General features: G+C 57.7%; 52 protein-coding genes, 2 tRNA genes and 1 pseudogene (2 of these 55 cut by a window edge). 38 read left to right on the top strand and 17 right to left on the bottom strand.

Annotation, left to right across the window (positions count from 1 at the left end; genetic code table 11):
* A protein-coding gene (locus GTU67_RS02300) for an amidohydrolase (protein ID WP_185778555.1) crosses the window boundary here: on the top strand, positions 1-1,066 show its 3' portion. It extends 806 nt beyond the left edge of the window; only the last 1,066 of its 1,872 coding nucleotides appear in the window; the start codon falls outside the window, past its left edge; it ends in the stop codon at positions 1,064-1,066.
* Between the two features lie 122 nt (positions 1,067-1,188).
* Complete coding sequence (locus GTU67_RS02295; protein ID WP_185778554.1) at positions 1,189-1,497, top strand: hypothetical protein; 309 nt, start codon at positions 1,189-1,191, stop codon at positions 1,495-1,497.
* 44 nt (positions 1,498-1,541) lie between these two features.
* Here GTU67_RS02295 and GTU67_RS02290 read toward each other — a convergent pair.
* A tRNA-Ser gene (locus tag GTU67_RS02290) sits at positions 1,542-1,631 on the bottom strand.
* Between the two features lie 189 nt (positions 1,632-1,820).
* Between GTU67_RS02290 and GTU67_RS02285 the strand changes: the two genes are divergently transcribed.
* From GTU67_RS02285 to GTU67_RS15250, 25 genes and pseudogenes are all read left to right on the top strand, one after another.
* The gene (locus GTU67_RS02285; RefSeq protein WP_185778553.1) at positions 1,821-2,801 is read left to right on the top strand and encodes an NAD(P)H-quinone oxidoreductase; all 981 of its coding nucleotides are present in this window, start codon (positions 1,821-1,823) and stop codon (positions 2,799-2,801) included.
* 71 nt (positions 2,802-2,872) lie between these two features.
* Entirely contained in the window at positions 2,873-3,622 is a 750-nt protein-coding gene (gene tpiA / locus GTU67_RS02280) for a triose-phosphate isomerase (RefSeq protein WP_185778552.1), read from the top strand.
* Between the two features lie 17 nt (positions 3,623-3,639).
* Complete coding sequence (gene secG / locus GTU67_RS02275) at positions 3,640-4,176, top strand: preprotein translocase subunit SecG (protein ID WP_185778551.1); 537 nt, start codon at positions 3,640-3,642, stop codon at positions 4,174-4,176.
* A gap of 71 nt (positions 4,177-4,247) precedes the next feature.
* Positions 4,248-4,332 (top strand) — tRNA-Leu (locus GTU67_RS02270).
* A 139-nt stretch (positions 4,333-4,471) separates the two neighbouring features.
* Positions 4,472-5,770: an imelysin family protein gene (locus tag GTU67_RS02265; RefSeq protein ID WP_185778550.1), complete on the top strand. Its 1,299-nt coding sequence runs from the start codon at positions 4,472-4,474 to the stop codon at positions 5,768-5,770.
* Positions 5,771-5,890: 120 nt separating this feature from the next.
* Complete coding sequence (locus GTU67_RS02260) at positions 5,891-7,360, top strand: di-heme oxidoreductase family protein (protein ID WP_185778650.1); 1,470 nt, start codon at positions 5,891-5,893, stop codon at positions 7,358-7,360.
* A 200-nt stretch (positions 7,361-7,560) separates the two neighbouring features.
* Positions 7,561-8,535 carry an imelysin family protein gene (locus GTU67_RS02255; protein WP_185778549.1) on the top strand — a complete coding sequence of 325 codons (975 nt, stop codon included), beginning with the start codon at positions 7,561-7,563 and terminating at the stop codon, positions 8,533-8,535.
* A gap of 93 nt (positions 8,536-8,628) precedes the next feature.
* The gene (locus GTU67_RS02250; protein WP_185778548.1) at positions 8,629-9,900 is read left to right on the top strand and encodes a DUF1513 domain-containing protein; all 1,272 of its coding nucleotides are present in this window, start codon (positions 8,629-8,631) and stop codon (positions 9,898-9,900) included.
* Positions 9,901-10,531: 631 nt separating this feature from the next.
* Entirely contained in the window at positions 10,532-11,701 is a 1,170-nt protein-coding gene (locus GTU67_RS02245) for a porin (protein WP_185778547.1), read from the top strand.
* 164 nt (positions 11,702-11,865) lie between these two features.
* Positions 11,866-12,225 carry an NADH-quinone oxidoreductase subunit A gene (locus GTU67_RS02240; RefSeq protein ID WP_093969558.1) on the top strand — a complete coding sequence of 120 codons (360 nt, stop codon included), beginning with the start codon at positions 11,866-11,868 and terminating at the stop codon, positions 12,223-12,225.
* Positions 12,226-12,312: 87 nt separating this feature from the next.
* Positions 12,313-12,789, top strand: coding sequence for a NuoB/complex I 20 kDa subunit family protein (locus GTU67_RS02235; RefSeq protein ID WP_017524972.1), 477 nt, complete (start codon positions 12,313-12,315; stop codon positions 12,787-12,789).
* A gap of 38 nt (positions 12,790-12,827) precedes the next feature.
* Positions 12,828-13,439, top strand: a complete 612-nt coding sequence (locus tag GTU67_RS02230; protein WP_185778546.1) for an NADH-quinone oxidoreductase subunit C — start codon at positions 12,828-12,830, stop codon at positions 13,437-13,439.
* A 1-nt stretch (position 13,440) separates the two neighbouring features.
* Positions 13,441-14,697, top strand: coding sequence for an NADH-quinone oxidoreductase subunit D (locus GTU67_RS02225; RefSeq protein WP_123660995.1), 1,257 nt, complete (start codon positions 13,441-13,443; stop codon positions 14,695-14,697).
* Positions 14,698-14,731: 34 nt separating this feature from the next.
* Complete coding sequence (gene nuoE, locus GTU67_RS02220; protein ID WP_185778545.1) at positions 14,732-15,226, top strand: NADH-quinone oxidoreductase subunit NuoE; 495 nt, start codon at positions 14,732-14,734, stop codon at positions 15,224-15,226.
* The gene (nuoF, locus tag GTU67_RS02215) at positions 15,223-16,590 is read left to right on the top strand and encodes an NADH-quinone oxidoreductase subunit NuoF (RefSeq protein ID WP_185778544.1); all 1,368 of its coding nucleotides are present in this window, start codon (positions 15,223-15,225) and stop codon (positions 16,588-16,590) included. The genes nuoE and nuoF overlap by 4 nt, the downstream gene beginning before the upstream one ends.
* Positions 16,591-16,605: 15 nt before the next feature.
* Positions 16,606-18,936, top strand: a complete 2,331-nt coding sequence (nuoG, locus tag GTU67_RS02210; protein ID WP_185778543.1) for an NADH-quinone oxidoreductase subunit NuoG — start codon at positions 16,606-16,608, stop codon at positions 18,934-18,936.
* Positions 18,937-20,010 (top strand): NADH-quinone oxidoreductase subunit NuoH, encoded by a 1,074-nt coding sequence (nuoH, locus tag GTU67_RS02205; RefSeq protein ID WP_185778542.1) that lies wholly within the window; start codon positions 18,937-18,939, stop codon positions 20,008-20,010.
* 19 nt (positions 20,011-20,029) lie between these two features.
* Positions 20,030-20,518, top strand: coding sequence for an NADH-quinone oxidoreductase subunit NuoI (gene nuoI, locus GTU67_RS02200; RefSeq protein WP_185778541.1), 489 nt, complete (start codon positions 20,030-20,032; stop codon positions 20,516-20,518).
* A gap of 18 nt (positions 20,519-20,536) precedes the next feature.
* The gene (locus tag GTU67_RS02195; RefSeq protein ID WP_185778540.1) at positions 20,537-21,145 is read left to right on the top strand and encodes an NADH-quinone oxidoreductase subunit J; all 609 of its coding nucleotides are present in this window, start codon (positions 20,537-20,539) and stop codon (positions 21,143-21,145) included.
* Positions 21,142-21,450 carry an NADH-quinone oxidoreductase subunit NuoK gene (nuoK, locus tag GTU67_RS02190; RefSeq protein WP_093969112.1) on the top strand — a complete coding sequence of 103 codons (309 nt, stop codon included), beginning with the start codon at positions 21,142-21,144 and terminating at the stop codon, positions 21,448-21,450. The genes GTU67_RS02195 and nuoK overlap by 4 nt, the downstream gene beginning before the upstream one ends.
* Positions 21,451-21,461: 11 nt before the next feature.
* Entirely contained in the window at positions 21,462-23,480 is a 2,019-nt protein-coding gene (gene nuoL, locus GTU67_RS02185; protein ID WP_185778649.1) for an NADH-quinone oxidoreductase subunit L, read from the top strand.
* Entirely contained in the window at positions 23,477-24,979 is a 1,503-nt protein-coding gene (locus GTU67_RS02180) for an NADH-quinone oxidoreductase subunit M (RefSeq protein ID WP_185778648.1), read from the top strand. The genes nuoL and GTU67_RS02180 overlap by 4 nt, the downstream gene beginning before the upstream one ends.
* Before the next feature lie 9 nt (positions 24,980-24,988).
* Positions 24,989-26,473: an NADH-quinone oxidoreductase subunit NuoN gene (nuoN, locus tag GTU67_RS02175; protein ID WP_430458991.1), complete on the top strand. Its 1,485-nt coding sequence runs from the start codon at positions 24,989-24,991 to the stop codon at positions 26,471-26,473.
* Between the two features lie 9 nt (positions 26,474-26,482).
* Positions 26,483-26,656, top strand: a pseudogene (locus GTU67_RS15255) (DUF2818 family protein); the annotation flags it as partial.
* Positions 26,657-26,758: 102 nt separating this feature from the next.
* Positions 26,759-27,031: a DUF2818 family protein gene (locus tag GTU67_RS15250; protein WP_249417508.1), complete on the top strand. Its 273-nt coding sequence runs from the start codon at positions 26,759-26,761 to the stop codon at positions 27,029-27,031.
* Here the strand turns inward: GTU67_RS15250 and serB are convergent.
* Together serB and mfd are read right to left on the bottom strand one after the other, a co-directional pair.
* Complete coding sequence (gene serB, locus GTU67_RS02165) at positions 27,000-27,857, bottom strand: phosphoserine phosphatase SerB (RefSeq protein WP_185778537.1); 858 nt, start codon at positions 27,855-27,857, stop codon at positions 27,000-27,002. The genes GTU67_RS15250 and serB overlap by 32 nt on opposite strands.
* Before the next feature lie 63 nt (positions 27,858-27,920).
* Complete coding sequence (gene mfd / locus GTU67_RS02160) at positions 27,921-31,433, bottom strand: transcription-repair coupling factor (protein WP_185778536.1); 3,513 nt, start codon at positions 31,431-31,433, stop codon at positions 27,921-27,923.
* Positions 31,434-31,449: 16 nt separating this feature from the next.
* Between mfd and ispD the strand changes: the two genes are divergently transcribed.
* A complete protein-coding gene (gene ispD / locus GTU67_RS02155; RefSeq protein ID WP_185778535.1) occupies positions 31,450-32,193 on the top strand; it encodes a 2-C-methyl-D-erythritol 4-phosphate cytidylyltransferase in 744 nt (247 codons plus the stop codon).
* Positions 32,190-32,681 (top strand): 2-C-methyl-D-erythritol 2,4-cyclodiphosphate synthase, encoded by a 492-nt coding sequence (gene ispF / locus GTU67_RS02150; RefSeq protein WP_185778534.1) that lies wholly within the window; start codon positions 32,190-32,192, stop codon positions 32,679-32,681. The genes ispD and ispF overlap by 4 nt, the downstream gene beginning before the upstream one ends.
* Before the next feature lie 15 nt (positions 32,682-32,696).
* On the opposite strand, the gene GTU67_RS02145 is transcribed toward ispF, so the two are convergent.
* From GTU67_RS02145 to ompR, 3 genes are all read right to left on the bottom strand, one after another.
* Entirely contained in the window at positions 32,697-33,245 is a 549-nt protein-coding gene (locus GTU67_RS02145) for a peroxiredoxin (protein ID WP_185778533.1), read from the bottom strand.
* A 110-nt stretch (positions 33,246-33,355) separates the two neighbouring features.
* Complete coding sequence (locus GTU67_RS02140) at positions 33,356-34,735, bottom strand: sensor histidine kinase (RefSeq protein WP_488153841.1); 1,380 nt, start codon at positions 34,733-34,735, stop codon at positions 33,356-33,358.
* 18 nt (positions 34,736-34,753) lie between these two features.
* Positions 34,754-35,488, bottom strand: a complete 735-nt coding sequence (ompR, locus tag GTU67_RS02135; protein ID WP_185778532.1) for an osmolarity response regulator transcription factor OmpR — start codon at positions 35,486-35,488, stop codon at positions 34,754-34,756.
* A gap of 222 nt (positions 35,489-35,710) precedes the next feature.
* Between ompR and tsaB the strand changes: the two genes are divergently transcribed.
* Entirely contained in the window at positions 35,711-36,955 is a 1,245-nt protein-coding gene (tsaB, locus tag GTU67_RS02130) for a tRNA (adenosine(37)-N6)-threonylcarbamoyltransferase complex dimerization subunit type 1 TsaB (RefSeq protein ID WP_185778531.1), read from the top strand.
* Entirely contained in the window at positions 36,952-37,839 is an 888-nt protein-coding gene (locus GTU67_RS02125; protein WP_185778530.1) for a uracil-DNA glycosylase, read from the top strand. The genes tsaB and GTU67_RS02125 overlap by 4 nt, the downstream gene beginning before the upstream one ends.
* Here GTU67_RS02125 and lplT read toward each other — a convergent pair.
* Positions 37,836-39,140, bottom strand: a complete 1,305-nt coding sequence (lplT, locus tag GTU67_RS02120; protein WP_185778529.1) for a lysophospholipid transporter LplT — start codon at positions 39,138-39,140, stop codon at positions 37,836-37,838. The two genes, GTU67_RS02125 and lplT, sit on opposite strands and share 4 nt — an antisense overlap.
* A gap of 176 nt (positions 39,141-39,316) precedes the next feature.
* Between lplT and smc the strand changes: the two genes are divergently transcribed.
* Genes smc through ligA form a run of 3 tightly spaced genes read left to right on the top strand, consistent with a single transcriptional unit; the run spans position 39,317 to position 45,961 of the window.
* The gene (gene smc / locus GTU67_RS02115; RefSeq protein WP_185778528.1) at positions 39,317-42,841 is read left to right on the top strand and encodes a chromosome segregation protein SMC; all 3,525 of its coding nucleotides are present in this window, start codon (positions 39,317-39,319) and stop codon (positions 42,839-42,841) included.
* 37 nt (positions 42,842-42,878) lie between these two features.
* Positions 42,879-43,925: a cell division protein ZipA C-terminal FtsZ-binding domain-containing protein gene (locus tag GTU67_RS02110; RefSeq protein ID WP_185778527.1), complete on the top strand. Its 1,047-nt coding sequence runs from the start codon at positions 42,879-42,881 to the stop codon at positions 43,923-43,925.
* Positions 43,922-45,961 (top strand): NAD-dependent DNA ligase LigA, encoded by a 2,040-nt coding sequence (ligA, locus tag GTU67_RS02105; RefSeq protein WP_346726956.1) that lies wholly within the window; start codon positions 43,922-43,924, stop codon positions 45,959-45,961. The genes GTU67_RS02110 and ligA overlap by 4 nt, the downstream gene beginning before the upstream one ends.
* Before the next feature lie 203 nt (positions 45,962-46,164).
* Here ligA and GTU67_RS02100 read toward each other — a convergent pair whose 3' ends face one another.
* Genes GTU67_RS02100 through msrB form a run of 4 tightly spaced genes read right to left on the bottom strand, consistent with a single transcriptional unit; the run spans position 46,165 to position 48,184 of the window.
* A complete protein-coding gene (locus GTU67_RS02100) occupies positions 46,165-46,941 on the bottom strand; it encodes a peptidylprolyl isomerase (protein ID WP_185778526.1) in 777 nt (258 codons plus the stop codon).
* A gap of 16 nt (positions 46,942-46,957) precedes the next feature.
* Positions 46,958-47,218 (bottom strand): BolA family protein, encoded by a 261-nt coding sequence (locus tag GTU67_RS02095; RefSeq protein WP_185778525.1) that lies wholly within the window; start codon positions 47,216-47,218, stop codon positions 46,958-46,960.
* Between the two features lie 19 nt (positions 47,219-47,237).
* Complete coding sequence (locus tag GTU67_RS02090; RefSeq protein ID WP_185778524.1) at positions 47,238-47,792, bottom strand: septation protein A; 555 nt, start codon at positions 47,790-47,792, stop codon at positions 47,238-47,240.
* Positions 47,789-48,184 carry a peptide-methionine (R)-S-oxide reductase MsrB gene (msrB, locus tag GTU67_RS02085; protein WP_185778523.1) on the bottom strand — a complete coding sequence of 132 codons (396 nt, stop codon included), beginning with the start codon at positions 48,182-48,184 and terminating at the stop codon, positions 47,789-47,791. Before msrB ends, GTU67_RS02090 begins: the two co-directional genes overlap by 4 nt.
* 385 nt (positions 48,185-48,569) lie before the next feature.
* Here msrB and GTU67_RS02080 point away from each other — a divergent pair, with 385 nt between their 5' ends.
* Genes GTU67_RS02080 through GTU67_RS02070 form a run of 3 tightly spaced genes read left to right on the top strand, consistent with a single transcriptional unit; the run spans position 48,570 to position 52,226 of the window.
* On the top strand, positions 48,570-49,610 hold the full coding sequence (locus GTU67_RS02080) for a branched-chain amino acid ABC transporter permease (protein ID WP_185778522.1): 1,041 nt from the start codon (positions 48,570-48,572) through the stop codon (positions 49,608-49,610).
* Between the two features lie 4 nt (positions 49,611-49,614).
* The gene (locus tag GTU67_RS02075) at positions 49,615-51,462 is read left to right on the top strand and encodes a branched-chain amino acid ABC transporter ATP-binding protein/permease (protein WP_185778521.1); all 1,848 of its coding nucleotides are present in this window, start codon (positions 49,615-49,617) and stop codon (positions 51,460-51,462) included.
* On the top strand, positions 51,459-52,226 hold the full coding sequence (locus GTU67_RS02070) for an ABC transporter ATP-binding protein (RefSeq protein WP_185778520.1): 768 nt from the start codon (positions 51,459-51,461) through the stop codon (positions 52,224-52,226). The genes GTU67_RS02075 and GTU67_RS02070 overlap by 4 nt, the downstream gene beginning before the upstream one ends.
* Before the next feature lie 114 nt (positions 52,227-52,340).
* Here GTU67_RS02070 and GTU67_RS02065 read toward each other — a convergent pair whose 3' ends face one another.
* From GTU67_RS02065 to fdxA, 6 genes are all read right to left on the bottom strand, one after another.
* Positions 52,341-53,063, bottom strand: coding sequence for an ABC transporter ATP-binding protein (locus GTU67_RS02065; RefSeq protein WP_185778519.1), 723 nt, complete (start codon positions 53,061-53,063; stop codon positions 52,341-52,343).
* Between the two features lie 125 nt (positions 53,064-53,188).
* Positions 53,189-53,827: an endonuclease III gene (gene nth / locus GTU67_RS02060; protein ID WP_185778518.1), complete on the bottom strand. Its 639-nt coding sequence runs from the start codon at positions 53,825-53,827 to the stop codon at positions 53,189-53,191.
* Positions 53,824-54,480 (bottom strand): electron transport complex subunit RsxB, encoded by a 657-nt coding sequence (rsxB, locus tag GTU67_RS02055; protein WP_185778517.1) that lies wholly within the window; start codon positions 54,478-54,480, stop codon positions 53,824-53,826. Before rsxB ends, nth begins: the two co-directional genes overlap by 4 nt.
* Positions 54,473-55,693, bottom strand: a complete 1,221-nt coding sequence (locus GTU67_RS02050; RefSeq protein ID WP_185778516.1) for a polyhydroxyalkanoate depolymerase — start codon at positions 55,691-55,693, stop codon at positions 54,473-54,475. Before GTU67_RS02050 ends, rsxB begins: the two co-directional genes overlap by 8 nt.
* A gap of 21 nt (positions 55,694-55,714) precedes the next feature.
* Positions 55,715-56,500, bottom strand: a complete 786-nt coding sequence (locus GTU67_RS02045; protein WP_185778515.1) for a ferredoxin--NADP reductase — start codon at positions 56,498-56,500, stop codon at positions 55,715-55,717.
* 3 nt (positions 56,501-56,503) lie between these two features.
* A complete protein-coding gene (gene fdxA, locus GTU67_RS02040) occupies positions 56,504-56,827 on the bottom strand; it encodes a ferredoxin FdxA (RefSeq protein ID WP_093969086.1) in 324 nt (107 codons plus the stop codon).
* A 168-nt stretch (positions 56,828-56,995) separates the two neighbouring features.
* Here fdxA and pncB point away from each other — a divergent pair, with 168 nt between their 5' ends.
* Positions 56,996-57,671, top strand: partial view of a nicotinate phosphoribosyltransferase gene (pncB, locus tag GTU67_RS02035; protein ID WP_185778514.1) — the 5' portion only. It continues 500 nt past the right edge of the window; 676 of the gene's 1,176 nt are visible here — the first part of the coding sequence; its start codon is at positions 56,996-56,998; its stop codon lies off the right edge, out of view.

Here is a 57,671-nt window from a genome sequence, read left to right as displayed (position 1 = left end):
GCCTTTCATGCAGGCTTCTGCCGCCGCCGGAAAAATACCCATCGAAGTCGTGACGTACGTCGATGTGCTGCAAGATCGAGACTTCATTGCCAAAAACGTTAGCCAGGATTACGTAAACGGCTTTCGGGTAGGCGGGGCAAAGCTGACGATCGACGGGTCGCCGCAGGGTTTTACGGCCTATCGTGACCGCCCATACTACAAGCCGCCGCAAAGTTATCGTGCCGACTATCGCGGCTATTCAGCGGCTACGCCCGATCAGGTCTTCGATGCAGTCGATTGGGCCTTCAAGAATAATATCCAGATCATCACTCATGCCAACGGCGAGGCAGCGTCCGACATGTTGCTTGCGGCCATAAAAACGGCCCGCGGCAAGTACGATGCGGCCGACCGGCGCGCGGTATTAATTCATGGTCAGTTCATGCGCAAAGACCAAATTGCGCTGCTCGACGAGCTTGACGTCTTCCCCTCGTTGTTCCCTATGCATACGTTTTACTGGGGCGACTGGCATCGGGATCGTACCGTTGGGCCCGAGCATGCAGATAATATTTCGCCGACCGGTTGGGTTCGTGAACGCGGCATGATGTTCTCGACCCATCATGATGCACCGGTTGCGTTCCCCGACTCGATGCGCGTCTTGTCGGCGACGGTAACCCGACGCTCTCGTTCCGGAGACATCCTTGGGCCGCAACATCGCGTTGATGTCATGACGGCGCTTAAGGCCATGACGATCTGGCCCGCCTATCAGCACTTTGAAGAAGACAAAAAAGGTTCGTTGGCACCAGGCAAGCAAGCCGACTTTGTTGTTTTATCTGAAGACCCCACAGCCATTGACCCCGAAAAGCTGGCCGACATCAAAGTTTTGCAGACCATCAAGAAAGGGCAGGTAATTTTTGTGCAAGACACAAAAAATGCCGCCTTGAATATGTCTGTTGCCATGGGCGACACGGTATCCAGAATGCTGAATGCCTGGGAACACAGCGCCGGCGATCATGGTCATAGCGGGCATGCGCATGGGCCCGAATTGCTGATGGGGGCGATACTGTCAGGGCTGCAGCAGGGTAAATGAGCTGAGCTATAAGTTTGGCTTGGCGCTGTAACTTACATTGCGATTTAGGTGGATTACCCCTCTTCAGAGTAGAAGAGGGTGGCCCCGCACTCACCGCACAAGTGTTCGCGAGTGAAGGTGCCTTGAAACAAATTGCGTATGCGTACGCTTCGGTTGCTGCAAGCGTAACAAGATACTTTTCCCTGCTCGCTGATCGCCCCAGGGTATTTGTTTTTGTACCAAGCGAAATTCTTGGTTTGCAGTTTGCGAATGCGCGAAAACTTATAGAAGCCGACGGCCGTCCAGATGCCTCCGAAGAGGATGAAGAAAATCTGCCCGGTCGACAACGCGAAAATGAGAATGCAGACGCCCGCAACGAAAAAGGCCAAGCCAATGTATTTGGTAAAGTTTCTTTTCATGGGCCTAATTCTAGAAGCGCGTTCGGTGCTTGAAAAAACAAAAAAGCGCCCTTAAAAGGCGCTTGTTTGTTGGGGGTTGGCGGAAGCGGTGAGATTCGAACTCACGAAGGGCGCAAACCCTTGCCGGTTTTCAAGACCGGTGCATTCAACCGCTCTGCCACGCTTCCGTATACTTGCCAACGCAAGCCCGCAAGTTTAGCCTATGCCGTTTCAATTGTCATCTTGCCTGTCGTGCAGGTATAAGGGCCACCAGTTCAGGCAATATTGCGACGGCTGGAGGGCCATAGGCCTTCGGCGCCAAACTACACTATGTCGAGTTGCACCACGTCAAGCCGCACTAAAAGGACACGCGCACCATGAAAGCTGTAGAAATTGTTCGCCCGGGCGGGCCTGAAGTGTTGGTCCTGACCGATCGCCCCACACCCGCGCCAGGCCCCGGTGAGGTTTTAATAAAGGTCGCTGCGGCGGGCATCAACCGCCCCGATGTATTTCAGCGCGCCGGAAACTACCCGCCACCGCCGGGTGCATCCGATTTGCCTGGGCTTGAGGTCGCGGGCGAAATCGTCGGCGGGGATCCGGCGGCCGGTGGTTTCGTCATGGGCGACCGTGTTTGTGCGCTGGTGGCGGGTGGCGGGTATGCCGAATACTGTGTTGCCCCAGCGGTACAGTGCTTGCCGGTTCCCGAGGGTCTGACCGATGTCGAGGCGGCGGGTTTGCCCGAGACTTACTTCACGGTATGGAGCAATGTTTTTGACCGTGGCCGACTGTCGCCCGGCGAAGCGTTGCTGGTGCATGGCGGCGCCAGCGGTATCGGTACTACGGCCATTCAGTTGGCGGTTGCGTTGGGGCACCCAGTTTATACCACGGTGGGTTCCGATGAGCGCGTCAAGGCGGTTGAGGCCCTGGGGGCGACCGCCGGCATCAACTATCGCACGCAAGACTTTGTCGAGCGCATCAAGGCGCTTACGGACGGTAAAGGGGTGGACGTCATTCTGGACATGGTGGCGGGCGACTACATCGAACGCGACTTGAAATGTCTGGCCGACGATGGGCGTATCGTCATTATCGCGTTGCTGGGCGGGCCTAAAGGCACGGTTGACTTCAACCAGGTGCTCCGACGTCGCTTGACCATTACCGGGTCCACGCTTCGTCCGCGCCCGGTCAGTTTCAAGGGCCAAATTGCCCAGGCGCTTCGAGACAAGGTCTGGCCGCTTTTGGCCGCCGGAAAGATCAGGCCAGTGGTACACGCCACGTTCCCGCTGGCTCAGGCTTCCGATGCGCACGCGCTGATGGAGTCCGGCGACCATATTGGCAAGATTGTCCTGACGGTAAATTGAGCGTTGGATCTATGCGGTTGCAGTTAAATCAGGCTACAATAGCGGGTTTTCTCGACTAAGCCTGTAGGCCCATGAATACGAATCAAGAACGCCAGCGCCTGGTAATTGGTAACTGGAAAATGAACGGCAACCTTGCCGATAACGCCCGTTTGCTGGGTAGCGTGCGCGAAAGCGTTGCCGGCGCCGGTGCGTGCGCGGTTGCTGTTTGCGTGCCGTTTCCGTATTTGTCGCAGGCGCAGGCCGCCTTGTCGGGCAGTGCGGTGTCGTGGGGCGCGCAAGACGTCAGCGTTCACGGTTCTGGCGCCTATACGGGCGAAGTTTCTGCAGCCATGCTTAACGATTTCGCCTGTCGTTGGGTCTTGGTTGGCCATTCCGAGCGCCGTACGTATCACGCCGAAACCAACGAACTGGTCGCTCAAAAAGCCCAGGTTGCACTCAATGCCGGCTTGACGCCCGTTGTGTGCGTGGGCGAAACCCTGCAGCAACAAGAGGCGGGCGAAACCGCGCAGGTTATTGCCAGCCAGTTGGCGCCCGTGCTGGCCCTTGGCGCGCAAGCCGTAGCAAAAATGGTCATTGCCTACGAGCCCGTCTGGGCTATTGGCACGGGCCGTACCGCCACACCCCAGCAAGCGCAAGATGTACACGCGCTTATTCGCCAGTCGTTGTCTGAGCTGGGCGTCGCGCAGGTGCAAGTACTGTACGGCGGTAGCGTTAAAGGCGCGAATGCGGCCAGTTTGTTTGCCATGCCCGACATCGACGGTGCGCTGGTTGGTGGCGCAGCGCTTGTTGCCGAAGAATTTCTTAGTATTGCGGCCGCTTAAAGGCCCGGAGTCATCACATGCAATGGTTGTCGTCCCTTCTTCTCGCGATTCAGGTTATTTCATCGCTGAGCATCATTATTCTGGTCTTGTTGCAACAAGGTAAGGGCGCCGATATGGGCTCTTCGTTTGGGGGCGGCTCGGCCGGCAGCCTGTTTGGTGCTACAGGTGCCGCCAACTTTCTGTCGCGCACGACCAAGTGGGCCGCAGTGGTGTTCTTTGCCTCTACCATTGGTTTGGCCTATGTGTCGCATCGCACGGGCGATTCCATCCTCGACACCGGTATTATGCAAGGCTACCAGGCCGAAACTGCTCCTGCGGCGGGTTCGGCCGTGCCTCAGGTTCCGGGTGCTGCGCCTGCGGCAGTGCCTTCAGCGCCGGGCGCGGCGTCTTCTGCCCAGGTACCTTCAGCGCCGGGTGCGGCGTCTTCTGCTCAGGTACCTTCAGCGCCGGGCGCCGAGGCTGGTCAAGCGCCTGCAGCAGGTGGTTCGGCAGTACCTGCCGCGCCTCAAGGCGGTGCGGGCCAAGTGCCGGCAGCACCGGCCAGCGGCAATTAACCTTACCCAAGCAAATAAAATTTAAGCGTGCTATAATTGCGTGCTTTACAGCAGTACCAGTAGTAAAAACAGCCGACGTGGTGGAATTGGTAGACACGCTATCTTGAGGGGGTAGTGGCGAGAGCTGTGCGAGTTCGAGTCTCGCCGTCGGCACCAAATACAGTTAACCCGCATGTGTGCAAACCGTGCGGGTTTTTTGTTGCCTGCTGCATTTTTGCAAATGCAAATCGTTTACAATAGCATTATTGTTATGTTGGGTCGTCGCCTTCGGGCGGTGTGTTTGCAAAGGGAAAGCATGAAAAAAATATTGGGTTCTTTGCTGGCTGTATGCGCGCTGGTGGCTGCGTCTGCTGCTGGCGCAGCGCAGCCGGCGGCTGTGGTCAAAAATTATGCCGATATTGCACAGGCTAATTACGAAGATGCGCTTGCGGGCGCACAAAAATTGCAATTGGCCGTTGCGCAGCTGTTAAAAGCGCCGGGTCCCGATGCTTTGCAGGCGGCCCGCCAGGCCTGGATCGATGCGCGTGTGCCTTACCAGCAAACCGAAGCCTTTCGGTTTGGTAACCCGATTGTTGATGCCTGGGAGGGCGGGGTTAATGCGTGGCCGCTGGATGAAGGCATGATTGATTATGTCGATGCTTCTTATGGCACCGACTCTGACCTGAACGCCTATTACGTTGTCAATGTCATTGCCAACCCACAGCTAAAAATTAGCGGGAAAACCGTTGATGCAAGTCAGATTACGCCCGAACTGCTGCGCGACGTTTTACACGAGGCCGATGGCAACGAAGCCAACGTGGCCACCGGCTACCATGCCGTCGAATTTTTGCTGTGGGGGCAAGACCTTAACGGCACGGGGCCGGCACCCGCCGGAGCAACAGGTTCTCCGCAGGCGCGCCACGCCGGTAACCGTCCCTACACTGATTTTGATCTGGCCAATTGCACAGGCGGAAATTGCGATCGGCGGGCCAGGTATCTACAGGTTGTTACCCAAATGTTGGTCGACGACCTGAAAGAAATGGTGTCGTACTGGCAACCAGGTGGCAAGGCACGGGAAGCCGTGCAAGCTGATGCCAAGACGGGCCTGGTTGCCATGCTGACGGGGCTGGGTAGCCTGTCTTATGGTGAACTTGCCGGCGAACGGATCAAGCTGGGGCTGATCTTGCACGACTCAGAAGAAGAGCATGATTGCTTCTCCGACAACACGCACAATGCACATTATTACAACCAGGTCGGCATGATGAATGTGTACCTGGGGCGTTACGAACGTACCGAGGGCGGTGCCATTGAGGGGCCTTCGGTCAGCGATCTGGTCCGTACGGTCGATCCGGCGCTTGACGAAGAAATGCGTGCTCGACTGCAATCGACCCAGGCCGCCATGGAGGTCATGCGCGACCGTGCGCGCAACATCGAGACCTATGATCAGATGATTGCGCAAGGCAACGCAGAAGGCAACGCCGTTATTCAGGCCATTGTCGATCAGCTGGTTGCCCAAACCCGAACTATCGAACGGGTAATCACCGCGCTTGATCTGGGTGGGGTTCAAATCGAAGGTTCTGACAGCCTCGATGCACCCGGCGCAGTGTTTCAATAAATTATGACTATGGCGGCCCTTCGGGGCCGCGATTTCGTTCAGTATCGCCTGAGCAAAACCTCAACAAAGCAGGTCGCTATTGTGTTTGGTCGAAAGACGATGGGCGGGTGCGCCGCCCTGATGCTGTTGTTAACCCTGACTGCAGGGCCATCTGTACACGACGCCGTCGCCGCAGGCGTTGCGCCGATACCGCGCTCCGACTTATCAGAAACCGATCGACAACGCGTGCTGGCGGTTACGGCACCGACCGCCGACTTTTCCAGAGCCGAACCGTTCGAGCAAATGCAGGGCGGTGCGGGTACAGTGGACAAGCGTGTCAACGCCGATATTTTTTCTCATCCGGCTGCCAATTTAAGTTTCGAAGGTCGTCAGGAGTTCATGGTCGGGAATGGTTTGTTCCGCAAAGACTGGGTGTCCTCCCCGGCTTCAACACTGGCGTCTGACGGTTTGGGGCCTTTGTTTAACGCGCGCTCGTGCCAGGCGTGCCATGTTAAAGACGGCCGAGGTACCGTCCCCGGTATCGACCCTGAAGATAAAAGCGAGGCAATGGCCCTGCTGATTCGTTTTGCGTTGCCTTCCGGGGCGCCAGACCCGGTTTACGGGCGACAGCTGCAGCCTTTTGCCGTGACCGGGCTTTCGGGCGAGGGGCGACTGCGTATTGCCTATGAACCCGTCAGTGTTGAATTGACCGGGGGTGAGACCGTGGTGTTGCAACGCCCCGACTACACCATCGACACGCCGGGCTATGGTCCCCTCGACCCTGACGTCAGGTTGTCGGCGCGTTTGGCGCCGCCGATGCTGGGTCTGGGTTTGCTCGACGCCATTCACCCTGACGACATCCTTAAGAATATCGATACGCCGCAAGCTCGTCGTGATGCAGTGTCGGGTCGGCCTAACTGGGTGATCGACGCCGCGTCCGGTCAAAAGGTTCTTGGTCGCTTCGGTTGGAAGGCTGATCAGTCTACCGTCAAGCGCCAATCTGCCGAGGCGTTTTTTATGGACATGGGCTTGTCGACGCCGTTGCGTGAAGACCCTTATGGCGATTGCACCGCCCAACAAGCGCCGTGCCGCGCTTTACCGCATGGTGTTCAAAAAGAGCAGGGCGATCACGAGGTACCTGGGAACCTTATCGATTTCGTTACGGTGTATTCGTCGAATTTGGCATTGCCCCAGCGGCGCGATGTATCTGGCCCAAAAGTGCTTGCCGGCAAAAAGCTGTTTTATGAAGCGAATTGCATCGCCTGCCACGTGCCCAAGTATGTCACGCGTCGCGACGCTGCACGCCCCGAACACCAGTTTCAGCTGATCTGGCCCTACACCGATATGTTGCTGCACGATATGGGAGAAGGCCTGGCTGACGAGGATGGCAAAGAGACGTTGCAACGTGAGTGGCGCACGCCGCCGCTGTGGGGTATTGGCTTGACCAAGACGGTCAACCCTAATGCAACGTGGCTGCACGATGGTCGCGCACGCACACTGCTCGAAGCTGTCTTGTGGCATGGCGGAGAGGCGAAGGCCGCGCGCGACAGAGTGGTCGCCATGTCCCCCGAAGATCGTGCCAATCTGATCCGGTTCCTGGAGTCTTTGTGATGAAACGCTTGTTTGCTGTGTTGTTAAGGTTGCGTTGGTCGACTGAAGTTGCGTCTGAGCGCATGGTGCGCCCTTTGTGTGCAAATGCGCGCACAAAGATGTCGAGCTTGAGGGTGATGATGGCAGCATGTGTTGCCGGGACTGCGTTCTGGCTTGCGCCCGCAGTGTCATGGGCCGATGAAATAAATGCGGCACCAGACATGCAGCGCAGTCATGTTGTTGACAATAACCAGGTAGGTCAGCGCTGGGCCGAAGCGTATATTCAGCCCGCTTTGGCCCGGTTTACTCAGGCGGCCAATCAATTGGCGATAGAAATTAAAGGGGCATGCGAGGTCCCTGGCAGCAAGAGCGGCGATCGTCTTGCCGAGGCGTTCAATAGTATGGTCACTGCGTGGTCGCGGATACTGTTTTTGCGGTTTGGGCCCTTGGTCGAGGCTAACCGTTATGAACGCATCAGTTTCTGGCCCGACGTGCGCAACGTCAGCTTGCGACAACTACCCAAGGTGATCGCGCAGTACAAGTCCGGGCAGGCGCCCGACCTGTCTGCGCAAAGCGTGGCGGTCCAGGGGCTGCCTGCGCTTGAATATGTGTTGTATCGCGACGGGGGAGTGTTGCAAGCCGGCGCATCGGCTGCGTCAGCCGACAAGGCAATGCAGGCCCAGTGCGATTACGCCGTTGCGGTGGCGCACAATCTGACCAATACAGGCAAGCAACTTGAGCATGCCTGGTCTTTGCAAGGCGGCTACGGCGGTGCGTTTGTGCAGCCCAGGCCTGCGGCGGCGTATCGCAGCACCGAAGAAGTGTTGTCCGAAGGGATCAAGGCGATGTCGACCGGCTTGCAATTTATCAGCGATATTCAGATCAAGCCTGCGCTAACGTCTGACAACGTAAAGTTGCTGCCCTATTGGCGCAGCGACCAAACCATTGCAGCCCTGCGGGCTGGCATGGCAGGGGTACGCGAGTTTATGCAGGTGGGTCAGCTGAGTCTGGGCGACCAGGCATGGGCGGGACAGCAGTTTCTGGCTGAGCTGAAGCGTGCTGAAACCCTTTTGCAGGGGCCGGAAGATCTTCAGGCCGTCGTGTTGATCCTCGACAACGCGCGTGCGTTGCTCGTGCAAGACATTGCGCCGGCAGCCGGTGTTGCCTTGGGCTTTAATGCGCTGGATGGCGATTGACGTGGGTACACGTCGCGCGCCGCGCCTCGTAGCGGCGGCACGTGGGCAGGGTCATCAGGGCGCATTGTGTCAGTAATTAAAGCAGGGAATACTATGAGTACGATTGAGCGCCGTCTTTTTTTGAAACGCATGCTGGGTGCGGGGTTGTGGGGCGGTAGCCTGGTATGGGCACCGGCGTACGCCCGAACGGTATCGTTGGGGGCAGTCGCGCAAGGTCAAAGGCAAGGGTACGGACAAGGGCAAGAGCCGGCTTCGGGCCTGGAACTGCCGCCATCCGACTTGGGCGGGGCCAAGAGTGCTTTGGGCGACGGCATGTATCTGGCTGCGCGACGGCGCGGCGTTCAACACGAAATTGCCGTATTTGATGCAAGCGGCCAGGCCGTCAAGACAGTACCGATTCCCGATCGGGGCCACAGCTTTGCGATTGATGCTAACCGTGGTCGTGTCGTTGCGTTTGGACGGCAACCCGGCTATTTTGCCGTGCCCTTCACGTTAGACGATAACGATAGTCCGCCTACAGAAATCACTTCGGCGCCTGGTCGCCATTTTTTTGGCCATGGGGTGTTTTCACCCGATGGCGATGTGCTGGCTGCCACCGAAAATGACTACGATGGGGGTCGGGGTGTGATCGGGCTGTATCAACCCAATGGGCAAGGACAGTGGCCACGCGTAGGCGAATGGTCAACGCATGGCATTGGCCCGCACGAAATGATTTTGATGCCCGATGGCCGAACGGTTTGTGTTGCCAATGGGGGGTTGTTGACGCATCCTGACTACGGAAAGCTTATTCTCAATCGAGACAGTATGCAGCCTTCGCTGGCTTATATCGATTTGCAAACCGGCAAGTTGCTCGAGCAGGTGTTTGTGCCGCAGCCCTGGCAGCAACTTTCAATTCGACACCTGGCGCTGGATGGCAACGGCGTGGTGTGGTTTGGTGGGCAATATGCCGGCCCGGCGACGCACACGCCACCATTGGTAGGCTATCACCAGCGCGGTCAGGCGCTCAGCTTTGCGAACCCCGGTAGTAGTGCGTCAGGCCATTGGCGACCCCTGAACAACTATGTGGGGTCATTAGCGTGCGATGAAAGCGGTCGTCTTATTGCAACGACTAGTCCGGTGGGTGGGGTAGCTATGTTCTGGGACGCTACGAAGCGGACCGCGGTCGGGGCAACACCCTTGTTCGACGGTTGTGGTGTTGCGCAGGCACCAGGCGGCGGGTTCTTGATCAGCAGTGGTGCAGGGCAGTTATGTCATGTGTCGTTGGCGGGTCCCGGTCAAGTCGGTGGGGCGTCGCCTTCTATTAATATCAGATCCATTTCAAGCGACGCCGACGTGTCTTGGGACAACCACATGAGGCGGGTTTAACCAGAGGGTCTAGTCTTACTGCCGGTGTTGGTTTGTGATGAGTAGATGGTACTTGGTTAGGCCGGCCGGCATGTGCCGCCGCGTTTATCAAATTGCGTTTTCCGACAAGTGCTTTTCAAGCGGCGCTTAACGGTTTGCTTGTGCCCATTTGCGACATGGTTAACACGATGTAACGTTTAGTGGGGTGTGCGTTGCCCAAAACCTATAGGCAATATCCCGTAGATCGTTGTTCTGTAGACGATTTTGCTGCATTGTGACAAACATATTTCAGGTCATAAACAGACTGATCGGTTTGGTTTTTATATATCGAAAACTATAAATGAAACAGTTGGTTAACGATATATTTGCACCGAAAATCTATAAAAACTTTTTAATATCCGGTCGGGTAAATATTGCAAAAATGTTGCGGCAAATCATCTAAGGGTTAACCCTTGTTTTTGGGTGGTTTTTGCGTCGGTTTGTTGTTTTATGGCCACGGGTGACCCGAAATAAAACGTGTTTTTGTCATTCGCGATAGCAAGGTCGGCCGATTTTTGATGCAATAGCTACAACTTCCCACCGCGGAGTTAAACAAGGCGGCAGAGCACACAGACTTTGCCGCCGATTTACTCAAATCTACGGAGAATCACAAATGAAAAAGAGTCTGCTCACAGCCGCGCTGGTCGCTGGCTTTGCTGCAACAGCTGCTCAAGCTGAAACCTCGGTAACCCTGTACGGTATCGTTGACGGTGGTATCAACTACCAGCAATTCAAAGGCACAACAGCTGCAGGCAATAGCTTCAAATCGAACTACACCGGTTTCGCAAGCGGCGTTAACTCGGGTAGTCGTTGGGGTCTGAAGGGTTCCGAAGATCTGGGTGATGGCCTGAAGGCTGTTTTCCAACTCGAAAGCGGTTTCGATCTGGGTACTGGTGAGTCGAGTCAGAACGTGTCTGGCAACGAAACCCGTCTTTTCGGTCGTCAAGCCACTGTCGGTCTGCAGTCTGATGTTTGGGGTTTGATCGAACTCGGTCGCCAGACAAACATTGCTTCCAAGTACTTCGCCGGCGTAGCTAGCCCCTTTGGTACTGATTTCGGTCAAGCCAATATCGGCTCGGCTTTCAGCGCCGCAGGCAGCATGCGCTATGACAACATGGTTATGTATCAGACCCCCAAGTTCTCGGGCTTCCAGTTTGGTTTGGGTTACTCGTTCAACGCTAACGGTTCGGGCACGCCTGACAACGCTCAAGGTCAGCGTCAAGACCAGCGCGCCTGGACAACCGGTCTTCGTTATGCAAACGGCCCCTTGGCTGCTGCTCTGACATACGATCAGTTGAAAAACTCTGAAAACGGCTTGGCTAATCAGAGCGGTGTAACTGCCAAAGCTTGGGCTCTGGCAGTCAGCTATGACTTCGAGGTTGCTAAAGTCTACGCTGGTGGCGGTCAGACACGCAATGGCTGGTTCTCGGGTAACAGCTCGCTGATCGGTGCCGACTACGTCGATACATATGACACCGGCCTGACACCTTTTGGTTCGCGCAGTTTCAACCAAGACCTGAAAGTTAACTCGTACACGCTGGGCGTTAGCGCGCCTATCGGTGCGAACAGCATGATCATGGCCAACTGGATGATGGCTGATCCTAGCAACGAAGGTGCCCGTAACTGGGGTACCGACAAGCAAAACGTTTACAGCATCGGCTACACCTACAACCTGTCCAAGCGTACCAACTTCTACGCTTTGGGTTCGTATGCCAACGGCGTAAACTTCCAGGACGACCTGAAAGCAACGCAAGTTGTTGCCGGTATCCGTCACCGCTTCTAATCGTGTCTGACACGGTTTAAGGCAGTAAAAAGCCACCCTTCGGGGTGGCTTTTGTTTTGGTGGTGCGCTGCAGCAGATTTGTATCAGAACAGGGTTAACCCGAAAAATGCCGCGCGCAAAATGATACAATCCGGAAGTTTACTTATCACGATTGGATGCACGGCATGAACCTGCAAGAATATTTTCCCGTTCTGCTTTTCATCATCGTAGCAACGGCTATCGGGTTTGCGCTGCTTACGGTGGGGCGGGTATTGGGCCCTCATCGGCCCGACGCCGAAAAGCTCTCGCCCTACGAGTGCGGCTTCGAAGCCTTCGACGATTCGCGCATGAAATTCGACGTGCGTTATTACCTGGTCGCCATTCTGTTTATTTTGTTCGACCTCGAAATTGCATTCTTGTTCCCTTGGGCAATTGCAAACGGTACTGTCGGCCTTGTGGGTTTCTGGACGGTAATGGTGTTTCTGGCGGTGCTCACCGTCGGTTTTCTCTACGAGTGGAAAAAAGGCGCGCTCGACTGGGAGTAAGCCTTTTTTGCGGCGCGGCCCAACGGGTGCGCCGCGTTCTGCGTTGTCTTTTCCGCATTTCCCCTCTCTTGGCATTTAGGCAAAATCATGGCTATTGACGGCATTCTGAAAGAAGGCTTTATCACCACCAGTGCAGACAAGTTTCTGAACTGGGCCAAAACAGGCTCTTTATGGCCCATGACCTTCGGTCTGGCCTGTTGCGCGGTCGAAATGATGCACGCCGGCGCGGCGCGCTACGACCTTGACCAGTTCGGGATTATTTTTCGCCCCAGCCCCCGTCAGTCCGACCTCATGATTGTTGCCGGCACGTTGTGCAACAAAATGGCGCCCGCCCTGCGCAAGGTTTACGACCAAATGCCCGAGCCACGCTGGGTTGTGTCCATGGGCTCCTGTGCCAACGGCGGCGGCTACTACCACTACTCCTATTCGGTTGTGCGGGGTTGCGATCGCATCGTTCCGGTCGATGTCTACGTGCCGGGCTGTCCGCCCACGGCCGAGGCGCTGGTTTACGGCCTGCTGCAAATGCAGAACAAAATCCGTTTAACCAATACCATCGCCCGTTAATCGGTCGGCTGTTTTCATTACCGTAAAAAGATCACATCATGACCCGGCTTGAAACGCTAAAAAATAACCTCCAGGCGCAGTTTGGCGCGGCCTGTGCGCTAACCGAAGCATTTGGCGAACTCACCCTCGAAGTATCCGCCGACCAATGGGTCGATGCCTGTACGGTGCTGCGTGACAAACCCGCGCTCGCGTTCGAGTCCTGCATCGACCTGTGCGGCGTCGACTACGCAACCTACGGCGAGCCCGCCTTCATGGCGCCGGCGCCCAAGTTTCCTCAGCGGTTCGCGGTGGTGCTGCATCTGTTGTCGGTTACGCACAACTGGCGCCTGCGTGTTCGCGCCTGGGTGCCCAACGACGACTTCCCCGTCATTGCATCTCTGGTCAACGTCTGGCCCAGCGTCAACTGGTTCGAACGCGAAGCCTTTGACTTGTACGGCGTCGTTTTCGAAGGGCATCCCGATCTTCGTCGCATTCTCACCGACTATGGCTTTATCGGCCATCCTTTCCGCAAAGACTTCCCGCTGTCGGGCAACGTCGAAATGCGTTACGACACCGAACAGAAGCGGGTGGTTTACCAGCCGGTTACCATCGAGCCGCGCGAGATCACGCCGCGTATCGTTCGCGAGGCAGGCTACGGAGTAGAGCGTTAACATGGCTGAAATCAAAAACTACACCCTGAACTTTGGCCCGCAACACCCTGCGGCACACGGCGTTTTGCGCCTGGTGCTCGAACTCGACGGCGAGGTCATCCAGCGCGCCGATCCGCATATTGGCCTGTTGCACCGCGCCACCGAAAAACTCGCCGAGCATAAAACGTTCATCCAGGCATTGCCCTACATGGACCGCCTCGACTACGTGTCCATGATGTGCAACGAGCACGCCTACGTCATGGCCATCGAAAAGCTGGCCGGCATTCAGGTACCGCTGCGGGCGCAGTACATCCGCGTCATGTTCGACGAAATCACCCGCATTCTCAACCACCTCATGTCTATTGGTTCGCACGGTCTCGACGTGGGCGCCATGGCGGTGTTCCTGTATGCCTTCCGCGAGCGCGAAGACCTGATGGACTGCTACGAGGCCGTTTCCGGTGCGCGTATGCACGCGGCTTACTATCGTCCGGGTGGTGTGTATCGCGATCTGCCCGACACCATGCCGCAGTATGGCGAAACCAGCAAGTATCGTAGTGCCAAAGAGCTCAAAGCCATGAACGATGCGCGTTCGGGTTCAATGCTCGACTTCATCGAAGACTTCACCAACCGGTTCCCGGCGTGTGTCGACGAATACGAAACCCTGCTGACCGACAACCGCATCTGGAAGCAGCGTTTGGTGGGCGTTGGTGTGGTCGACCCCGACCGCGCCAAGGCGCTTGGCTTTACCGGCCCCATGCTGCGTGGTTCAGGTATCGCCTGGGATTTACGCCGCACTCAGCCCTACGAAGTCTACGATCGTCTCGAGTTCGATATCCCTGTCGGCACCAACGGCGACAGCTACGACCGCTACCTGGTGCGTGTGGCCGAAATGCGCGAAAGTAATCGCATTATTCGCCAGTGCGTCGAGTGGTTGCGTAACAATCCTGGCCCAGTCATTTCCGACAACCATAAAGTGTCCCCGCCTTCGCGCGAAGACATGAAGACGGGCATGGAAGACCTGATCCACCACTTCAAGCTTTTTACCGAAGGTATGCACGTACCGCGCGGCGAAGTGTATTCGGGTGTCGAACATCCCAAAGGCGAGTTCGGTATTTATATGGTTGCCGACGGAGCCAATAAACCCTACCGCCTTAAAATCCGCGCGCCGGGCTTTGCGCATTTGCAGGCCCTCGACGAAATGTCGCGTGGACACATGATTGCCGACGCCGTCACTATTATCGGGACGCTCGACATCGTGTTTGGTGAAATCGACCGCTAACCGGCGCCAACAAGGTAAACACCGGGTTTAAATTATGCTGCTTTCAGAACAAGCCTACCAGAAGATCGACCGGGAACTGACCAAGTTCCCCGACGACCAGAAGCAATCGGCCATTATGGCTGCCTTAACCATCGCCCAAGATGAAACCGGCTGGTTGTCAGCCGACGTCATTGAAGACGTTGCTCGCTACATTGGTGTGGCGCCTATTGCAGTACAAGAGGTCGCCACCTTCTACAACATGTACAACACGCAGCCGGTCGGGCGCTTCAAGCTTACCGTGTGCACCAACTTGCCCTGTGCGCTTCGCGACGGCGTGGGTGCGGCCGAGCACATCAAGAAGACATTGGGCATCGGGTTTCGCGAAACGACGCCCGACGGCCTGTTTACCTTGCTCGAAGGCGAATGCATGGGGGCGTGCGGCGATTCTCCCGTCATGCTGGTCAACAACAAGCACATGTGTGTCCGCATGGCCCCAGAAAAAATCGATGCCATGATCAACGAACTCAAGAAACACGGAGGTGCCCAATGACCACCGCCGATATTCTCCAGTCTTTCTCCGAAGGCCTGACCATCGCGCCCAACAACGACTTGGCGCGCAGCATGATTTTTCATGGCCGCCATATCGACCCGCAAATCGTATCTGGTCTTGATGGCACGAACTGGCGCCTCGACGATTACGTTAAACGCGGCGGTTACGAGGCCCTGCGCAAAATATTAACGTCGGGCATGAAGCCCGAAGATGTCATCGCCGAAGTCAAGGCTTCTGGTTTGCGCGGCCGGGGTGGCGCGGGCTTCCCCACGGGTCTTAAATGGAGCTTCATGCCGCGTAACTTGCCAGGTCAGAAGTATCTGGTTTGCAACTCCGATGAAGGCGAGCCCGGTACATTCAAAGACCGCGACATCTTGCGTTTTAACCCGCACATCGTTATCGAAGGCATGGCTATTGCCGCCTACGCCATGGGTATCAGCGTCGGCTACAACTACATTCACGGTGAAATCTTCGAAATCTACGATCGTTTCGAAGAAGCCCTCGAAGAAGCGCGCAAAGCCGGTTTTTTGGGCGACAATATCCTGGGTTCCGGGTTTAACTTCCAGCTGCATGCGTTTCATGGTTTCGGCGCCTATATTTGCGGCGAAGAAACCGCCTTGCTCGAATCGCTCGAAGGCAAAAAAGGTCAGCCGCGGTTCAAGCCGCCGTTCCCGGCCAGCTTTGGTCTGTATGGCAAGCCCACCACCATCAACAACACCGAAACGTTCGCGGCGGTGCCCTGGATCTTCCGTAACAGCGGCCAGGCTTACCTCGAAACCGGTATTCCGAACAATGGCGGCACCAAGTTGTTTTCGGTGTCGGGCGACGTCGAATTGCCGGGCAACTACGAAGTCCCCATGGGTACGCCATTTTCCAAGCTGCTTGAACTGGCCGGCGGCGTCAAGGGTGGCCGCAAGCTCAAGGCTGTTATCCCGGGCGGGTCCAGTGCGCCGGTCGTCCCGGGCGACATCATGATGCAAACCACCATGGACTACGACAGCATCGCCAAAGCCGGCTCCATGCTCGGTTCGGGTGCCGTCATCGTCATGGACGAAACCCGTTGCATGGTTAAGTCATTACTGCGCTTGTCTTACTTCTACTACGAAGAAAGCTGCGGGCAGTGCACGCCCTGTCGCGAAGGCACCGGCTGGCTGTATCGCATCCTCGAGCGCATCGAAAATGGTCAGGGTCGCCCCGAAGACCTCGATGTACTCGACTCCGTTGCATTCAATATCATGGGCCGCACTATTTGCGCCCTGGGCGACGCGGCAGCCATGCCCGTACGCAGTTTCATCAAGCACTTCCGCGACGAGTTCGCACACCACATCGAGCATAAAAGCTGTGTGGTGCCCAAATATTTGTAGGCTCAGGATACGCTAATGGTAGAACTCACCATCGACGGCAAACAGGTCGAAGTCCCCGAGGGCAGCATGGTTATGCATGCGGCCAACAAGCTGGGTCTTTATGTGCCGCATTTTTGCTATCACAAGAAACTCTCCATCGCGGCAAACTGCCGCATGTGCCTGGTCGAGGTCGAAAAAGCGCCCAAGGCCATGCCGGCTTGCGCTACGCCCGTCACCAACGGCATGGTGGTCCACACCTGCTCCGAAAAGGCCGTTGCTGCACAAAAAAGCGTGATGGAGTTTCTCCTGATCAACCACCCGCTCGACTGCCCCATTTGTGACCAGGGCGGCGAATGTCAGCTGCAAGACCTTGCCGTTGGTTACGGTGGCTCCGAATCGCGCTACCAGGAAGAAAAGCGCGTGGTGTTCCATAAAGACATGGGCCCGCTCATTTCTGCCGAAGAAATGCCACGTTGCATTCATTGCACGCGTTGCGTCCGCTTCGGTCAAGAAATCGCCGGCGTGATGGAACTGGGGATGCTCAACCGTGGCGAGCACTCCGAAATCACCACATTCGTTGGCCGCGCCGTCGAGTCCGAACTGTCGGGCAACATGATCGACATCTGCCCGGTTGGCGCGCTGACATCCAAGCCATTCCGCTACACCGCCCGTACCTGGGAGCTGGCCCGGCGTCGCGCCGTAAGCCCTCACGACAGCGTGGGTGCAAACATCGTCGTCCAGGTCAAGGGCGACCAGGTCATGCGCGTGGTTCCCTTCGAAAACGAAGCCGTCAACGAGTGCTGGATCAGCGACCGCGATCGCTTTGCCTATGCTGGGCTGAACACAGAAGATCGCCTGGCTCACCCCATGGTCAAAGACGCCAACGGTCAGTGGCACGAAGTGTCCTGGGGCGATGCCCTGCAGGCCGTGGTCAAGGGGCTGAACAAAGTTCGCGAAGCACATGGTGCCGGCGCCATCGGCGCTATTGGCAGCCCCATGGCCACCACCGAAGAGCTCGCGCTACTGGCGCAGCTTGCCCGTGGTCTGGGGTCCGAAAACGTCGATTTTCGTTTGCGTTACACCGACCCGTCCTTCGGCGCGGCAATTGCCGGTACGCCTTGGCTGGGCATGCCTGTCGCCGAGCTCGACAATCTCGACGCTGTCCTGGTGGTGGGCTCGTTCTTGCGTAAAGACCATCCCTTGTTCGCACAGCGTCTGCGTCAAGCCGCCAAGCGCGGCACGCAGGTGTCGTTTATCGATGCCGCGCACGACGACCCGCTGTTCCCGGTTGCCAGTCGCCTTGCGGCGGCGCCTTCGCAGTTGCCTAACGCTTTGGCACAAGTTGGTGCGGCCCTGGCGCAAATCAAGGGCCAAGCCATCCCTGCCGCGTTCGCTGGCGTCGACGTCTCACCCGAAGCCCAACGCATTGCCGACAGCCTTGCTGCCGGCGGTAATGTTGCGGTGCTCGTGGGCAATATGGCGGTTACGTCGCCGCAGGCCTCGTTGTTGGCGGCCAATGCCCAACTGGTTGCTCAATTGGCCTCAGGCAAGCTGGGCTTTCTTACACCGGGTGGCAACACGGTTGGCGGCTACCTGGCCGGTGCGGTGCCCAAAGGGCAGGGCCTTACTGCCGAGCAAATGCTTGCCCAAGGCCTCAAGGCGTTTATCGTGTTGCACGCCGAGCCCGAATTCGACGCCGATAACGGTCAGCAAGCCGTCAATACCCTGCAGGCCGCCGAATTCTCGGTGGCCCTCACATCGTATGCTTCGGCGGCTCAGGCCTGGGCCAGCGTCATGCTGCCTATTGCCCCGTACACCGAAACTTCCGGCACCTTTGTCAATGCCGAAGGGCGCGCACAAAGCTTCCGTGGCACCGTTGCCCCGCTGGGCGAATCCCGCCCTGGCTGGAAGGTGCTTCGCGTCATGGGGAATCTGTTCGAACTGCAAGGTTTCGACGACGAAACCTCCGAGTCCGTGCGCGATTCGGTGTTTGCCGGGAACGTGCAAGACCGTCTTTCAAATCAAGTCGTGTCTCAGCCGGGTCTGGCGTCTGCAAACGCGCAGGCGATCGAGCGCGTGACCGACCTGCCCATTTATCGTACCGACGCCATCGTGCGTCGCGCCGAGCCCCTCCAGGCTGCGCCGGCATCGCAGGCCCCGGTCTTGCGTGCCCACCCCGATACCCTCGCACAACTGGGTGTGTCTTCGGGCCAGCAGGTACGCGTCAAGTCTTCTTCCGGCTCGGCCGAATTGCTTGCCCAGGCTGATGACGGGGTGGTCAAGGGGGCTGTGCGCGTGGCTGCTGCTTTCCCGCAAACGCTGGGTCTGGGCAGTGCTTTTGGCCAACTTTCCGTGGAGCGAATTTAAATGGAATGGCTGAATATGCTTGAGGCGTTCGGCACCGACCTTATCGGCCCGACCGCGTGGTACGTGGTCTGGACACTGGTCATGATTCTGGTGGTTGCCGTCCCCGTCATTCTTTGTGTGGCTTACCTCACCTACTGGGAACGCAAGATGATCGGTGCAATGCACGTTCGTCTGGGCCCCACCCGGGTCGGGTTTCGTGGTCTGTTGCAGCCGTTTGCCGACGTTTTCAAACTGCTGACCAAAGAACTGGTCATCCCGGGCCAGGCCAACAAGGTGCTGTTTATCCTGGCACCGGTCGTCACCCTGATGCCGGCCTTGGCGGCGTGGGCCATTATTCCTTTTGGCCCCGAAATGGTGTTGTCCAACATCAACGCGGGTTTGCTCTACATCATGGCCATTACATCGGTCGGGGTATATGGCGTAATTGTTGCCGGTTGGGCCTCCAACTCAAAGTATGCGTTTTTGGGCGCCATGCGCGCTGCAGCGCAAATGGTGTCCTACGAACTGGCCATTGGCTTTGTGATGATCACCGTATTGCTGGTGTCGGGCTCGCTTAACGTCAGTGAAATCGTCCTGGGCCAAGACCGCGGTACATTCGCCGACAACGGCCTTAATTTCCTGTCCTGGAACTGGCTGCCATTGCTGCCGCTCTTCGTCATTTACGTGATTTCGTGTGTGGCCGAAACCAACCGCCACCCCTTCGACGTTGTCGAGGGCGAGTCCGAAATCGTGGCAGGCCACATGGTCGAATACTCAGGTACGGCTTTTGCGCTGTTCTTCCTGGGCGAGTACGCCAACATGATTCTTCTGTCCGCCATGGCGTCCATCATGTTTTTGGGCGGCTGGTTGCCACCGGTCGATATCGCACCGTTTACATGGGTGCCGGGTTGGCTGTGGCTGGGGGTTAAAACGTTCTTTGTCGTATCGCTGTTCATCTGGTTCCGTGCCACGTTTCCGCGGTATCGCTACGACCAGATCATGCGTTTGGGCTGGAAAGTATTCATTCCGTTTACCGGGGTCTGGCTGCTGCTGGTCGCCATCTGGATGCAAACGCCATGGAACATCTGGCAATAAGGGATGACAGGAGCTGAACATGGAAGCAATTAAAGATTTTTTCGGCAGTTTGCTGCTCTCCGAGATGCTCAAGGGCATGCGCCTGACCGGCAAGTATTTCTTCAGGCGCAAAGTCACATTACGCTATCCGCAAGAAAAAACCCCTGCATCGCCGCGTTTCCGTGGCTTGCATGCCCTGCGTCGTTACCCCAACGGCGAAGAGCGTTGCATTGCCTGTAAATTGTGCGAAGCAGTATGCCCGGCCATGGCGATTACCATCGAGTCCGAAGAGCGCGACGATGGTTCGCGCCGTACGACCCGCTACGACATCGATCTGGCCAAGTGCATTTTTTGTGGCTTTTGCGAAGAAAGCTGCCCGGTCGACTCTATTGTCGAAACGCATATTCACGAGTATCACGGCGAAAAACGCGGCGACCTCTACTACACCAAAGACATGCTGCTGGCCATCGGTGATCGCTACGAACCCGAAATCGCCGCACGACGCGCAGCCGATGCGCCTTACCGTTAATCCCAGGGCCCGATAACCATGACATTTACGACCGTCCTGTTCTACTTGCTGGCGATTGTGCTGGTGGTGGCGGCGTTCCGTGTAATCACGGCACCCAACCCCATCACCGCCGTCCTCAACCTCATTCTGGCGTTCTTTACGGCCGCCATGCTCTGGATCCTCATCGGCGCCGAGTTCCTCGGACTCTTGCTTGTGCTGGTGTACGTTGGCGCCGTCATGGTGCTGTTCCTGTTCGTCGTCATGATGATCGATGTGCGCTCCGAAAGCCTGCGTAAGGGCTTCAAGGCGTACTTGCCTGCCGGCCTGTTCATTGGCGTCATCATGGTTCTCGAAATGGCCTTTGTGCTGGGCAGTACCTGGCTCGATGCCGGCCCCCCGGCTGATCTGCCTGCCGACTACAACAACACGCGCGCCTTGGGCGAGCTGATGTACACCGACTACGTATTTGCGGTCGAAATTGGCGCCGTGATTTTGCTGGTCGGTATGGTTGCCGCCATTGCACTTACCCTGCGCAAGCGTCGCGACGTCAAATACAACAACCCGTCTGAACAGGTCAAAGTGCGAGCCAAAGACCGTGTGCGTCTGGTTAATCTGGCTTCGCAGACAGAAAAGGACGCTTCGAAATGACCATTACGCTTGCACACTATCTTATTTTGTCGGCCATTCTATTTTGTATTGGCGTATTCGGCTTTTTTGTAAATCGTCGCAACTTGCTGATTTTGCTCATGTCGATCGAGCTCATCCTGCTGTCGGCCAATATCAATTTTGTTGCGTTTTCTACCTGGTTTGGCGAAGCCTCGGGCCAGGTGTTCGTGTTCTTCATCCTTACCGTTGCTGCGGCCGAAGCCGCTATCGGTCTGGCCATTTTGGTGTTGCTGTTCCGTAATCTCAACACCATCAACGTCGAAGAACTGGATCACCTTAACGGTTGATGGGATTGCCAATTATGAGTTCAACCAATCTTTACCTTCTCATCGCACTGGCGCCGTTGGCCGGTTCGTTAATTGCCGGTTTGTTCGGTACCGGTTTCCTGGGCCGCCAGGTGGGCCGTACGGCCGCCCATCTCATCACCATTCTGGGCGTGCTGGTTTCGTTCATCGGTTCGGTCATCGTCCTGCTTCAGGTGCTTGACGGCCAAACCTTCGACGGTACCGTTTATACCTGGAACATGATCGGCAATATCCCCATCGAAATCGGCTTCCTTATCGACGGGCTTTCCGCCCTCATGATGGTTGTGGTCACCTCGGTGTCGCTTATGGTGCATATCTACACCATCGGCTACATGGCCGACGATCCGGGCTACCAGCGATTCTTCTCGTATATTTCGCTGTTTACCTTTTCCATGCTCATGCTGGTCATGTCGAACAACATGCTGCTGTTGTTCTTTGGCTGGGAAGCGGTGGGCCTGGTGTCATATCTGCTTATCGGGTTCTGGTATACGCGTCCTACGGCCATTTTTGCCAACATGAAGGCTTTCCTGGTCAACCGTGTAGGCGACTTTGGCTTCATTCTGGGTATTGGCTTGTTGTTTGCCTATACGGGCACCATGCACTACGGCGATATCTTCGCCAAGGCCGACACGTTATCGGCTACCACATTCCCGGGCACCGACTGGCAGTTGTTGACCGTCGCATGTATCTGCCTGTTTATCGGGGCCATGGGTAAATCGGCCCAGGTGCCGCTGCATGCCTGGCTGCCCGACTCGATGGAAGGCCCGACCCCCATTTCTGCACTGATTCACGCGGCAACCATGGTTACGGCCGGCATTTTCATGGTGGCGCGTTTCTCGCCGCTGTTCGAACTGTCGTCGACGGCGCTGTCGTTTGTCATCGTTATCGGTTCCATCGGCGCGTTGTTCCTGGGTATTCTGGGCATCATCCAAACCGACATCAAACGTGTGGTGGCGTACTCAACGTTGTCTCAGCTGGGCTACATGACGGTTGCCTTGGGGGCTTCGGCTTATTCGGTCGCCATTTTCCACCTCATGACTCACGCGTTCTTCAAGGCGTTGCTGTTCCTGGGCGCGGGTTCGGTCATTATCGGCATGCACCACGATCAAGATATCCGTAATATGGGTGGCTTGCGCAAATACATGCCTATTACCTGGATCACCTTCCTGATCGGTACGTTGGCGCTTGTCGGTACGCCGTTCTTCTCCGGGTTCTACTCCAAAGAAAACATCATCGAGGCCGCGGGTGCAGCCAATGTCTGGGGCGCCGGTTTTGCTTACTATGCAACGCTCATTGGGGTGTTCGTCACGTCCCTGTACTCGTTCCGCGTGTACTTCCTGGTCTTCCACGGCAAGCCGCGTTTCGATACCTCGGGTAATGCCCACCATGGGCACGATTCGCACGGCCACGACGACCACGGTCACCATGGGGGTACGCCGCACGAATCTCCCTGGGTGGTCACGCTGCCGCTGGTGCTGCTGGCGATTCCGTCCGTATTTGCCGGTATCTGGTTCATCGACCCGTTGCTCTTCGGCAGCTACTTCGATGGCGTCATCAAGGTCTTGCCCGAGCACCCGGCCATGGCCGAGCTGGCGTCACATTGGAGTGGCTGGCTGGCATACGCCTTGCATGGCTTCGTTACCGTGCCGTTCTGGTTGATGGTGGCCGGGTTGGTTGTGGCGTGGTACTGCTATATGGTGAACCCGGCCCTGCCGGCCGCTATCAAGCGTAGTTTGTCGGGCGTTAATACCGTGCTCGAAAACAAATACTACGTCGACTGGATCAACGAGCAGATTATTGCGCGCGGCGCGCGCTGCCTGGGTCGTGGCCTGTGGCAGGCGGGCGACCGTGGGCTGATCGATGGCTTGCTGGTCAACGGTAGTGCACGTGTGGTCGGCGTTGTGGCAGCCATCAGCCGCCACCTGCAGTCCGGCTACATCTATCACTATGCCTTTGCCATGATTATCGGCATTTTGGCGTTCTTAACCTTTTTTGTCCTGACGGTTCACTGATGGCTAGCGATATGGCGTCTTCTTCTCTCCCTTGGCTCACACTGTCGATTTTCGTCCCGATCATCGCAGGCCTGGTCGTGCTGCTGTTGGGTCGTGATGATCGGGCCGGCCTGACGCGCTGGCTGTCGCTCATCGGCGCGGTGCTGGGGTTTTTGGTCACGATTCCCCTGTATCTGGGTTTCAACAACAGCACTGCCGATATGCAGTTTGTCGAAAAGGCACCCTGGATCGAATCGTTCGCGATTAACTATCACCTGGGTATCGACGGTATTTCGTTGTGGTTTGTCCTGTTGACGGCATTCATTACCATTATTGTGGTTATTGCCGGCTGGGAAGTCATTACCAAGAAGGTTGCACAGTACATGGCGTCTTTCCTGATTTTGTCAGGTCTGATGGTCGGTGTGTTCGCAGCCCTCGACGGCATGCTGTTCTATGTCTTCTTCGAAGCCACCCTCATTCCGATGTACATCATCATTGGTGCCTGGGGTGGCCCGAACCGCGTCTACGCGGCGTTCAAGTTCTTCTTGTACACGTTGCTGGGCTCCCTGCTGACGCTGGTTGCGTTCTTGTATTTGTGGCATGCCTCTGGCGGGTCATTCGACATCCAAACCTGGCACGACCTCAAGCTGGCCTACACGCCGCAAGTACTTATTTTTATTGCCTTGCTTGCCGCTTTTGCGGTCAAGGTCCCCATGTGGCCGGTACACACCTGGCTGCCCGACGCCCACGTCGAAGCGCCTACCGGGGGCTCGGTCGTGCTGGCGGCCATCATGCTCAAGCTTGGCGCGTATGGCTTTCTGCGTTTCTCGTTGCCCATCGCGCCCGATGCCTCGCACAGCCTGGCGGGCCTGATGATCGCGTTGTCACTCATCGCCGTTATCTATATTGGTCTGGTGGCCATTGTTCAAGACGACATGAAAAAGCTGGTGGCGTATTCGTCGGTTGCGCACATGGGCTTTGTGACCCTGGGCTTCTTTATTTTCAACACGGCTGGTATCGAAGGCGCCATCGTTCAAATGGTGTCGCACGGTTTTGTATCCGGTGCCATGTTCCTTTGTATTGGTGTGCTCTACGATCGCATGCATACGCGGCGTATCGACGCTTACGGCGGCGTGGTCAGTGTCATGCCCCGGTTCGTCACGTTCTTCGTGCTGTTTTCCATGGCTAACGCCGGTTTGCCGGCCACCAGCGGCTTTATTGGCGAGTTCACCGTCATCATGGGTGCCGTCGAATACAACTTCTGGATCGGTGTGCTTACAGCCACGGCGCTTATTCTGGGGGCATCGTATTCGTTGTGGATGGTCAAGCGTGTGGCCTACGGCGACATTACCAACGACGAAGTCCGTGGTTTGTCCGACCTGAATCGACGCGAATTCTTCCTGTTGGGCATCATGGCCGTTATGGTGCTTTACATGGGTATTCATCCCAAGCCCTTTACCGACGTGATGCACGTTTCGGTGCAGGCGCTTCTCGACCACGTCTCTGTCTCGAAACTGTAGGCCCGGATCATTATGCAATACCAATTTCTATTCGCTTTGGCATTACCCGAAATTCTGCTGCTGATTCTGGCTGTGCTGGTGCTGCTGGTCGATGCCTTCAGCAAGTCGTCCGATCGCTCATTAACGTTCTGGCTGACGCTGGCCTCGCTGGCGGCGGTCACTGCCGTCTCGGCAATCCAGTGGCGCGACGGCGTCGAGGGCACAACCTTCAGCGGCCTTTACGTGGTCGACGAGCTCTCGCACTTCCTGAAACTCGCCTCGTATATTGCGGTTGCCATTACGCTGGTGTACGGTCGCGAGTACGCCTTCAAGCGCGACATGCTGACGCGCGGCGGCGAGTTCTATACGCTGACGCTGTTTGCCTTGTTGGGGCAGATGGTCATGATTTCGGCCGGTAACCTGCTGACGGTTTATCTGGGTATCGAGCTCATGTCGTTTGCGCTGTATGCGCTCATCGCGCTTCGTCGCGAAAACATCAACGCAACCGAATCGGCCATGAAGTACTTTGTGCTGGGCTCGCTGGCGTCGGGTATTTTGTTGTACGGTTTATCTATGATTTACGGCGCCACCGGTTTCCTCGACCTGGCAGGTATTGCCCAGGTTATCGAATCCGATCAGGCCGAACGTCTGCCGCTGGTCTTTGGTCTGGTGTTTGTTGTGGCCGGTTTGGCGTTCAAGCTGGGGGCTGTCCCGTTCCATATGTGGGTGCCCGATGTTTACCAAGGGGCACCTACGGCAGTAACGCTTATTGTAGGTGGCGCACCCAAGTTGGCCGCATTCGCGATTGTCATGCGTTTGCTGGTCGATGGCTTGCACGGCCTGGCCTTCGATTGGCAGCCCATGTTGCTTATTCTGGCGGTGTTGTCACTGGCCGTGGGTAACCTGACGGCCATCGTACAAACCAACTTCAAGCGTATGCTTGCGTACTCCACCATTTCACACATGGGTTTTGTGTTCCTGGGCCTGCTTTCGGGCATGGTCGACAACCAGCCCATTGCTACAGAAGCCTATGGGGCATCGCTGTTTTATATGGTGGTGTATGTATTGACCACCCTGGCTTCATTTGGCGTTATTTTGTTGCTCAGCCGCAGCGGCTTCGAGTGCGAAGAGATCTCCGACCTTAAAGGTTTGAATCAACGCAGTCCCATTCTGGCGGGCGTCCTGATGTTGACCATGTTCTCGTTGGCCGGTATCCCGCCGCTGGTTGGTTTTTATGCCAAGCTTAGCGTGTTGCAGGCGCTGGTGGGTGCAGGTCTGGTCTGGCTGGCTGTTGTCGCCGTCATTTTCTCGCTCATTGGTGCGTTTTACTACCTGCGTGTCGTAAAAATGGCGTATTTCGACGAGCCCGAGGGGGAGGTGCACGCAGTTCCCACCGGCACGGTCTCCAGCGGCCTGATGTCGTTAAACGGTCTGGCCATTTTGGTGTTGGGTATCTTGCCGGGTGGCCTCATGGCCCTTTGCGTGTCGGTCATCGACAGCTCTTTGGGCTTTTAAGTCACCACCATGGATCAAACACTGGCAATCGTTCTACTGATTTTGCTCTCGTTGGTAACGGCCAATTTGCCGTTTGCCACACACAAGCCCCTGCTGGTGCTGCCTTGGGCGGCGCCAGGCGGGCGCTTTGCACAAGGGCCCATGCGCTGGTTCGAGTCGCTGTTGTTTTTTGTTGTACTGGCGGGCCTGGGTGCAGGTACTTTATGGTGGGTGGGTCAGGGCCTGATGTCCCCCATCGGCATGCTGCTGCGCGTAGCGATATTGCTGGTTTTAGTGGTGGCCCTCATGGCTTACCCTAGCGTTGTGGCCAGGCGCAGCGCCAGCGAAATGGCGTCTACGCCGGCTGCGGGCAAATCGTTTTTCGACCGCCTTGTAGAAGTGCTGGTGTTTTATGCGCTGGTGGGTGTGTTGGCCTTTGCCTTCGAGGCCAGCATGGGCAATGTATTTGTTCAGGGTTGGGAGTTCTACGCCATTACGCTTAGCTTGTTTTTGGTAATGGCGTACCCCGGGTATGTTTACCGCTACCTTATGCGGCACCGGCCGGGCAAAACCAGTTAAGCACGGCATCAAGGCCACAAAAGCTCAACGCAAAGTTGGCTTGTTCACGCACAACCGGCTTGGCACGGTAAGCCACCGAATACTCGGCCAAAGACAGCATTTTCAGGTCGTTGGCGCCGTCACCCATGGCAATAATTTGCGTTGACGCTGCACCGGTTCGTTGGGCCAGTGCGGTCAGGTAGTCGGCCTTGCCCTGGGCGTCGACAATCGGGCCCAACACGCGTCCGGTCAGCTTGCCGTTAACAATTTCAAGCGTATTGGCATGGGCCTCGTCCAGCCCCAGGCGCGCTTTCAGCCTTTCGGTAAACAAGGTAAAACCGCCCGACACCAGCATGGTTTTCAACCCTGCGGCCTGAACGGTTTTAATTAGTTTCTCGGCGCCGGCATTCAACTGAAGTCGCTCTGAATAAACGCGCTCAAGGGCGTCAACCGTAACGCCCTCAAGCAGCGCTACACGCCGCCGCAGGCTTTCAGAAAAGTCTTTGATCTCGCCACGCATGGCCGCTTCGGTGATGGCCGACACTTCGGCCTTACGCCCCACCATATCGGCAATCTCGTCAATACACTCGATGTTGATCAGCGTTGAGTCCATGTCCATGGCCAGAATTTTGCATTCGGCCAGTGGGCGAACGGTGTCGAGAAATGCGGCATCAATCCCCAGGTCGTGACATTGCGCTGCAATGTCGGCGCGGGCGCTTGCGTCGATATCTTGCAGCTTGACCGCCGTGTTGTTAATGGGCTTGAGCGAGGCGGCTTGGGCCAGCGCTGCAATTTTTTCGACGCGCAGGTTGTCGAGTGTGGGCGCTTGAAGGACGAGGTGAGTCATGATGAATAACGGCGAATAAAAATGATTAGGTGCCAGGTGCCAGGTGCCAGGTGCGTGCCCGGGTTAATGCAACGACCGCATAATGCCACGCAATGCGTTGATACGGGTGTTGACCGGGTTGGTGAGCTCTTTGGACGTGCTGCCCGCTGCCTTGAACTCGACCTTGAGCTTGTCTTGCCCTGCGAGTTTTACATTGCGCTGGGTTTGCACCAGTTGAATGATACGCAAAGGGTCGACATTGGGCTTGGCCGAGAACTGCACAAGCGCTGCGTTCTCACTGGCATCGATCTTCACAATACCCAGCGCTTCGGCCTCAAGGCGCAAGCGGTGCGTTGCCAGCAGCATTTGCGCGGGCTCCGGCAGTTTGCCGTAGCGGTCAATCAGCTCTTCTTGCAAAGTGATCAGGTCATCTTCGTGATTGGCATGCGACAACTTTTTGTACAGGCCCAGCCGTGCGTGCACATCGGGGCAGTAGTCGGCAGGCAGCAGGGCGGGGGTGTGCAGGTTTACTTCGCATTTGGCGGCAAAGGGTGACTCAAGGTCGGGCTCTTCGCCCGCCTTTAAGGCCCTGACCGCGGTGTTGAGCATTTCCGAATACATGGCAAAGCCCACTTCGTGGATATTGCCGGACTGCGACTCACCTAGAACTTCACCCGTACCCCGAATTTCAAGGTCGTGCATGGCCAGGTAAAAACCGGCGCCAAGGTCTTCCATCGATTGAATGGCTTCCAGCCGCTTTTTAGCATTGGTGGTGATGGCATCTTCGCCTGGCGTTAACAAGTACGCGTAGGCCTGGTGGTGCGAACGGCCAACACGCCCGCGCAACTGGTGCAGCTGGGCCAACCCCAGGCGATCGGCGCGGTGGATGACGATGGTGTTGGCCGTGGGTACGTCGATGCCGGTTTCGATAATGGTGGTGCACAGCAAGACGTTGTACTTTTGCTGGTAAAAGCCTTTCATGACTTGCTCAAGCTCGCGCTCGGGCATTTGGCCATGCGCCACGGCAATGCGCGCTTCGGGCACGAGTTCTTCAAGGCGAGCCCGCCGGTTATGAATGGTCTCGACTTCGTTGTGCAAGAAGTAAACCTGCCCGCCTCGTTTCAGTTCGCGCAGCAGCGCCTCGCGGATGGTACTGCCGTCTTCGCGGCGTACAAACGTTTTAATAGCCAGGCGCTTCTGCGGCGCAGTGGCAATGACCGAGAAGTCGCGAATGCCTTCGAGCGACATACCCAGCGTGCGGGGGATGGGCGTGGCGGTCAGCGTCAAAACGTCGACCTCGGCACGCAGCGCTTTCAGGGCTTCTTTCTGGCGCACGCCAAAGCGGTGTTCTTCATCGATAATGACCAGGCCAAGACGTTTGAAAACAACGTCTTTGGACAATATTTTGTGTGTACCAATGACAATATCGACGGTGCCGTCGCCCAGGCCGGCCAATGCCGCGTTGACTTCTTTCGTGGAACGGAACCGCGACAGTTCGACGACCTTTACCGGCCAATCGGCGAAACGGTCTGCAAACGTCTGGGCATGCTGTTCGGCCAACAGTGTCGTGGGGCAGAGCAGGGCAACCTGCTTGCCGTTGGCCACGGCCAGAAACGCGGCCCTTAATGCGACTTCGGTTTTACCAAAGCCTACATCGCCGCATACCAGGCGGTCCATCGGGCGTCCCGAAGTCATGTCGTTCAGGACGGCTTCGATGGCGGCGGCCTGGTCTGGCGTTTCTTCGAAGCCAAAGCCTTCGGCAAATGCCTGATAGTCGTTGAGCGGCAACTTGAAGGCGTAGCCTTCGCGGGCAGCGCGTATGGCGTAAAGGGCCAAGAGCTCGGCGGCGGCATCACGGACTTGTTTGGCGGCCTTGCGCCGGGCTTTATCCCATTGCCCGCTGCCCAATTGGTGCAGGGGTGCCTGGTCGGGGTCGGCGCCACTATAGCGGGCAATAAGGTGCAGTTGCGACACGGGTACATAAAGTGTGCTGCCCGACGCGTACTCAAGATGAAGGAACTCCATTTTCCCTTCGCCAAGGTCCATGTCGACCAAGCCATGATAGCGCCCGATACCGTGTTGTACATGTACTACCGGATCGCCTTCGCGCAATTCGGACAGATCGCGCACCATGGCCTCGGCATTGCTGCTTTCGCCACCACGCCGACTACTGCGGCGCGGGGCATGTGCCACTGCCGGATACAGGTCGTTTTCGGTCAGCAGGGTGAGTGCGCGGGCCGGGATAGCAAACCCGGTGGTCAGCGGGGCAACAGTGATGCAAAACGGCGCGTTCAGTGCGAAAGCATCGTGCAGGTTGTCGGCGCCTGCGTTGGGCTGCAGGTCGAACTCTTCTAGCATTTGCAGCAGCGTCTCGCGTCGGCCGGCCGAATCGGCGCATAAAACAACGCGTGTATCCCCTGCGCTGACGAGCGCCCGCAGGCGGGCAACCGGGTCTTCGGCGCGGCGCGCGACGGCCACGGCAGGTGCCGGGGCAAAGTCGGGGTGTGTTGATTCGGACGTAATGGCTAGTCGGGCAAAATTCTTGAGTGCGCCAAATAAAGCCTCGGTACCCAAAAACAGCTCGCCCGGCGGCAAAACCGGGCGCTCGCGATCACTTTTCAAGAACTGATAGCGGCTTTGCGTATCTTGGGCAAAGTGCTGGATGGCCCCCTCGATGTTGCCGATAGTGACGGTCAGCGTGTCGCCTTTCAGGTAATCGAACAGTGTGGCGGTTTGTTCGAAGAACAGAGGCAGGTAGTACTCTACCCCCGCAAAGGCAATGCCGTTGCCGATATCTTTATACGGCAGTGCACGTGACGGGTCGCCTTCAAAGACCTCGCGAAACCGTGCCCGGAACTGGGTTCGAGCGCCTTCGTCCATGGGGAATTCTCGCCCTGGCAACAGACGAACCTCGCGAACCGGATAAATACTGCGCTGCGTATCGACATCGAAGCTGCGGATGGACTCGATTTCGTCGTCGAACAGGTCGATTCGGTAGGGAACGGCCGAGCCCATCGGGAACAGGTCGATCAGGCCGCCACGGATGCAGAACTCGCCTGGCGCGGTCACTTGCGTGACATGCGCATAATTGGCCAGCGTAAGCTGCTGGCGCAGGCTTTCTTCGTTCAGCTTGTCGCCTTGTTTGAACGAAAAGGTGTAGGCAGCAAGGAAAGACGGGGGTGCAAGCCGGTAGAGCGCTGTGCTGACAGGCACGGTAATGATATCGACCTCATTGTTCATGAGGGCATGCAGCGTTTCGAGGCGTTCTGATATCAGGTCTTGGTGGGGTGAAAAACTATCGTAGGGGAGGGTTTCCCAGTCTGGCAACTGGCGCACGCGCAGGCCGGGGCTGAAACGCACGGCCTCTTCGGCAATACGCTGCGCGGCAAGCGGGTCGGCGCAAAGCACCAGGAGTGTTTTGCCCGCCGTTTTCGCCAGGTCGGCCAGCAACCACGCGTCTCCCGAGCCGGGCGGCGCGCCTATGACATAGCGCTGACCAGGCTTGAGGGCGTTGATTAAACCCGGGGTGCCGGGAAGCTGAGTGGGGTGCGCCGGACGGGCGGGGGAAATGGTTTGTGTCGACATCGTGGCAGCCATTATAAAATCTCTTTCTATGTCCAAGAAAATTATTGCCATCGTGCCTGCTGCAGGTGTGGGTCAACGCGCACAGCGCGACCCGGCCGATCAGCCCAAGCAGTATCGTTTGCTACAAGGTAAGCCCATGCTTCGCTGGGCTGTCGAGGCTTTGCTGGCCGATTCGCGCGTTGATCAGGTCAGGGTGGCGGTATCGGCCGCTGACCCCCAGGCCGCTGCAGCGTTGCAGGGTCTTGATCGCACGGTGTTTCGGCCTTGCGGTGGCCCCAGCCGCGCACATACCGTGCTGGCCGCTCTCGAAGATGCCGACCTTGCCCACGACGATTGGGTATTGGTCCACGACGCGGCAAGGCCTGGCTTGCCCCTGCCGGCGCTGTCGCGGCTTATCGATGTTTGTCTGGCCGAGGGCCAGGGCGCGTTGCTGGCCCAGCCGGTACCCGACACGGTCAAAAGAGCCGGCGCACAACCGGTTCCCGAAACCTGCGTCTTGACGGGGGCAGCGCCTGCGGCCCAGCCGGCAGTGGCTGTGGTGGCGCAAACGGTGTCGCGCGACGGCCTGTGGCTGGCGCAAACGCCGCAAATGTTCCAGGCTGGCGTGTTGCTGTGCGCGCTTCAGGCAGCACTGCAAAGTAATAAAGACATTACCGACGAAGCGTCAGCGGTAGAACTGCTGGGTGTTGCGCCACGGCTTGTGGCCGGGTCGGTGCGTAATTTCAAGGTCACCTGGCCTGAAGATTTTGAACTGATGGAAAAATGGTTATGAAATTGCCGTTTCGGGTAGGGCAAGGGTTCGACGTGCATGCATTGGTGCAAGGGCGCCCCTTGATCATAGGCGGGGTCAGTGTCCCTTACGACAAGGGCCTGGCAGGTCACTCTGATGCCGATGTACTGTTGCACGCCTTAACAGACGCCCTGCTGGGCGGTGCCGGTCTGGGCGATATTGGCCGTCATTTCCCTGACACCGACCCGGCCTATAAAGGGGCCGACAGCCGCGTTTTACTGCGCGAAGCCTACGCCAGGGTTAGGGCCGCGGGTTGGCAGGTGGGTAATATTGACGCCACGATTCATGCGCAGGCGCCTAAAATGGCGCCGTACATTGGCGCCATGGTGCAGTGCATTACCCAAGACCTGGGCCTTGAGGCTTCACAGGTAAACCTGAAGGCCAAAACCAACGAGGGCCTGGGGCATCTGGGCCGCAAAGAGGGTATTGCCGCCAACGCCGTTGCCTTGCTGTTGCCGCTCGACGGCTAACGGCCCTACAGGGCTCTACAGGGTCTCGCCACCCACTTCGCGTGCGCAGGCGCACAGCTCGTCGGTTTGCAGGGCATCGAGTGTGCGCAAAATTTCTTTCGGGTTGCGGCCTACCGCCAGATTGTTAACCGATACGTGCTGGATAACGTTGTCGGGGTCGACAATAAACGTGGCGCGCAACGCCACGCCTTCGAGTTTTTCACGAATGCCTAACTGGTCAATCAGTGCGCCTGCCGTGTCTGAAAACTGGAAATGGGCCAGTTTTTCGAGATCGGTGCTTTCGCGGCGCCAGGCCAGTTTGACGTACTCGTTGTCAGACGACCCACCCATGAGGATGGCGTCCCGGCTGTCGAATTCGGCCGACAGCGCGTTAAAACCAATGATTTCGGTCGGGCAGACGAAAGTAAAGTCTTTGGGATAAAAATAAATGACCTTCCATTTGCCCGGGAATGAGCTTTCGGTGATGTCCTCGAAGGCCGAAACGCCGTTTTCTTCGTGGTGTGTGAACCCGGGTTTGACCCCGATGACTTTGAAGGGTTCGAGTTTGTCGCCAACAGTTTTCATGCGTGCTCCTGCAGTGATCGGGTAGGCCCGATACATGGGTGTTTTAGCCCATTGTAAGGCAAGCAAGCGTGTAAAAAGGGCATCTCAGGGTTATGCCCAAGGTGCTGATATTACCCGCGCGGCAGCTCGATGCGGGCGACCAGACCGTTGGGTGACCGGTTGCTGAGCTTGAGGCGCCCGCCGACATGGCCCAGCAGGCGTTCGACAATCGCCAGCCCAAGCCCTGCGCCGCTGACGCCGGTGCGGGCGGTTTCGCCACGAGAGAAAGGGCGCAGCAGCCGCTGGACTTCGGAGGGCGCAATGCCTGAACCCCGATCAGCCACTTGTACGATGACTTTATTGCCCTCGGCCCACGCGTTCAGGTCGATATAGCAGGTGTCATCGATGGGTGAACGGCCATAACGACGTGCATTTTCGATGAGGTTGCTGACGATGCGTTTCAGGTCGATGGGCGCAATGCGTACGATAAGGCCCGGGGCAATTTCGCCATTAAGGTGCCCACGCAGCGTTTCGGTATGTGATTTTTCTCGGTCGAACAGGTCTTCGAGGACTTCGCTGACGTTGACACCGATTTCGGGCGGCGATGTTGCAGGTCGCGCGTACTCCATAAGCTGCCCAATGCTGTGATCTATCTGGGCCAGATCCTGGTCAATGGCTTGCCGTGTTTCGTCGCTGACATTGCTCATTTCGATTTCAAGCCGCATTCGGGCCAGGGGGGTGCGCAAGTCGTGCGAAATACCGGCCAGCATGATTTCGCGGTCTGCCTCTGTTTGCCGCAAGTCTTGGGTCATGCGGTTGAAGGCGATGTTGATTTCCTGGATTTCGAGCGGCCCGTCTTCGGGCAATGGCGACGGGATTTCACCCCGGGACAATTGCTGCGTAACTTTGGCCAGTTGCGATAATGGCCGGTTGACAAAGCGCACGCTGATCGCCGACCCAACCAGGGCCAGCAGCAGCGCGGTTACGCCCCACCAGAACCATTCTATGCCCGCGGCCAGCCCAAGTTGTTCGCGATCGAATACCAGCCAGAACCGGTCGTCGTTGATTTCAAAGCTGACCCAGATGCCGGGTACCTTGTTGACCGACCACATGACCTGAGCGTCGGGACCCAGCCGGTTTTTGATTTCGGCAACGACATGATTCCAGTAGTTGGAGTTGGGCAAGGGCTCGAGCTCGTCTGACGGCTCGCGCGGCTGGATCCGGAGGCTTTCTTTGGTGGCCAGATCGAGCAGCAGCGAAGGTCGCATATCGATAGGCGCGTAAATAAGCGCCGACCGGGTGATGCTGAGCGACGTGCTGACGCGTTGTGCCATCTGGATGGCACGGGGGCCTTCTTCCATGCTGAAGAAGACTTCGAGCCATGCCCCCAGGCTGACCAGCATGAGCAGGGCCAGCAATAAAAAAGACCGGCTGAAAAGACCCAGCCGGACTTTTGACCTGAGGCGCTCGTAGTGTTGCTGAAATATTGGCATGTAACGATGAATCAGCAAACCGGCACGCCCGGCGGATTAGCTACCGCCATCGGGGATGAACACGTAACCCAGACCCCAGACCGTCTGGATGAAAACGGGCTTGGACGGGTTGGGTTCGATGAGTTTGCGCAGACGGGAGATCTGGACGTCGAGACTACGATCGAAGGCTTCGTATTCGCGGCCGCGGGCGAGTTCCATGAGTTTGTCGCGCGACAGGGGGATTTTGGGATGACGCGCAAACACCTTCAGGACCGAGAATTCGCCGGTAGTGATGGGGACCGGCTCGTTGTCGCGGGTGAGCGTACGCGTAGACAAATTAAGTACGTAAGGCCCGAACTCGATGGACTCGTTTTCCTGGCTGGGGGCGCCGGGGTGCTCTTCGGTCCCGCGTCGGCGCAAGATGGCATTGACGCGCGCCAGAAGTTCGCGCGGGTTGAAGGGCTTGGACAGATAGTCGTCTGCGCCCATTTCGAGCCCGACGATGCGATCGATTTCTTCGGCTTTGGCCGTGAGCATGATGATGGGGGTGTTGTCGTGACTGCCGCGAAGGCGGCGGCATATCGACAGACCATCTTCGCCCGGCAACATGAGGTCGAGCACCAGCAGGTCGAAGTGCTCGCGCTGCCATAGTTTGCTCATTTCTTTGCCGTCTTCGGCGACGAAGACGTTGAACCCCTGTTCGGTCAGATAGCGGCGCAGCAAGTCGCGTAGCCGCGGATCGTCGTCGACAACGAGGATTTTTCGGGTAGGAGGCGGTGTATGAGTATTCATGGTCGAAAATGTAACAGGGTCGGCTGGGCCCGTGAAGAGGCCGGTAGCAAGATATTACACATTAAGGATTTCGTAGAAACGGGGCTTACCATTTTTACGTTGGCGACACACGGATCACCCCTTTTTACAGGGCAAGTCAAGATTAGCACTCCGGTGCCGGTTCGGGTAGCAAATTTTTGGACGATGGCCAAATGTCGGGGAATCACCCCTTAAAATAACGGTATGAATCTGCATATTCTCGCTCTGGAAACCTCGTCGCGCGTTTGCGACGTGGCCTTGCTGTCGGTGGTTGACGGCCACGAAAGCACGCATGTCGTCAGCCACGACGGCACAGGCGAACACGCCGAGCGTTTGCTGCCGATGGTGCAAGAAGCCCTTGATCGGGCCGGCATTGCCCGTACCGACTTGTCGGCCATAGCCTTTGGGCAAGGGCCGGGCGGTTTTACGGGCTTGCGCGTCGCTTGCGGTGTGGCGCAGGGTTTGTCGTATGCGTTGGGTTTGCCGGTGGTGCCGGTGCCTTCGTTGCTGGCGGCTGCCGCCGCAGACACTCACAACGATGCCATTCGCGTTGTGGCGCAAGACGCCCGCATGAACGAAATCTATGTAGCGGTTTATGTCCCCGAGCCCAATGGCGATCTGGTCGAGCTTCAGGCGGCAACCCTGGTCGGTGTCGACGACTTTGTCTTCTGGCTGGGCCGGCAGGCGCGTCAGTGGCAGGTTGCGTGGCCTGGCCCGGTGGCCATTATTGGTGATGCGCTTGACGCCTACCCGGGGCTGGTGCTGCCGGGGGTGCTGTCGTTGGCCGATACCGAGCGCCCGGTAAGGTTGGGTTTGCCTGTGCGTGCAACCGGTGCGGCCGTGGCGCAGCAGGCCCGCCGTTTTTTAAAAGCCGGGCAGGTGGTGCAACCGGCGCAAGCCGCACCGCTGTATGTGCGCGACAAAGTGGCGTATACAACAGCAGAGCGCCAACAAGGGATGGGCGGCAATCCAAAAACGCAGTCAGAAGTTCAGCTTTTGTCTATGTCTGAAGCGCACCTGGACGCAGTCGCCGCGCTTGAGGCCCGGGTGCAGTCTCACCCCTGGACGCGCGGCAATTTCGCCGATGCGCTCAAAGCAGGGTATAGCGCCAAAGTTGCCCTGCTTGGCGAACAGGTCGTTGGCTTCAGTGTGGTTCAGCATGCGCCCGATGTTGCTCATTTGTTGCTTATTGCTGTGTCGCCTGTCATGCAGCGTCAGGGTCTGGGCTATCGGTTGCTGCGTCAGGCCGAGCTCGAAACCCGGCAGGCGGGCTTGCCGGCACTTTTGCTCGAAGTGCGCCCGTCCAACCAGGCGGCGGTCGCGTTTTACACCAACAGGGGCTTTGTTCAAGTAGGTTTGCGCAAGGGCTATTATCCCAACGGAAGCCACCCGCGCGAAGATGCGTTGGTATTGCAAAAGGGGCTCGAACCCCTGGCGGGGCGGTCATGACGATGCCTGTGCACCCTGCCGTCGCCTTGACGGCCACCCAGGCGGCCTGGCTGGCCGAACTGGGCGTCGATCGCAAATTGCTGGCTACGCTGGCCGATACGTCGGCTCTGTTTGCGCCTGCGCGAGTTGCGCCAGGGGCCGGCGTTGCACCTGTTAATGTCCCCGCGGGTCAAGGAACCTCGGCTTCCAGACGTACAGACGCGGCTGTCGGGGCTGCACCGATGCACCGGGAGCCGATGCAACCCGTGCCTCAAAAGCCGGCGGCTACTTCGCCTGCTGACCCCGTCCCCCCCCAACCGGTGCAACGGGTTGATTTGCCCACCGACCTTGCGCTTCTAGCCCAAACTGTGGCGAGTTGTCAGGCCTGCGGTTTGCATGCAAGTCGCCATCAAACGGTGTTTGGCGACGGCATGGCCAATGCGCCTCACTGGATGATTATCGGCGAGGCGCCTGGCGATCACGACGACCACCTGGGGCTGCCGTTTCAGGGCAAAGCGGGCGAACTTTTAAGCACCATGCTTTCGGCGGCAGGCATTCTTCCGCAGGCTTCGGTGTTTTATACCAATTTGCTTAAATGCCGTCCAAAGGGCGGGCGGACGCCCCGCGCCGACGAAATCCAGGCCTGTTTGCCCTATTTGCAGCAGCAAATCGGGCTGGTTCGGCCCAGTGGCCTGCTGGTGCTGGGGTGGCAGGCGGCCCAGGCATTGGTGGGGCAGCGGGCCAGTCTCGACCAATTGCGAGGTCAGGTGCATCGTTATACCGATTGTGGGGTGGATATCCCCATGGTAGTAACGCACCACCCCGCGTCGTTATTGTTGCGGGGTCAATACAAGGCGGCCGCCTGGCAAGATTTGCACCTTGCCAGGTCGGCCCTGGCTGTCTAGTGCAGCGCCTGGCCGTGGCCGTGCTGTCCGATCTGGTCTTGCAGCGAAGGGTCGCGCTGGTGGTTTAAGCGGTTCCACCGAATAAACACCGCCATCAGGCTGGCAACCAGCACGCCGAAGATGACGATAATGATATTAATGGGCAGTTTCAGCCAGAGCATCAGGCTGTACGTGGCCAGCATCAACAAGATATTCAATTGCTCGTTGAAGTTTTGTACTGCAATAGAATGGCCCGCCGACAGCAATACGTGGCCGCGATGTTGCAGCATGGCGTTCATGGGCACCACAAAGAAACCACTTAAACCGCCAATCAGCATAAGCAAGGCATAGACGGCCCAGGGCTCGTACACCAGGGGCATAAGCAATACCGTAAAGCCCATGACGACCCCCAAGGGCAAAACGCCCAAGGCTTTTTTAAGTGGTACACGTCCGGCAACTACGGCCCCCACAATGGTACCCACTGCGGCAACCCCCATCAGGATAGACGCCTGGTCAAGCCGGTAGCCCAGGTGCTGGGCGCCCCACTCGATAAGAATAAGCTGCAGTGTTGCTCCGGCACCCCAGAACAGGGTGGTGACCGCCAGAGAAATTTGCCCAAGCTTGTCGCGCCAGAGCGTTTTGACGTAATAGCTGAATTCGCGCACCAGCTTGACCGGGTTGGTTTGTTGCTTGGGGTAGCTGACATTAGTGCCTGGAATAAGCAGGTTGCAGCTTGCCGCCAGCAAATAGATGAAACCGATGATGAAAATGGCGGCTTCAGCGCGTGTGTCGACGACCGCGCTGATCCAGGCATGGCTGAGCAGCATTTCGGAGACATGCGGGTTGATAAGCACGCCGCCGAGTACCGTACCAAAGATAATGGACAGGACCGTCAGGCCTTCGATCCAGCTGTTGCCCTTGACGAGCTGGTCGGGCGGAAGCATTTCGGTCACGATGCCGTATTTGGCCGGTGAGTAGGCCGCTGCGCCAATACCTACCAGGGTGTAGGCCGCAAAAATCAGCCCCAGTTGCCCGGTGGTTTCGAACCCCAGACTTTGGTAACTGAACATGAGCAGGCAACCCGCCAGTTTCACGGCGTTGGTGGCGAACATGACCTTCCCTTTGGGGAAAGCGTCGGCAAACGCACCGACAAACGCCGCCAGCACGACATAAGCCAGGGCAAACCACCATTTCATCATGGGCGCCATCCAGTCAGGGCCTTGCAGGTCGGCAATAAGCGCGATCGCTGCAATGAGCAGGGCGTTGTCGGCCAGAGACGATAACGCCTGGGCTGTCATGACCAGATAAAAGCCTTTTTTCAAGTTGGTTCTCGGTGAAAGGGGGGTTGAAAAATGAGTGGCGAGCTAATTTTAAGGACTTTTTAAGGTTTGCCAAAGGCAACAAGATTTGAAGTATAGCTTCAGCTTGAACAATGCAGGGCTGGGGTATTATTAGGCGTTAAAATTTTGCCGTTGCCGCAGCCCCGATTTCTTTCATCGTGCGTCTTTCACAAATCAAACTTGCCGGCTTTAAGTCGTTTGTCGAACCTACCGTCATACCTACACCCAGTCAACTGGTCGGTGTGGTGGGTCCGAACGGCTGTGGCAAGTCAAATATTATCGATGCCGTGCGCTGGGTGCTGGGCGAAACCCGGGCGTCCGAGCTGCGCGGCGAGTCGATGCAAGACGTCATTTTTAACGGGTCGGGCCAGCGTAAGCCGGCGGCGCGCGCGTCGGTAGAGCTGGTGTTCGACAATGCCGATGGCCGGGCGGTGGGGCAATGGAGCACCTATGCTGAAATTGCGGTGCGCCGCGTCCTGACACGTGACGGCACCAGTAGTTACTACATCAATAATCAGCAGGTCCGTCGTCGTGATATTCACGATATCTTTCTGGGTACGGGGCTGGGGTCACGGGGCTACGCCATTATTGGTCAGGGCATGATCAATCGCCTCATCGAGGCCAAGCCCGACGAGTTGCGGGTTTATCTCGAAGAGGCCGCCGGGGTTTCACGCTATAAAGAACGCCGTCGCGAAACCGAGAACCGGTTGTCTGATACGCGTGAAAACCTGACCCGTCTCGAAGATATTCTGCGTGAACTCGACACCCAGCTCGAGAAACTCGAGGGTCAGGCCGAGGTGGCTGCGCGATACCGGGGGCTGCAATCCGAGGGAGAGCAAAAGCAACGCGCACTCTGGTTGTTGCGTGAAGCAGCCGCCAAAGGCGATCAAAAAGCGCGATTTGCGGCGATCGAGCAGGCGCAAACCGAACTCGAGGGTGCGATTGCCGGGCTCCGTCGAACCGAAGCCGACCTTGAGTCACGTCGCCAGGCGCATTATCAAGCCAGCGATCGCGTGCATACTGCGCAGGGCAAGCTCTACGAAGCCGGCGCGCTGGTCAGCCGCCTCGAAGCCGAAATCCGTCATGTTGTAGATTCCCGTTCGCGGGTTCAGGCACGCCGTGCCCAGCTTCAGGCCCAGCAACAAGAATGGCAAGATCAAGCGACGCACTGCGCCGGGCAAATCGAAGAGACGCTCGAAGAAATCGAGACCCTGAACGGGCAAACCGAGGTCTTGCAAGCACAAGCTGAAGCCGCTGCCGAACGTCTGCCCGACATCGATGCACGGGTTCGCGCGGCAGGTGCATCGCGCGACGAAATGCGTCAGGTGCTGTCCAGGGTTGAGCAAAATCTGGCGCTGGTGGCGCAGACCCAGGCCGATGCCGCGCGCCAGATCGAAGCATTGCGCCTGCGGCGCGAACGCCTGACCAACGAGCTGCGCGATATGAACGTGCCCGACACGGCCGAGCTCGACCGGCTGCGTGGCGAACTGGGCATGCTCGAAACCCAGCTCGAAGAGGCGCAAGCCCAGGTGCTTGAGCTTGAGGCGCAATTACCCGATCTCGACGGTCGCCGCCATCAGGCCCAGGAAGCGGCCCGAGCTGAGTCTTCAGGTGTTTCACGTCTCGAAGCCCGACTCGCGGCCTTGGTTAAGCTGCAAGAAGACGTTCAGAAGCGTGGCGCATTGCAACCGTGGCTCGAAAAACACGAGCTGACCGGTTTGGCCAGGTTGTGGCAAAAGCTGCACATCGAACCTGGCTGGGAAGCTGCTCTCGAGGCGGTGCTGCAAGAATGCCTGGCCGGCCTTGAAATTCGTCAAATCGAACATGCCAGGGCTTTTGCCCAAGATCCGCCACCTGCGCGTCTGGCGTTTTATCAACGCCCGGTGGCTGCGCCGTCACCCGACGCGCCGCAGGGGCTGCAACCCCTGACCACGCTGCTTAAAACAGTTGATCCCGACCTGCGCACCTTGCTTGACGGCTGGCTGGCAGGCGTTTTTCGTGCCGACGATCTGAGTCAGGCGCTGGCTCACCGAAACGCGTTGCCACCCGGTGGGGTTTTTGTGGTCAAAGAAGGGCACCTTATCGACGCGCATAGCGTGCGTTTTTATGCCGCCGACTCAGAGCAGGCTGGCATGCTGGCGCGCCAGCAAGAAATTGAAAACCTGCATCGCGAGATCAAGGCCCAACAATTGATTGCCGATCAGGCCTTGTCGGCGGTTGTCCGAGCAGAAGCTGCCTGGCAAAGCGTGTCGCAGGCCATGGCGCCGGCGCGTACCCGTGTGGCCGAGCTGACGCGCCGAACGCACGATGTGCAGCTCACGTATTCCCGGCTGCATCAGCAGGCTGAGCAGTCCGGCCAGCGGGCCGGCCGTATTCAGGAAGAACAGGCCGAAATTGATACCGAGCTTGATACCCTCGCGGCATCGCGCGAAGAGGCCGAGGCTCGTTTCGAGACACTTGACCTTGAGCTGGCTGACTTGCAAACACAGTTTGCCGATGCCGAAATCTCGGGCGAGCGCCTTGCTCAAGAGGCCGAGACAGCGCGTACTGCGGTACGCGACCTTGAGCGGCGCGTGCAAGAGTCGCAATTCTCGGCGCGAGCGCTGCAGTCGCGCCTGGCCGACCTTCAGCGCAATCTCGAGCTGGCGCAAGCACAGTCGCGACGCGCTACCGACGAGCTTGAGTCGCTGCAGGGCGAGTTGTTCGAGCTTGACGCGTCGGCCGCCGAGGCCGGCCTGCAAGATGCCCTCGAGACCCGTGCCGCTTGCGAAGATGACCTGGCCCAGGCGCGCATCGAAATGGATAACCTGGCGGCAGCCTTGCGCGAGGCCGATGAGCAGCGTCTGGCTAACGAGCGTGTGCTCGAACCCTTGCGTTCGCGCATTACCGAGCTTCAGTTGCAAGAGCAGGCGGCCCGACTGACCGTCGAACAGTATTCTGAACAGCTCGATGCCCAGCAGGTCGATCGCGATGAGCTGCGGCGTTTTTTGGATACTCAGCCCGAAACCTGGCAGCGTGTTGGGTGGTTGCAGTCCGAGGTTCAGCGAATTTCCCGCGAAGTCGATGCGCTGGGCGCGGTAAATTTGGCTGCGCTCGACGAACTGAATCAATCGCGTCAGCGTAAAGATTATCTCGATGCCCAGCATGCCGATTTACGTCGCGCCATCGAGACGCTTGAAGACGCCATCCGTAAAATCGACAAAGAAACCCGTGAACTGCTTCAGGGCACGTTCGACACCGTCAATCACCATTTTGGCGAGTTGTTTCCCCGGCTTTTTGGGGGCGGCGAGGCCCGGCTTATCATTACCGGCGACGAAATTCTCGATGCAGGCGTGCAAGTCATGGCGCAGCCGCCCGGCAAACGCAACAGCACCATTCATCTGCTGTCGGGTGGCGAAAAGGCGCTTACGGCGACAGCGCTGGTGTTTGCGTTGTTTAAACTTAATCCGGCACCGTTTTGTTTGTTGGACGAAGTCGATGCGCCGCTTGACGATGCCAATACCGAACGTTACGCGAAGCTGGTGGGCAGCATGAGCGACCAGACACAGTTTTTATTTATTTCTCACAACAAAATCGCGATGCAGATGGCCAGGCAGTTGATTGGGGTTACCATGCAAGAGCAGGGTGTATCACGCATCGTGGCAGTCGATATCGAGTCGGCCATGCAGTTGGCTCAGGTATGACTATGACAGGAATCAGGGGCCGCTAGGCGGAAATGGCATGAGTGATTTTCAGATCGGGTTAATTGCCCTGGGTGTTGTGATCCTTTTGGGTGTACTGGCGTACAACTGGTGGCAAGATCGCAGCGTGCGCAAACGTATGCAGGCCCAGTTTCCTCAAACAGAAGAAGACCCATTGCTGGGCGGGTTGCCCCCGGTCGTCGGTCGCAAAGAGCCTGGCCTGCCCGATGATGTTGCCGGGGAACGTCACGAAGGCACTCACACGCGTCGTGATGTCGCCGCCGAGCCCGACGAAGTTGATGCAGTTTGCGAAGCCGTTATTGATATTGTGTTTGCGCAACCCGTGCAATCTGGCGATCTGGCCGAAGCGGCCAAGGCGCTCATTCCGGCCGACGTTCGTCCGTTGCGTTATTTCTCCGAATTGCCCGATGGCGCACATTGCGCCGGTTTACCTGCCGGCCAGGCGTGCGCTTCGTTGCAGATAGCCGTGCTGCTGGCCAACCGCAGCGGCCCCATGACCGATATCGAATGGTCGCAGCTTTGGACGGCCGCCCAGGCGCTGGCCGAAAAGTTTGACGGCGCCGTCGAAGGGCCTGAACAAGACGATGTGGTGGCGCAGGCTGCCGCGCTCGACGCAACGTGTGCGGGGCTCGACGCCCAGGTGGGGCTGGCCGTGCAGTTGCCGTCGCCCCTGCCGGCAGCACGCGTGCGCGATACGGTTATCGAGGCTGGGTTTGCCCGGGTTGGCGCGCATATGGCCTGGGTTGCCGAGTCTGGCGCCGCCCGGTTTACCCTGATGTTCGACGGCTCTCCCGCCCCGGCTTTTCTGGCCGATCGTGTCGGGCGTATCGACCTGCTGCTCGATCTCCCGAACAGCCCGGCCGATGCGCAGGCGTTCAGCCGGATGGCCAGTGTCGGCCGAGACCTGGCGCAGCGTCTTGACGCCGTGCTGGTTGACGATCAGGGACGTCCGGTGTCCGAGGCGTCCGACGCCACCATAGACAAGCAATTGGCGGCCATGTACGCCCAACTGACGCAGGCGGGCTTTGCCCCCGGTTCCGAGCGTACGGCAAGGTTGTTCTCGTGACATCGACTTCGTTGGTACCTGCACAAGTGCAGGCGCAGGTCGACGCCCTGCGGCAAGAAATCAATCAGCACAATATCCGTTACTACGCGCACGACGCGCCGGTTGTTTCCGATGCCGAATACGATCGGCTGATGGCGCAACTTCAGGCCCTCGAAGCACAGTACCCGCAGTTGGTAACGCCCGAATCGCCGTCCCAGCGCGTGGGCGCGGCGCCAATGGCCGCATTTGCCTCGGTTCGCCATGCGGTGCCCATGCTGTCGCTCGATAACGGTTTCGATGACGCAGCCATTCAGGCCTTCGACCGCAGGGTTGCAGACGCGTTGCGCGATAGCGGTCTGTTGCCGGCCGGCGGCCAGGTCGAGTATCAGGCCGAGTACAAGTTTGATGGTCTGGCTGTTTCTTTGCGCTACGAAAGAGGGCGCCTGGTGCAGGCGGCTACCCGGGGTGACGGTCTTCAGGGCGAGGACGTCACCCACAATATTCGCACCCTGCGTTCGGTGCCGCTCGAGCTGCCTGGCGATGCGCCCGACATACTCGAGGTACGCGGCGAAGTATTTATCAATACCCAGGATTTCGAGCGCCTCAACCGTGAGCAGCAAGCGCGTGGCGAAAAGATTTTTGTGAACCCGCGTAATGCGGCGGCCGGCAGTTTGCGTCAGCTTGACCCGCGCATCGCGGCGCGGCGCCCGTTGCGTTTTTATGCGTATGGTTGGGGCGAGCTTTCGACCGAAGGCAAGCAGACGCAGTCGGGTATGCTCGATTGGTTCCATACCCTGGGCTTGCCGGTCAGCCCCGATCGTGCCGTGGTAAGCGGCGCCGAAGGTTTGCTGGCGTTCTACAGCGGGGTTGGGGCCCGGCGGCCCACGCTGCCGTTCGATATCGATGGCGTGGTTTACAAAGTAAACAGCCTGCAGGCCCAGAGCGTGCTTGGCTTTGTGGCGCGTGCCCCGCGTTTTGCGCTGGCGCACAAGTTTCCGGCCCAAGAAGAAACCACCACGTTGTTGGGTATCGATATCCAGGTGGGACGTACCGGCGCCATTACGCCCGTCGCCCGCTTAAAGCCGGTGTTTGTCGGGGGCGTAACGGTCACTAATGCAACGCTGCACAACGAAGACGAAATTCGGCGCAAAGATGTGCGTATCGGCGATACCGTGATTGTGCGTCGTGCCGGTGATGTCATCCCCGAAATTGTCGGCCCGGTGCTCGAACGCCGGCCCGAGGGCGCCGTTGTCTTTCAGATGCCCACGCAGTGTCCTGTGTGCGGTTCGGCGGTACATCGGCCCGATGGCGAGGCCATTTCGCGCTGCACTGGTGGTTTGTTTTGCGCGGCTCAGCGCAAGCAAAGTCTGCTGCATGCGGCCGGGCGCAAGGCGCTCGACATCGAGGGCCTGGGCGAAAAACTGGTCGAGCAACTGGTCGACTCGGGCAGGGTCAAGTCGCTGGCCGACTTGTTTTCGTTGCGTGTCGAAGACCTGTTGTTGTTCGAACGCATGGGCCGAAAGTCTGCCGAAAATCTGGTTGCCGCGATAGAAAAAGCACGTACGCCCTCTTTGGGGCGGTTGTTGTTTGCGTTGGGTATACGCCATGTCGGCGAAACGACAGCGCGCGACCTGGCCCGTCATTTCGGGGCGTTGCGGGCGGTCATGCAGGCCGACGAGGCCGCCTTGCTTTCGGTGCCCGACGTCGGTCCGGTTGTGGCCCAGGCCATCCTTGAGTTTTTCGCCGAAGCGCATAACCGTGAAGTTATCGATGCGCTTGAACAGGCGGGTGTGCATGCCCAGGCCGACGCCGAGCCGGTTCAGCAGTTGTTATCGGGTAAAACGCTGGTCCTGACGGGCACATTGCCCACCCTGACACGCGACGAAGCCACCCGCATGATTATGGCTGCGGGCGGTAAGGTGAGCGGGTCAGTATCGAAAAAGACGGCTTATGTGGTGGCCGGGGCCGATGCGGGCAGCAAACTGGCCAAGGCGGCCGAGCTGGGAGTGACAATTATTGACGAGGCCCAGTTGGTAGAGATGTTGGGTGCCGGATAAAAACGCGGCTTTGGCATAGCGCTGTCTGGGTAAATAAACGCTTCAGCAAAAAACTGCCCCGGCAAAGAAACCGTGACCGCAGAAAAACGTTGTGGCAGAAAAGTGGCTTTTAAAAATGAACAACACCCCGAACGTTGGATTTTGTCCAACTTTTGGGGTGTTGCTTTGCTGAGCTAAAGGTACTTTTGAGCCTTGGCCAGAACTTACTGAATTTTGGCCTGGTCCATCAGGTCTTTCTGGTACTGGGCCAGCTTTTCCTGGCGCATCATTTCTTCGAGTTGCGGCTTGACTTCGGCCAGTTCGGGGAAGCTGACGGCACGGGAGTCGTCGACGCGAACGATATGCCAGCCAAACTGCGACTTGACGGGTTCGGCCGTCATTTCGCCGTTTTTCAGGCGTTCGACGGCTTCGGCAAATTCAGGCACGTAGTTGCTGGCCTGTGCCCAACCCAGCGAGCCGCCTTCTTTGGCGCTGCCCGGGTCGATTGAGTCGGCCTTGGCGGCGTCTTCGAAGCTGATTTCTTTGGCCTTGATTTTTTGGGTCAGTTCTTTGGCCTTGCCTTCGTCAGCGACCAAAATATGGCTGACTTTGTATTCTTTGGCATCGGCCTGGGCTTTTTTGATTTCGTCGTACTCTGCCTGAATTTCCTGGTCGGTGACCGGGTTTTGCTTCAGGTAGTCTTCCATCAGGGCGCGAACCAGAATGCTTTGGCGCGCCATTTCAAGTTCTTGCTTGACGTCTTCCTGGCGATCAAGGCGTGCGCGCTCGGCGGCCTGAACGGCGACCATACGCCCGATCATTTCTTGTTTGACCTGTTCGCGCAACTGCGGCGTGTCTTGGGCGCCCTGGCCAACCAGCAAGGTAACGAACTGGTCGATTTGCGCCTGTGTAATGGGTTTGCCGTTAACCGTTGCGACATTTTGTGCATAAACAGGAACAGAAATGGCGCAGGCGGCTGCGAACATGACGAGCTTCTTCATAAACTTCCTTGAGCGTTTAGTTGGTGTTGGCCACGATGGCCAAGGCGTGAATTGGAAAAGGGATGAGGTCGCTGACTTGATCATACACGAGGCGATGGCGTTGCAAGGCGCGTAAACCCTCGAACTGTGGCGACGTGATAATGACACGTAAATGGCTGGCCCCCGATTCGCTGCCGGCATGGCCGGCATGCAAATGCGACTCGTCGATGATGTCGAGTTGGGTGGGTTCGAGGGCCTGAAGGCGGCTGTGAACCAGGTCGATGCGTTCTTTGGTCATAGGGGCAAAATAAAAGGGTTCAGGAGGGCTCGGAGGTGTCTTTGATGTGACGGCTGAGCCAGATGGATTGAGCCACGACAAATACCAGCAAAAGCGCCATGAGGCCGAACACCTTGAAATTGACCCACTGCGACTCGGTGAACTGGCCTGAGAACGCAACATACAGGTTCAGTGCGCCGGACGCAATAAAGAAGGCCGACCAGCTGTAGTTCATTTTGTCCCAGACGCTGGGGGGGAGTTCGATTTGGGTGCCCATGACCTTTTGTAGCAGGTTACGGCCAAAGAACCATTTCCCGGCCAGCAATATAGCCGCGAATATCCAGTACAGCACCGTGGGTTTCCATTTGATGAAGGCGTCGTTTTGCAAGACCAGGGTGGCGCCGCCAAACAAGACGATGACGGTCAGGTTGATCCAGTGTGTGGCTTCGATGGTTTTTTTGGTGGCTTTGAGCCAAACAAACTGGGCGACGCTGGCGGCAATAGCGACCGCGGTGGCGACATACATGCTGTCGGCCAGCTTGAAGGCGGCGAAGAACAGAATTAGCGGGAACAGGTCGAACAGAAATTTTTTCATGCGTCGGGTTCGAACGAAAGTGACAGCGAGTTGATGCAGTAGCGCAGACCGGTAGGCGGTGGGCCGTCGGGAAAGACGTGACCCAGATGGGCGTCGCATACCGCGCACATGACCTCGGTACGAATCATGCCATGACTGGTGTCTTGCTCTTCGCGGATAAGGTTGCTGTCGATGGGTTCGAAGTAGCTGGGCCAGCCGCAACCTGCATCAAATTTTGTATCGGACCTGAACAATGCCGTGCCGCAACACACGCACCGATACGTGCCGGCCTGGGTGGTATTCCAGTACTGGCCCGTAAACGCACGTTCGGTACCTTTCTGACGCGTGACATAAAACGCTTCGGGGCTAAGTTGCGCCTGCCACTCGGCCTCTGTTTTGATGACTTTATCCATGCTGCCTTCCTTCGAATGCGCGAATGCCTGTAATTTCTCAACCCGCAATGTTAATCGACTTTCCTGATTGATTTTGGTTCCTTCCGAGCGAAGATTCCGGCGATTTATTGCACGGCGTTTTGGTGGTTTAAAGTCGAACAACAAGTCGATTTATGCAGGGAATCCCCTAGATTCCCGACCCACCAAACTATGTTAACTTTGCGGCTGTTTGTTTAAGTCCAAAAAGTCGGCCGGTTAACAATCGCGCTCGCCATAAATCTACTAATACGAGGAGTCAAAATGCACTTAGATGTTTTCCCGATGCGCTGATCCATTTTCGCCATTTCTGGCCTTCGGGATGCGCATCCGGCGTTCCCCATCTTTATATTTATTGGTGTTTCGATAGATGGACTCAACAATCTTTTTCATTTTGCTCCAGGACGGCGTGCTTAACGGTGCAGTTTATGCGCTGTTGGGGCTGGCTCTGGTGTTGGTCTTCCTGGTCACGCGTGTCGTTTTCATTCCGCAGGGCGAGTTCGTCGCCTATGGCGCGCTTACGTTGGCGTTCATGGTCAACGGCCAAATTCCCGGTACGGTGGCCTTGCTGCTTATTGTCGGTGTTGCAACCTTCGCCCTCGAACTGTTCTCTGCCGTCCGTCGCAACGACTGGAAGCGCTTGCCCAAGGCAGCGCTGGGTACATTGGTATTGCCCATTGCCCTGTATTTGCTGGCACCCTATGTGGTCGGCGAAAACACGCCGCTGTGGCTTAGCGTGGTGTTTGCGCTTGCCCTGGTGATCCCCCTGGGCCCCATGATTTACCGTCTGGCGTATCAACCCGTGGCCGAGGCCAGCGTGCTGGTCTTGCTCATCATCTCGGTGGCAGTTCACTTTGCCATGCTGGGTCTGGGGCTGGTGTTCTTTGGTGCCGAAGGCTGGCGTACGCCGTCGTTCATGGAAGGCGAAATCCAGTTCGGCGCGGTCATCTGGTCGGCGCAAACATTCTTTGTACTGGTAACTTGCGCAATCCTTATCATCGCCCTCTGGTTGTTCTTCGGCAAAACGCTGTATGGCCGTGCGTTGCGTGCAACCGCTGTTAATCGCCGCGGTGCGCGTCTGGTGGGTATCAGCACCAATATGTCGGGCAGTCTCACGTTTACGCTGGCTGCTGCTATTGGTGCGCTTTCGGGCATGCTTATTTCACCGGTCACCACCATTTACTACGACACCGGCTTCCTTATTGGCCTCAAGGGCTTCGTTGCCGCCATTGTGGGTGGGTTGGTCAGCTATCCGTTGGCCGCCCTCGGTGCACTGTTTGTCGGGATTCTCGAGGCATTTTCGTCCTTCTGGGCCAGTGCCTACAAAGAGGTAATTGTGTTTACGCTGATTATTCCAGTGTTGTTATGGCGTTCGTTTGGCTCCGCCGGCCATCACGATGACGAGGATTGACGCCATGAATCGACTTATTCTTGCTGTTTTTATTGTTGTTCTGGCGGCATTGCCGCTTATGGGGTCTACGCCAGAGTTCTGGATTACCCAACTCAACTACATTGGCCTGGCTTCGCTGGTGGTTCTGGGGCTTGTGCTGCTTACAGGCGTGGGTGGCCTTACGTCTTTTGGTCAGGCCGCATTTGTAGGTTTGGGGGCATACTCTACGGCCTATCTCACTACGGCCATGGCCTGGTCGCCCTGGTTGGCGTTGTTGTTTGGCTTGGTGCTTACCTTGCTGGTCGCCTATTTATTGGGGGCTATCACGCTGCGCTTGTCGGGCCACTATTTGCCGCTGGGCACCATTGCCTGGAGCCTGTCGTTGTATTACCTGTTCGGTAACCTCGAAATGCTGGGGCAGTACGACGGTATTGCAGGTATTCAGGCCATTAATTTCTTTGGCATGAGCCTGTCCAGTGGTCGCGAGATCTTCTACCTGATCTGGGTAGCGGTCCTGTTGTCGCTGTGGGCTACGCACAATCTGCTTCATTCGCGCCCCGGTCGTGCCATTCGTGCGCTTAAAAGCGGGTCGGTCATGGCCGAGTCTTTCGGCATCAACATGGCCAATTACAAAGTTATTATTTTTGTATATGCGGCCTTGCTGTCATGCGTGTCGGGCTGGTTGTATGCCCATATGCAGCGCGCCGTCAGCCCCAGCCCGTTCGGTCTTAACTACGGCATCGAATACCTGTTTATGGCCGTTGTCGGGGGTAGCAGCAGTGTTTGGGGCGCAGTTGTCGGTTCCAGTCTCATCCTGACACTCAAAGACCAAATCCAGAACGTGTTGCCGGCGATTATCGATACCACCGCCAACTTCGAACTGGTGGTGTTTGGTATTTTTATGGTGCTGGTATTGCAGTACGCCCGCGATGGCGTCTGGCCCATGCTGGCGTCGGTATGGCGCACGGTTACCGGCCAAACGACTCAGCGTAAGCTGCCCCCGCCACCCGAAGCGGCCGAACTGCCGCGTCGCGCGCGCCCCGAGGTCGGCACATTGGTGCTCGAGGTTGAAAACGCCCGTAAAGAGTTTGGTGGTCTGGTGGCCGTCAACGACATCAGCTTCAAGCTCAAGGCCGGCGAAATCATGGGTCTTATCGGCCCCAACGGTGCAGGTAAAAGTACAACGTTTAACCTGATCACCGGCGTATTGCCTGTTACCAAGGGCCGAGTCGAATTCCTGGGTAACCGCCTCGATAAACTCCCCTCACGCGAAATCGCCAAGCTGGGTGTCGGCCGTACTTTCCAGCACGTGCAGCTGCTGCCCACCATGACGGTACTTGAGAACGTGGCCATAGGCGCGCATTTGCGCCGCGAAGTCGGTGTGGTTTCGGCCACATTGCATACCGACCGTCGCAGCGAGGCCGAGCTCCTGCACGAAGCTGCCAAGCAGCTGCAGCGCGTTGGTCTGGGCGACTATCTCTACGAGCAGGCCGGTAATCTGGCGCTGGGGCAACAGCGTATTCTTGAAATTGCCCGCGCCTTGGCCGCCGACCCGGTCTTGTTGCTGCTCGACGAGCCGGCCGCAGGTTTGCGCTACAAAGAAAAACAAGAACTGGCCAAAGTGCTTGATCAGCTTCGTCAAGAAGGCATGAGCATCTTGCTGGTAGAGCACGACATGGACTTCGTCATGAACCTGACCGACCATCTGGTGGTTATGGACTTCGGTACCAAAATCGCAGAAGGTCTGCCCTCCGAAGTGCAAACCAACCCGGCCGTACTCGAGGCGTATCTGGGCGGGATTGACGATGATCTTGATATTGACGGCGAAGACGCAGCCGCCCCGTCGCCTGCAGCCGCAGGGGGAACAGCATGACGACTACAGAAAAAGCAGTTTTGCAGGTTAACGGCCTGGTAACCCAGTATGGCAAGGTCACTGCACTAAGCGGCGCCAATATTCAGGTGGCGCCAGGCAGTATCGTGACAGTTATTGGCGGTAACGGTGCCGGCAAGTCGACCTTGCTTAATTCCATCATGGGCTCTTTGCCCGCCAATGGGCACAGCGCCGGCCAGGTCAGTTATCTGGGCCAAGACGTCTCCAGCTGGCAGGTCGAGCAGCGCGTGGCGGGGGGGATGTGTCTGGTCCCCGAATCGCGTGAGCTGTTCGGCAGCATGTCGGTCGAAGACAATCTGTTGTTGGGCGGTTTCCGCTTGTATCGTGCAGGTGTCGCCGGCTGGAGAGACAAAATCGAAGAGGTTTTCGAGCTGTTTCCGCGCTTGCGTGAGCGGCGTACCCAAGAGGCCGGAACGCTGTCAGGCGGCGAGCGCCAGATGCTGGCGGTCGGTCGGGCGTTAATGGCGCAGCCCCAATTGCTCATGCTCGACGAACCCAGTCTGGGCCTGGCGCCGCGTATCGTGCGTGAAATTTTCCATATCATTGCCCGACTGCGTCGTACCGGGGTGTCTATTTTGCTGGTCGAGCAAAATGCCCGTGCCGCGCTGCAAGTCGCCGACTACGGCTATGTGCTCGAAACCGGCGATATCGTTCTTGAAGGCCCGGCCAAAGATCTGGCCGACAACCCGCGCGTTATCGAAAGTTACCTGGGTTTGGGTAACAAAAAAGAAGCGGAAGTGGCCTGAGCGCAGTAATTTTTAGCCCGCCGCCCGGTACCAATGGTGTTGGGCAGGCTGGCCCGGCAAGGTAGTAAACTTATAAAAACCTGCGTGTTGCACTGTGCAACACGCAGGTTTTTTTTAGCCGGTACGCCAGCTGGTTTGCTCGGCCTGTACCGCGGCGTCGGCCCAGCTTGGGCTGGGGGCATAATCGTCGGCAAGCGTACCGTTTTGTATGACGTAGTAGTGATCGGCGATATTGGCCGCAGCCCCCGGGGTTTCGCCGGCCATGACGATGGTGTAGTGCTGCGCTTTAAGCATAGACAAGGCACGGTGCATTGCCGATGCAATGACTGGATTCAGGCTGTCGTGGATTTCATCGAGCAGCAACACATTGGTGCCCAGCCGAAGCGCCCGGGCAACCGCCAGCAACTGGCGCTCGGGTGTAGAAAGGTGGGCGATGGGTTGGTGCTGAAAGGGCTTGAAGGCAGGGAAAATATCGTAGATATCGGCCAGCGACATCCCGCCGCCTAAAGTCGATGCGCCTTCGACGGGTAGCAAAAGGTTCTCTTCGCAACTTAGTTCGTCGACAAGGTGGTGTTCTTCGGGGCAGTAGCTTAGGCCCAGATGGCGGATCTGGCTGGCCGGCATATGGATGGATTCAGTCCCATTGATGCGTATGGAACCGCTGCGTGGCCCGGTCAACCCCAAAATGGCGCGCAAGACGGTGGTTCGGCCCGACCCGGGGTTACCCAGAAGGCACACGACTTGCCCCGGGCTGACGGTCAGGTCGACCCCGCGCAGCACGTGAAATTGGTCGTACCAGGCATTAAGCCGGCTGATTTCGAGAGCGGGGTGAGCCAAGGTTTCCCCCCTTTTTATTGTGCGTGGTTTTGGGTGTCAGGCGCTAACGGGCCTGACTTAAGTATGTGTTTTACCGGCACAATTGGCTATGGGGGTTTCTCATGACATGGAAATCCCCGACAGGGTCAGTACGGATTTGTTTTTTGTTTGTATTCACACAGGTCGGCAATACCACATTGCGGGCATTTGGGCTTTCGGGCTACGCATATATAGCGGCCGTGCAGCAGAATCCAGTGGTGTGAATCAACCAGAAACTCTTTGGGAATGACACGTTCAAGGCGTTTTTCGACGTCGAGCACCGTCTTGCCGGGCGCAATGCCCGTGCGGTTGGCGACGCGGAAAATATGTGTGTCAACAGCGATGGTCGGGTGCCCGAAGGCGGTGTTCAGCACGACATTGGCTGTTTTTCGACCCACGCCGGGCAGGGCCTCGAGGGCCTCGCGTGTTTCGGGAACCTGGCCGTCGTGTTGCTCGATCAGGATGCGGCACGTTTCGATGACGTTGCGCGCTTTGGTTTTGAACAGGCCGATCGTCTTGATGTGATCGGTCAGGCCGTCAAGCCCCAAGGCCAGAATACCCTGCGGTGTGCCATGGGTGGGAAAGAACCGTGCAGTGGCAATATTTACCGATTTGTCGGTTGCCTGTGCCGACAACATGACCGCAATAAGCAGCTGAAACGGGTTGTCAAAATTCAGCTCGGTGGTGGGAGCCGGGTTGGCCGCTTGCCAACGGCTGAATATTTCGTGTCGTTTGGATTTGTTCATGGGCTTTGACGGCGTCGTTCGCGCGCGCGCGCCAAAGCCTGCGCAATGGCTGCTTGCCGGGCCTGTGCGTCGCCCCCGGCAGCCGAGGTTAGCGCGGCCTTATTGCTCAGGGTGCGCGCGGCCAGGGCCTGACTTTCGGGGTGTTTGCGCTTCAGGCGGGTTTGACGGTGCTGATGGCGTTCTCGAGCTGTGGCGGCGTGCTGGGGCGTCCAGTCGTATCCGGCCGGCATCATCTGGATGCAGTCAACCGGGCACGGCGGAATGCACAGCTTGCAGCCCGTGCACAGATCGGGGACGACGGTATGCATTTTTTTATTGGCCCCGACAATCGCATCGACGGGGCAGGCCTGCAGACACAGCGTACAGCCAATGCAATGGTCTTCGTCGATGACGGCCAGCATCAGGGGAGTGTGCATGCCGCAGTCGGGGTCGAGCGGTACGGCAGGCCGGTTCAGCAGGCCGGCCAGCGCGGTAATACCGGCTTCGCCGCCGGGCGGACAGCGGTTGATGGCTTCGTTGCCTGTCGCCAGCGCCTCGGCGTAGGGTCGACAGCCTTCGTAGCCGCACTGGGTGCATTGCGTCTGGGGCAAAATAGCGTCGATCTGGTCCGCCAAGGCGACGCTTTTGGGGCCATGCAAAACAGCTTCAGCCATGTGCGCGTATGAAGTCGGCGAGTTGAGGGGCGATGGTGTCGCGCCAGCGCCGCCCCGAAAAAATACCGTAATGCCCGCAACCCGGCGCGGTGTAATGTTGCTTGCGCGTTTTGGGGATGCTGCTGCACAAGTTTTGCGCTGCCCGCGTCTGGCCCTGGCCGGAGATATCGTCGAGTTCGCCTTCGATGGTAAAGAGCGCTACATTTTTGATGGCGGCAGGGTCAACGCGCTGCCCATCGACGTCCCATTCGCCGCGCGGCAGCAAGTGGCGCTGGAAGACGACGTCGATGGTGTCCAGGTAGAATTCGGCGGGCAGATCGAGTACGGCGTTGTATTCGTCGTAAAAGCGTCGGTGGGCTTCGGCGTCGCTGTTGTCACCCTTGACCAGGTCAAGGTAGTAATCGTAATGCGATTGCGCGTGCCGGTCCGGGTTCATGGCGATGAAGCCGGCATGCTGCAAAAACCCCGGATAGACCTGCCGACCAAAGCCGGGGTACTTGGCGGGTACGCGGTGAACTAAATTGTTGGCAAACCAGCCGTGTGAATTGTTGGTGGCCAGTTCGTTAACCTGGGTGGGCGACTGCCGGGTGTCTATGGGCCCCCCCATGAGCGTCATGGTTTTGGGCAGACAGGGGTCGTTCTCGGCAGCCATAAGAGAAACGGCCGCCAATACGGGCACGGTGGGCTGGCAGACAGAAACCACGTGCATGCCCGCGCCTAGAAACGTCATGAACTCGCGAATATAGGCAATATAGTCGTTTAAGTGGAACGGACCTTCGCTAAGCGGCACCATGCGCGCATCGACCCAGTCGGTGACGTAAACGTTGTGGTTGGGCAGCAAGGCTTTGACGGTGTCGCGCAAAAGGGTGGCATGGTGGCCCGAAAGCGGGGCTACCAGCAGTACGACCGGGTCGTCGGGGCGGTGTGCATCGCGTTCGAAGTGCACCAGGTTGCAAAAGGGCTTGCGCAACACAATGTGGTCTTGAACAGCGACATTACGGTCGTTGATTTCGGTGGCGTGCAAGCCCCAGGCCGGCTTTTCGTATTCTTTGCCCAACCGGTGCACCAACGAATAGCTGGCGGCGATTTGGCGCGACACGGGGGTGTAGGCCAGCGGGCTGTAGGGGTGTGAAAACAATTGGGACCCGTGCTCGGTAAACGCAGCCAGCGGGTTTAAAAAAGCGCGCTGAAATTCGTGCAAGTCGTAGAGCATGGATTTATGGCCTTTAAAGGGTTACCAGTAGTTTTCGACGGCCAGATTACCTGGCACGCCCCGACGCCCGACAGCAAAGCCTTTGTCTTTAAGCAAGGCGCGGGCATCGGTAACCATGGCAGGGTTGCCGCACAGCATGATTTTGTGCGTGGCTGGGTCGAGCTTGACCCCGGCCAGCGTCTCGAGCTGACCGTTATCGATAAGGGGGGTAACACGCGCCTGGGGCGTGCCCGGCAAGGTGTCTTGGGTGGGAATGGGCAAATAGGTAAAACGCGCCTTGAATGGCGCCGTACCTGCCCGGCTTTGCCAGTGCGCGATTTCATCGCCGTAGGCCAGCTCGGGGCATGTGCGCACCCCGTGTACCAAAATAATGTGTTCGAAGGCCGCCCAGGTGGCCGGGTCGTTCAGCATGGATAAATAAGCCGATAAACCCGTGCCGGTGGCGATAAGCCACAGCGTACCGCCCGGTTCGAAGCGGTCGATGGTGAGAAAGCCAAAAAGCGTTCGGTCGAGGTAGAGCGTATCGCCGGGGGCTAGTTCGGCCAACCTGGGGCTGAACTCGCCGCCCGGCACCACGATGGAATAGAACTCGAGCGGAGACTGATCGGGCCCATTAACCAGCGAGTAGGCGCGCCAGACCGAGGGTTCGGCATCGGGCTGGCCTGCGGGGGGGAGCCCCAGCCGTGCAAATTGCCCGGCCTTGAAGCTGAAACCTTCGGGGCGGCTGACCGTAAAAGACAGCAGCTTGCCCGGCACCCACTCGCGCAGGCCCAGTACGGTTGCCTTGGCGTATTTGCTGTCGGTCATGCGTTAGCGTTCGAGGTACTTTTCTTTGTCGGGCACGCCATTCCACTGGTCGGCGTCGGGCAGCCCGCCTTTCGAGCGGCTGATTTGCCCGAACGAGGGCGACAGTTCGGCATTGATGGCGATAAAGCGCATCTGATCCTGGGGGACGTCTTCTTCGGCAAAAATAGCGTTGGCAGGGCACTCGGGCACACAGACGGCGCAGTCAATACACTCGTCGGGGTCGATGACCAGAAAATTGGGGCCTTCGCGAAAGCAATCGACCGGACAGACATCGACGCAATCGGTGTATTTGCACTTGATACAGTTTTCGGTGACAACGTGGGTCATGGATACTCCAGCACACAAGCATGGCGATGTTTAAGGGCGCAAGGCCAAACCTGCAGGCCGTTAAACATTACAATGCTCACTTTTGATACATTGGGGAAAAGTTTCCCGGGTCCATTTTACCCAATAATTGGGTACACACTTTAATTGCCAAGGCGGCCGGCTGTCCGAATGATCATTACCTCTTTGCTCGATACCGATCTGTACAAGTTTTCCATGATGCAGGTGGTGTTGCACCAGTTTCCGGCGGCCCAGGTCGAGTATCGCTACAAGTGTCGTACGCCCAACGTCAATCTTGCGCCTTACCTTGACGAAATCAGGGCCGAAATACATGCGTTGTGCCAGCTGAAGTTCACCGACGCGGAGCTCGACTATCTGCGCAGCCTGCGCTTTATTAAAAGTGATTTTGTCGACTTTCTGGGCTTGTTCCATTTGCCCGAGAAATGCATTGATATTGGCCCCGGAGAATCGGAAGGTGAAATAGCCATTTCCGTCAAAGGCCCCTGGTTGCACACCATTCTCTTCGAGATTCCTGTGTTGGCCATCGTCAACGAGGTGTATTTCCGGAACACCTGCACCGAGCCCGGCTGGGAAGAAGGGCGTCAACGGCTCCAGAAGAAAATGCAACTGGTTACCGACGATCCGGCGCTGGCCGACTTTCGCGTTGCCGAGTATGGCACGCGCCGTCGCTTTTCAAAGCTGTGGCACGAAGAAGTTGTCCGCACGATGAAGGCCCGGATGGGTGTGCATTTTGCCGGTACCAGTAATGTCATGATGGCCATGAAGCACAATGTGACGCCGTTGGGCACGATGGGGCACGAGTATCTGCAGGCCTGTCAGGCGCTGG

This window comes from Pusillimonas minor, from assembly GCF_014237865.1.
In the GTDB taxonomy this organism is placed as follows: Bacteria; Pseudomonadota; Gammaproteobacteria; order Burkholderiales; family Burkholderiaceae_B; genus Neopusillimonas; species Neopusillimonas minor.
Note: the sequence above shows the minus strand (reverse complement) of the source record. Positions and strands in the feature narration are given on the sequence as shown.

Coding starts and splice junctions, on each gene's coding strand:
- serB (WP_185778537.1), bottom strand. CDS start 27,857: ATGACTCACCTCGTCCTTCAAGCGCCCACACTCGACAACCTGCGCGTC.
- tpiA (WP_185778552.1), top strand. CDS start 2,873: ATGAATACGAATCAAGAACGCCAGCGCCTGGTAATTGGTAACTGGAAA.
- GTU67_RS02080 (WP_185778522.1), top strand. CDS start 48,570: ATGGACTCAACAATCTTTTTCATTTTGCTCCAGGACGGCGTGCTTAAC.
- nuoG (WP_185778543.1), top strand. CDS start 16,606: ATGGTAGAACTCACCATCGACGGCAAACAGGTCGAAGTCCCCGAGGGC.
- GTU67_RS02045 (WP_185778515.1), bottom strand. CDS start 56,500: ATGACCGACAGCAAATACGCCAAGGCAACCGTACTGGGCCTGCGCGAG.
- nth (WP_185778518.1), bottom strand. CDS start 53,827: ATGAACAAATCCAAACGACACGAAATATTCAGCCGTTGGCAAGCGGCC.
- GTU67_RS02075 (WP_185778521.1), top strand. CDS start 49,615: ATGAATCGACTTATTCTTGCTGTTTTTATTGTTGTTCTGGCGGCATTG.
- msrB (WP_185778523.1), bottom strand. CDS start 48,184: ATGGATAAAGTCATCAAAACAGAGGCCGAGTGGCAGGCGCAACTTAGC.
- GTU67_RS02070 (WP_185778520.1), top strand. CDS start 51,459: ATGACGACTACAGAAAAAGCAGTTTTGCAGGTTAACGGCCTGGTAACC.
- GTU67_RS02285 (WP_185778553.1), top strand. CDS start 1,821: ATGAAAGCTGTAGAAATTGTTCGCCCGGGCGGGCCTGAAGTGTTGGTC.
- nuoH (WP_185778542.1), top strand. CDS start 18,937: ATGGAATGGCTGAATATGCTTGAGGCGTTCGGCACCGACCTTATCGGC.
- secG (WP_185778551.1), top strand. CDS start 3,640: ATGCAATGGTTGTCGTCCCTTCTTCTCGCGATTCAGGTTATTTCATCG.
- mfd (WP_185778536.1), bottom strand. CDS start 31,433: ATGGCTGCCACGATGTCGACACAAACCATTTCCCCCGCCCGTCCGGCG.
- GTU67_RS02250 (WP_185778548.1), top strand. CDS start 8,629: ATGAGTACGATTGAGCGCCGTCTTTTTTTGAAACGCATGCTGGGTGCG.
- GTU67_RS02260 (WP_185778650.1), top strand. CDS start 5,891: ATGCTGTTGTTAACCCTGACTGCAGGGCCATCTGTACACGACGCCGTC.
- nuoK (WP_093969112.1), top strand. CDS start 21,142: ATGACCATTACGCTTGCACACTATCTTATTTTGTCGGCCATTCTATTT.
- rsxB (WP_185778517.1), bottom strand. CDS start 54,480: ATGGCTGAAGCTGTTTTGCATGGCCCCAAAAGCGTCGCCTTGGCGGAC.
- nuoI (WP_185778541.1), top strand. CDS start 20,030: ATGGAAGCAATTAAAGATTTTTTCGGCAGTTTGCTGCTCTCCGAGATG.
- fdxA (WP_093969086.1), bottom strand. CDS start 56,827: ATGACCCACGTTGTCACCGAAAACTGTATCAAGTGCAAATACACCGAT.
- GTU67_RS02100 (WP_185778526.1), bottom strand. CDS start 46,941: ATGAAGAAGCTCGTCATGTTCGCAGCCGCCTGCGCCATTTCTGTTCCT.
- GTU67_RS02110 (WP_185778527.1), top strand. CDS start 42,879: ATGAGTGATTTTCAGATCGGGTTAATTGCCCTGGGTGTTGTGATCCTT.
- GTU67_RS15250 (WP_249417508.1), top strand. CDS start 26,759: ATGGCTTACCCTAGCGTTGTGGCCAGGCGCAGCGCCAGCGAAATGGCG.
- tsaB (WP_185778531.1), top strand. CDS start 35,711: ATGAATCTGCATATTCTCGCTCTGGAAACCTCGTCGCGCGTTTGCGAC.
- GTU67_RS02145 (WP_185778533.1), bottom strand. CDS start 33,245: ATGAAAACTGTTGGCGACAAACTCGAACCCTTCAAAGTCATCGGGGTC.
- GTU67_RS02050 (WP_185778516.1), bottom strand. CDS start 55,693: ATGCTCTACGACTTGCACGAATTTCAGCGCGCTTTTTTAAACCCGCTG.
- ompR (WP_185778532.1), bottom strand. CDS start 35,488: ATGAATACTCATACACCGCCTCCTACCCGAAAAATCCTCGTTGTCGAC.
- ispD (WP_185778535.1), top strand. CDS start 31,450: ATGTCCAAGAAAATTATTGCCATCGTGCCTGCTGCAGGTGTGGGTCAA.
- GTU67_RS02225 (WP_123660995.1), top strand. CDS start 13,441: ATGGCTGAAATCAAAAACTACACCCTGAACTTTGGCCCGCAACACCCT.
- nuoF (WP_185778544.1), top strand. CDS start 15,223: ATGACCACCGCCGATATTCTCCAGTCTTTCTCCGAAGGCCTGACCATC.
- GTU67_RS02195 (WP_185778540.1), top strand. CDS start 20,537: ATGACATTTACGACCGTCCTGTTCTACTTGCTGGCGATTGTGCTGGTG.
- GTU67_RS02265 (WP_185778550.1), top strand. CDS start 4,472: ATGAAAAAAATATTGGGTTCTTTGCTGGCTGTATGCGCGCTGGTGGCT.
- GTU67_RS02125 (WP_185778530.1), top strand. CDS start 36,952: ATGACGATGCCTGTGCACCCTGCCGTCGCCTTGACGGCCACCCAGGCG.
- GTU67_RS02245 (WP_185778547.1), top strand. CDS start 10,532: ATGAAAAAGAGTCTGCTCACAGCCGCGCTGGTCGCTGGCTTTGCTGCA.
- GTU67_RS02090 (WP_185778524.1), bottom strand. CDS start 47,792: ATGAAAAAATTTCTGTTCGACCTGTTCCCGCTAATTCTGTTCTTCGCC.
- GTU67_RS02095 (WP_185778525.1), bottom strand. CDS start 47,218: ATGACCAAAGAACGCATCGACCTGGTTCACAGCCGCCTTCAGGCCCTC.
- nuoE (WP_185778545.1), top strand. CDS start 14,732: ATGCTGCTTTCAGAACAAGCCTACCAGAAGATCGACCGGGAACTGACC.
- GTU67_RS02235 (WP_017524972.1), top strand. CDS start 12,313: ATGGCTATTGACGGCATTCTGAAAGAAGGCTTTATCACCACCAGTGCA.
- GTU67_RS02255 (WP_185778549.1), top strand. CDS start 7,561: ATGCAGCGCAGTCATGTTGTTGACAATAACCAGGTAGGTCAGCGCTGG.
- ispF (WP_185778534.1), top strand. CDS start 32,190: ATGAAATTGCCGTTTCGGGTAGGGCAAGGGTTCGACGTGCATGCATTG.
- GTU67_RS02240 (WP_093969558.1), top strand. CDS start 11,866: ATGAACCTGCAAGAATATTTTCCCGTTCTGCTTTTCATCATCGTAGCA.
- GTU67_RS02230 (WP_185778546.1), top strand. CDS start 12,828: ATGACCCGGCTTGAAACGCTAAAAAATAACCTCCAGGCGCAGTTTGGC.